Below are 57,671 nucleotides of genomic sequence, written 5' to 3' on the forward strand. Positions count from 1 at the left end.
TGTACGAATACCATGACGGCTAAGTATAACGATTTTATCTAATTGGTAATGGTTATTTTTCATTTTGTGATCCATCCTTGTTTATGTAAATAATCTAAAATAAAATCACGTTGTTCATTATTTATTGTATTTGCAATTTTATCACTCCAACCACCGGTTTTTTGATTAGTACTACGGTTTTGATAGTAATCACCTATTTGGGTATCATATTTTGCTAAAGTTGCATGATCAAGTGGTTGATATTGGTTTTCAAAAAAGAGAAGCTCTTTAGGTAACCTCGGTTTTATTTCTGGATTATGATCGGGGTAACCAAGGCAAAGCCCAAAAAGAGGAAGAACATATTTTGGTAACTCAAGTAATTGGGTTACTTTATCAAGATCATTTCGCAGTCCACCAATATACACAGCACCAAGTCCTAAGGATTCAGCCGCTATTACTGCATTTTGAGCCATAATTGCTGTATCAACACAGCCCAATAATAACTGCTCTGCTTTGCCAAGATTGAGTGTTGGATCAATTTGAAAATGACGATTAAAATCGGCGCAAAATACCCAAAATTCAGGAGCTTGGTTAACATATTTTTGATCACCAGCATAATGAGCTAGTTTTTCGCGTTTTTGAGGATCTGTAATACGAATAATTGTCGAACATTGAATAAAGTTAGAACTAGAAGCCGACTGTGCTGATCGAACTATAGACGCTATTTGTTCTTGAGTTAAACTAGTTGTTTTATAAGCACGAATAGAGCGGTGTCGACAAAGTAGATCGATGGTTTGATTTTGCATAGTGGCTCCTTAGCATAATTATTTGTTTACAAATTGAAGATCCCAAACGCCATGGCCTAAATTTTGACCTCGTTTTTCAAATTTAGTAATTGGTCTATCATCAGGTCTCGGAATATAGTCACCGCTTGGTGATAAATTTTCAAAACCTTCAGCTTGGGTTAAAACCTCTAACATATGTTTTGCATAATGTTGCCAATCGGTAGCTAGGTGCAAAATTCCACCTAATTTTAATTTTTGTCGAATTAACTGTACAAATTGGGGTTGAATAATGCGGCGCTTATTATGTCTTGCTTTATGCCAAGGATCAGGGAAAAAAATTTGTACTTTGTCTAATGTATGATCAGGGATCATATTTTCTAATACTTCAACAGCATCGTGACACATCACTTTTAAGTTTGATAATTGATTTTCTCCAATTGCCATCAAACAAGCACCAACGCCAGGTTTGTGGACTTCGATTCCTAAAAAATTCTTATCTGGTGCATTTTTAGCCATTTCAATTAACGAAGCACCCATACCAAATCCAATTTCAAGAACAACCTGTTTGTTAGAGTCAAAAACCATTGGTGAATTTACATCATATTCAATACCAAATACCGGCCATAAACTTATTAATGCCTGTTCTTGGCCTTTTGTTAAACGACCTTGCCGTAAAACAAAACTACGAATGGTTCTTTTAGATTTGATATTTTCGTTATCTGAGTTTAATTGTTCGTTCATCACGTTATCTACTTTTGTTGTGGAATTTATTAAAGCCAAAGAATGGTTTGTTAGTTAGTTTACTCGATTTTGAGTTCACAGCAAAAGCATCTTATGGCCAAATTGTTTTATTTAATGATTTATAAAAATATATCAAATATTTTCAATATATTTTTATATTGTAGTTGAGCATAATCGATAAATGATTATATAATTATAGCCCCAGTTTAACCGATTACGAATAAAGTAATCATGAATACATGCTTGAGGATTTCTCGTGCCTGATATGAAGCTTTTTGCTGGTAATGCCACACCAGAACTAGCAAAACGTATAGCTAATCGTCTTTATACTTCTCTTGGTGACATTGTGGTAAGCCGTTTTAGTGATGGTGAAGTTAATGTCCAAATCAATGAAAATGTCCGTGGTGAAGATGTTTTTATTATTCAATCAACTTGTGCCCCTACCAATGACAATTTAATGGAATTATTAGTTATGATCGATGCAATGCGCCGAGCATCTGCTGGTCGTATTACTGCTGTTATTCCTTATTTTGGTTATGCAAGGCAAGATCGTCGAGTTCGTTCGGCTCGTGTCCCTATTACTGCTAAAGTTGTTGCTGATTTTCTATCAACTGTTGGTGTCGATAGGGTTTTAACCGTTGATCTTCATGCCGAACAAATTCAAGGCTTCTTTGATGTGCCGGTTGATAATGTATTTGGTAGCCCTGTTATTTTAGAAGATATGCTACAACGTGAGTTTGATCGCCCAATTGTTGTTTCCCCTGATATTGGCGGAGTGGTGCGTGCTCGTGCGATAGCTAAACTACTTAATGATACTGATATGGCAATTATTGATAAACGTCGTCAACGTGCCAATGAAGCAGAAGTGATGAATATTATTGGCGATGTTGCTGATAGAGATTGTATCTTAGTTGATGATATGATTGATACTGCTGGAACACTTTGTAAAGCAGCTGATGCTTTAAAAGCTCGAGGTGCCAAAAGAGTATTTGCTTATGCTACCCACCCGATATTTTCAGGTAAAGCAGTAAGTAATATTAAAAACTGTGCCATTGATGAAATTGTTGTTTGTGACACAATTCCATTAACGGCTGAAGTAAAAGCATTGAAAAATGTTCGCCAATTAACATTATCAGGTATGCTTGCTGAAGCAATTCGTCGAATTAGTAACGAAGAATCAATTTCAGCAATGTTCCATCAATAACCTATTTTATCATTGGTATAATGCCCCTTTTTTGGGGCATTTTTATCGATAAAATCTAGTGACAATAAAAATATTATGACAACGATAAAACTGATTGTAGGACTCGCCAATCCCGGAAATGAATATGCAGCAACAAGGCACAATGCAGGTGCGTGGTTTGTTGAGCAATTGGCTGAACGTTATAATCAATCATTAAAAAATGAACAAAAATTTTTTGGTTACACATCACGAATCAACATTTCAGGTCATGATGTACGTTTATTAGTTCCAACTACTTTCATGAATTTAAGTGGTAAAGCTGTTCAAGCTATGACGACATTTTACCAAATAAAGCCAGAAGAGATCTTAGTTGCACATGACGAACTCGACTTAAATCCCGGAATAGCTAAACTTAAGTTTGGTGGTAGTCATGGTGGGCATAATGGGCTAAAAGATATTGCTAGTAAATTGGGAAATAATTTAAATTTTTATCGGTTAAGAATTGGTATTGGACATCCTGGTGATAAAAATAAAGTTGTTGGTTATGTTTTAAATAAGCCATCTAAACCTGAACAGGAATTAATTGATAAAGCTATTGACGAATCTTTGCGTTGTACAGATATCTTATTGTCTGATGGAATAGACGTTGCAATGAACAAGTTACATGCTTTTAAAGCTTAGTTAAATTGTTGAATGTTTCAATAACGTAAAAATCAATAAATATCCACTTTAATAAAAAAATCCACCTAAAATATTAGGTGGATTTAATTGTCTTAATATACTCTTTTAAGAAAAAAGATGGGTTACATTACCACCTTTTTCAGCAATTTTTTTCATTACTTCTTTAATTAACCATGTATTCATTGCTGCGGTATCATCAGTATTGCCTGGATAATTCAGTTCTTTCGCTAAATTTTTCCGTGCATCTAAACTACTATCTATACCTAATAATTTCAATAGATCAACGATAGATGTTTTCCAATTAAGCGTTTCAGGGTGCTTTTTAGCTAAATTCTCAAGAATAGAGGAAACATCAACATTAGTTGCAGATGCGCTTTGCTCTACTTTATCTTGGACTTTCTCTGAGCCACTCGATACTGTATTTTTAACAGATGCTGTGATATTTTCAACTTTATCCTTCACAGCATCAACTGCATTATCTACTGTTGCTTGAGCACTTGGAAATACTTTGGAAAAAATGTTATTTAAAATGTTCATATTACATCTCCTTGAAATTTAAACTGCTTTAAAAAAACTGCTTAACGATATAGATGTAGAAAAGATCACATTCAATATAGCGCTTAAAAGAATGTAATGTCAAAATTATTATACATTAATAGCATTTTCTGTATTACGATAAAGTGTTTACTAAGATATAAAACAATTATTTTAAATATTTTTCTAATATTAACTGAATTGAGGTAGTAAGTGCCTTCCAGTTGACTTATACAATTGGTCAACCAATTATAATCTTTTTATTGATACTATTGGATTAAGGCTAGGCCATGCTATTTGTGCTATTTTTTTATGGACTTTTATTAGAGAAAATAAGTGGAATAATCAAAGCTAACCTTTATAATTAGCTTTTATTTTGTTCTTCTAATTTTGAGTTATTTGTGAACTTTTTATAAAGTGTTAATTAAGTGAAAATATTCTTTTTTTAAGGGACTTTTTCATTCAAATAAGATAAATTACTTAAACATTGGTGGAAAATATTTTTGCATTTTAGTATTACTATTTTTTAATAAAAGGCATAATTATGCGTTATAACGAACCACAAATGTTGACGTCAATTTTGACACAAGCCTCTTCTCTGTCTAAGATTCAAGATAGAACTAATGCATTATGCTCTTTAGCTAAAATTGTTTATGATTTATTGCCTTCACCATTAAATCAACAATGCCGAGTTGCTAACTATCGCCAAGGTGTGTTGATTTTAGAGGTTAGCTCAGCTTGTTGGTTAACTAGATTGAAATATGAACAAAGCAATTTAATTTCTGAAATACGAAAAATTATTTTACCATCCTTATCTTCTATTCAATATCAGATTAATCCAGATATTTCAGTGAGGTGGTCACAGAGCAATTATCAAAGTGATAAGTCATCTTTAACTTCAAGTGTGATGACACAAAAAAGCGCAATGTTTCTATCTGCATTAGCAGAAAATGCACCAGACAAGTTAAAAAAACAATTGATAAAACTTGCTAACCATGCAAAATAAGCGCTGATAATTAGTCTTCAATTTTATAAAATTATATATCTTAAAGATATAAGGAGTGAATAATGGATAAAGGTATGCTTACTTATCTTATAATTGGATTTGTGATTGGTTTTATTATTTGTTTCATTTTTATTAGTGTTATTAGTCCTAAGGCACGTAAATATGCCAAAGTTAAACAAGAGTTAGATCAAACAAAAGATGAATTAATAGCCCAAAAACAAATGATTGCTAAACATTTTTCACATAGCGCAGAAATATTGGATAATATGGCTAAAGATTTTCGTCGCCTTTATCAACATATGGCTGAAAACTCCAGTCAATTTATGGATAGTGGTAATATTCAAGCTTTAGATTTTGATTCAAATACAGATTCTAACGAAACAAAAGAAATTACGCTTGATAAGCAGCCTAGAGATTATTCTGATGATTCTTCAGGTTTATTTAAAACGGATGAAAATAAATCTTAACCAATGATTTTATTCTCCGTTACTTAATATTCAAGCAATTTTATAGAGTGTAAATTTTTGTAAAAGCGAGAGTTCTGAGATGATTAATTCATTAAAACAACAAAAAAAATTATTAAGTATTTTAGCTTTAAGTTTAGGAATAAGTTTATCTGTACTTCCGAATACTTATGCAGCTTTTCCTCCTGCCTCAACCGATAATAATACGCAACTGCCAAGTTTGGCGCCTATGCTTGAAACTGTATTACCATCAGTTGTTAGTATTAAAGTTGAAGGAACAGCTCAAATGCAAAATAATATGCCAGAAGAATTTAGACGTTTTTTTGGTTATCCAGATAGCCAATCAAGGGCGTTTACAGGTTTAGGTTCTGGTGTGATTATTGATGCAGAAAAAGGCTATGTTGTTACGAATAATCATGTTATTGATGGTGCTGATAAAATTACGGTTGCTCTAAACGATGGGCATGAATTTAAAGCAAAACTAATCGGTAAGGATCCACAAAGTGATATAGCATTACTTAAAATCGATGATGCCAAAAAATTAACAGCTATTAAATTAGCAGATTCTGATAATTTACGTGTTGGTGATTATGCTGTTGCTATTGGTAATCCATTTGGCATTGGTCAAACTGTTACTTCAGGGATTATTTCAGCTTTAGCTCGTAGTGGACTTAATATGAATGGTTTTGAAAACTTCATTCAAACAGATGCTTCAATTAACCAAGGTAACTCTGGTGGGGCTCTTGTGAATTTAAATGGTGAGCTTGTTGGTATAAATACCGCAATTATTGCTCCAAGTGGTGGTAATGTAGGGATAGGATTTGCAATTCCTAGTAATATGGTAAAAAGTTTAACTTCTCAGCTTATAGAATTTGGTGAAGTAAAACGTGGCGTGCTTGGTATCAAAGGTAATGAATTGACATCGGATATAGCAAAAGCGTTTGATGTTGATGTTCAAAAAGGAGCCTTTGTTAGTGAAGTTATTGAGAATTCAGCCGCACAAGCAGCAGGAATTAAATCTGGCGATATTATTGTCTCGATGGATGGTAAACCAGTTGATAGTTTTGCTGAACTACGTGCAAAAATTGCGACAACTGGAGCAGGGCGAACTGTTAAGCTAGGTTTAATTCGAGATGGCAAAACAATATCTGTCGATGTAAAACTAAAAAATAGCGACGAGACAACAACGGATGCGAAATCGCTACATTCTGCTCTTGATGGTGCAACGCTTAGCAATGGTGAAATTAAAGGCCAAAAAGGTGTTTTAATAGAAAGTATTGCTAAAAATTCGCCTGCGTCTCGACTCAGTTTGCAAGAGGGAGATCTTATTACTGGAGTTAATAAAGAACGAGTAACTAATATTGCAGATCTTAGAAAAATTATTGATAGTCACCCATCAGTAATTGCATTAAATATAATTCGTGGCGATAGTCGTTTATATTTAATTTTACGATAATTAGTCATTTTTTATATCGTCGATGCTTTAGCATCGACGAAAACTTTAATTTTAACCTTTATATAGATGTGTTAAAATCTTCATTATTCTTCCCATTACAATTCTGAAACTAATGCTCAAAAAAATTCTATGGCCAATATTAATTGGAACGGTTTTAGCTATTGTGTTATTGATTATTTTTCCTTCTTTACAAAAAGGAAACCAATCAAATTTTCCAACTTCAATTTTTCATGATGATCCATTAAGTTTTTCTAGTGCTGTTAAAACAGCAGCCCCTGCAGTAGTTAATATTTATAGCCGCTCAATTAATTCTTTTTCTCAGGAATCACAAGATAGTCCAATAACTCCGCTCGGTTCTGGAGTAATTATGAATGGGAATGGGTATATTGTTACTAATTATCATGTAGTTGAAGATGCAGAACAAATTATCGTCGCATTGCAAGATGGACGAATATTTGAAGCTTTATCTGTAGGCTCAGATAAACTTGTTGATCTAGCGGTATTAAAAATAGAGGCTTCAAATATCCCCACTATATTGATAAATCCTCAACGCGAACCTAAAATTGGTGATGTCGTATTAGCCATAGGGAACCCTTACAATATAGGGCAAACTATTACACAAGGTATTATCAGTGCTACAGGTCGTGATGGATTGAGCCCATACAGAAGGCAAAATTTTATTCAAACTGATGCACCAATAAATCATGGCAATTCAGGCGGAGCGCTAGTAAATAGCAAAGGTGAATTAATGGGAATTAATACTCTTACCTTTGCAAAAAATCTAGGAAATGACATTCCTGAAGGAATCGGATTTGCTATCCCAACTGCATTAGCAGTTAAAATCATGAATAAATTAATTCGCGATGGAAAAGTTATTAGAGGATATATAGGAATTGATGGATTAGAATTTGCACCAACTCAAAATCCAAGTGATATGCCAGTGGTGTTAGGTATTTTAGTCACCAGAGCGGAAGGTCCTTCATTACAAGCGGGAATACAAGCTAATGATATTCTGATTATGGTAGATAATAAACCTGTTAAATCAATTGTTGAAACAATGGATCAAATAGCTGAGTTGAAACCTGGTACAATTGTCCCCATTATAGTTCAGCGAAATGGGGAAAAGATTGAACTGCAATTAACAATAGGTCAATTACCTGTTTAATTGTTCTTTTATTTCTTGATTAACTCGACTATTGGCCGTATAATCTGCTGTCTTATCATGTTTTTTTAACACTCGTATGGTGTATAGATTTTGCTTTTATGGCCATTTATATAGCGATACGAAAAACTTTAGAGGTTTATTATGAAAGAAGGTATTCATCCAGAATATACTGCAATTACAGCAACTTGTTCTTGTGGTAACGTTATTAAAACTCATTCTACTGTTGGTCATGATATTCATCTTGACGTATGTGGTGAATGTCACCCATTCTATACAGGTAAACAACGTGATGTTGCAACTGGTGGACGTGTAGATAAGTTCAAACAACGTTTTGCTATGGTTGGCGGTAAAAAATAATTTTTCGGAAAACCATGTCCCAAAATTAATAATAATAGAAAAGGCGCATAAGCGCCTTTTGTTTTTCAAAATTAGTTTTTTAGTTAATAATCAATCAAAATCGGGATTAATACCTAAATCTTGCATCATCTTTTTAGCTTGCTTAGGAATACCGTCTTCACGATCTTTTTGTAAATCATCGTCACAAGGTAAAGGTTGACCGGTATAAGCATGAAGAAAGGCTTCACACAATAATTCACTATTTGTTGCATGACGTAAATTATTGACTTGTCGGCGAGTGCGTTCATCAGTCAATATTTTTAAAACTTTCAACGGAATTGATACTGTAATTTTTTTTACTTGTTCGCTTTTTTTACCATGTTCAGCATAAGGGCTTATATATTCGCCATTCCATTCCATCATCTTGTCACCAAATTACATCACAAATAATGTGGGCAATTCTAACGTTTTTTTTATTTTTCTGCAATCTACACACCAAGATAGTTAGACGTCTAGACATGTTGACGTCCTTATTGAATGTGTTATTCTTATACAATCTGTTGTTGAAGTAAGTAAAGTATTATTTAGAGGAATATTATTATGGTTAGTCAAACCAACAATTTAAGCCAAGGAACAATAGCTGTTCGTGGTGGGATTAATACTGATGAGCAATATGGTAGTGTTGTACCTGTTATTACACCATCTACTTGTTATCGTTATGAAGAATTTGCAAAACCAAGAAAGTTTGATTATGCACGAAAAGCTAATCCTAGTCGGAGATTAGTGGAAGAAACCGTTGCGAAATTAGAAGGTGGTGCAGATGCTATTTTAACAAACTGTGGCATGTCAGCAATTCATCTTATCAGTGTTGCTTTATTAGCGCCAAATGACTTAGTTGTTGCTCCTCATGATTGTTATGGCGGCAGCTATCGACTTTTTAATAGTCTAAGCCAAAAAGGTTATTTTAAAGTGAAATTTGTTGATCAGTCCGATGCAATAGCTTTACAAGAAGCACTTAATTTACATCCTAAATTAGTATTGATTGAAACACCAAGTAACCCATTACTTCGTGTTGTTGATATCAAGAAAATAGCCCAACAAGCACATGATGTTGGAGCTTTGGTTTTAGTCGATAATACATTTATGACGCCAATTTTACAAAAACCGTTGGAGCTTGGTGCTGATATAGTCAGCCATTCTTGTACCAAATTTTTAAATGGGCATTCGGATTTATTAGCGGGAATTTTAGTCTTCAAAGACCAACAGCTTGCTACAGATGTTTTATGGTGGGCCAACAATATTGGTACGCTTACTTCATCATTTGATAGTTATCTTTTATTGCGTGGGTTACGAACTCTTGCTGCACGTGTTAATTTGCAACAAGAAAATGCCCAAAAAGTTGTTGAGTTTCTTGTTAATCACCCAAAAATAGCAAAAGTATTTCATCCCTCTTTACCATCTAATCTTGGGCATAATATTGCTAAAGAACAACAAAAAGGGTTTGGCTCGTTACTAAGTTTTGAACTGGTTGGAAATGCCGATGTAATGCCTAAGTTTTTAAAAGCGCTTAAAATTATTACATTAGCTCAATCACTTGGTGGCGTTGAGAGTCTTGTCTGCCACCCAGCAACAATGACACATTCAGGTATTAGTGCAGAAGCACGAAAAACAGCGGGTATTTCAGATCAGCTATTACGTATTTCAGTTGGTTTAGAAGATATTACTGATTTACTAGCTGATTTACAGCAGGCACTTGAAACAATCTAATTGAATTTTTAGATTAAAAAAGGATTGATGATATAATGCTGTAATGTTATTTCATCAACCTATTATTTGCACTTTTATTAAAGTGATGTTTTATTCTTTCTGAAATTTTCTATTTTCTTTTTTATCGCGGTAAAAATTTCATCAATTGAATGCCGTTTAGCTCTACCACAAATTTTTGCCTCTTCATTGCAGACCAAACATTGTCTTGGTTGATTTTCGAATTGAGAACGTGACAGGCTATTTTGTGTAACAATGTCAATAACATCAATATCCCACAAACGCCCTAAGGGATGATTATTTTCGACTTCAATACAATATTTTTTAAGGGTTTTAGCTGAACATTTAATTGCTATGATTGCTTCTGAACCAGTAATGTAATGGAAATGATCTTCATTGATTATTGTTATATCGTTTTGTAAAAAACAGAGATGTAAAGCTTTAATTGCTTCGTCAAAAAGATAACGGGCTCCGCTACTGTTTTTTATAGGACCAGGAATAACTATGCTTAATGATATGATTGGATATTTATAGCATGTCATTGCATGCTTTTGGTTTTCAACTCGCTTTTCCTTGGCTAGTAGCATTTGCTCAAGGGTAATAGGAGTGCCATCATCAAATTTAATTTGCATTTTTTTCATCAAATAGAAAAGTAATAGCATGACACTTTTACATGTCAGGCTATTACTATATTAATAAAGATTAAAATTAATCTTTAACTTGGCGTACGACATCAATAACAGAGCCATCACGGAAATGTACGATACCAACGATTTTATCATTAAATTCGATTGGTTTTGGTTCACCAGTTAAAGACACAGCACGTTGATAAAGCTCTTCAATGCTCATAATTGGTAAATTAGCTGCTTTTAAACGTTCAGCAATTTCTGGACGATTAGGGTTAACAGCAATACCATGGTCAGTGACTAGCACATCAACGCTCTCACCAGGAGTAACTAATGTTGTTACCTTTTTAATTACTGTTGGAATACGGCTACGAATGAGTGGCGCAACAACAATTGTTAAGTTTGCACCAGCAGCTGTATCACAGTGACCACCAGAAGCACCGCGCATTACACCGTCAGAACCAGTTAATACATTAACATTGTAATCAAGGTCGATTTCTAACGCACTTAAAATAACAATATCAAGCTCATCAACACTTGCACCTTTTGAGGCAGGATTTGCATAAACATTAGTTGAAACTTCGATATGATCTTTATTTTTACCTAAAGATTGCCCCGCAGTGCCGTCAAAACTTTGAGTATCTAATAAACGTTTAACTAATCCTTTTTCGTGAAGATCAACAATACTTGCTGTAATACCACCTAAAGCAAATGATGCAGTGATATTTTTCGCACGCATGCGATTTTCAAGGAAACGAGTTGCTGCAGTTGACGATGCACCAGAACCAGTTTGGATTGAAAAACCATCTTTAAAATAACCAGAGTGTTCAATAACATCAGCTGCATAACGAGCGATCATCAGTTCGCGTGGATTGCTAGTTATACGCGCTGCGCCCACACTAATTTTAGTTGGGTCACCCACTTCATCAACTTTAACAATATAATCAACTTGATCTTGGCGAATACTTGCTGGATGGTTAGGATATCCAACAATATCCTCAGTTAATAGTACAACTTTTTTAGCAAATTGCGCATCAACCATAGCATAACCTAGAGCACCACATTGTGATTTTCCTGATACACCATTAGCGTTACCTTGTTCATCAGCGGTTGATACAGCTAAAAATGCGATATCAATGTTAATTTCACCACTTTGGATCAGTTTTACACGCCCACCATGAGAATGGATATGGACTGGGTTATCCATTAAACCGTGAGAAATCGCATCGGCTAATTTACCACGTAAACCAGAGGTATAAATTTTAGTAATTACACCAGATTCGATATGAGGAATTAACGCTGAGTTACAGCTTAATAAAGAACTTGAAGCTAGCGTCAAATTTTTAATGCCTAAATTACTGATAGTCTCAACAACTTTGTTGATAACCTTATCGCCTTCACGAAATGCATGGTGAAAAGAGATAGTCATTCCATCACGCAATTCACATTTTTTAATTGCTTGCTCAATAGAATCACACAATTTACGCGTGTATTTAGACTCATCTTTTAAATATGGAGTTGTTGCGTTAGCATCAACAAAAGGCTTAATATTCTTGAGATCAGGGTGCTGTTTAAGCAAATCATCAATTTTTTTGTTTATAGAAGTAGTCATTTTTCAATCCTATCAAATTTCTTTACGTACACCAGAATACTTAGCCAACTCGATAACTTTTCTAGCTCGAGCAATAATCGGTGCATCAATCATTTTGCCATTTAGAGAAATAACGCCAAGGCCTTTTCTTTCTCCTTCTTCTGCTGCTTCAACTACTTTTTGAGCATGTTCAACTTCAGCTGCTGTTGGAGCATAAGCATTGTGGAGCAGGTCAATTTGTCTAGGATTAATGAGCGATTTACCGTTGTAACCTAATTTTTTGATTAAGCTGACTTCTTTCAAGAAACCTTCATCATCATTAACATTAGAGTAAACAACGTCAAAAGCATCAATTTTAGCCACACGTGCTGCATGCAATACTGCACAGCGAGCATAGAATAATTCTGTACCATCGCCACGTTCAGTTTGCATATCAACAAGATAGTCAAATGCAGCTAGCGCAATACCGATTAAACGTGGAGAAGATTTAGCGATAGAAACGGCATTAACAACACCTTGAGCAGATTCGATTGCAGCCATTAATTTAGTGCTACCAACTTCACGCCCACACTCTTTTTCGATTCTTTCAACATGGGCTTCTAACTCATGAATATCTTCAGCACAGTTAGTCATTGGTAAACGTACTACATCAACACCCGCTCTTACAACTGCTTCAAGGTCTTTTAGACCAAATGGAGTATCAAGCGCATTGATTCGTACTACTGTTTCAATTCCGTGCTCTTTATAAACAGGAAGAAGTAAAGTTTGTGCAACTAATAAACGCGCTGAATCTTTTTCCTTAATTGAAACGGCATCTTCAAGATCGAACATGATTGAATCAGGCTTATAAACAAACGAAGTTGATAACATAGCGGCGTTTGCACCTGGAAGAAACAGCATACTTCGACGTAATTTTTTCATAGTAATTTACTCCAATCTAAGTTTTCTTCTTCTGCGCCACGTAAAACTGCACATTGAACTCTAGCTTTAATAGCGCAATCAAGTGCACCTTTATCATCAATAATGATTAAACCGTCGGTTACATTAAGCTCATTTAAAGTTTGATTAACAACCGCACGGATTTGATCGCCAAATTGTTTATTAACATCACTATTAATAACAATTTCAATTCCCGTGTTTGGCATGACTTTGACTAACAAATCGCTAGATTCAAGAGTTCCCGCCATGGCTTCTTTTTGTATTTTCATTTTTTTACCTTTTAAAACGTATTAAATTTTAAATTTATCCAAATTAGCTGAAAGGTAATCCCATGTAGTAGATGGAACTAGTTTTTTTACCTCTTCATATTGCCCTGATGCCAATAATTTTCTTACTAATGAAGCTGATACAATAGTATCACCTTCGGTTATTCGTTGAACTTCAACAAAGGTAATTGCGGAGTGATTACTAACTGCTTTATCTTCAAGCCAATAAGACATCGCTTCATTATAAGCCTTCGTTACTTCGTCATAGGGTTCAGTTCCAACAAATCGATAGTTAATATTAAGCGCTGGAGCAATATAATTTCGGAATATAAGCAGATCGATACCCATATAGGCCTGATCGATTTTTGTCTTATCTTTTAGAAAATAAGTTGGAAATGTTGCTCTTGAAATAATATAAGGAGAACTTGCATGTACCGTCACATTTTGTATCTGTTTAGTACCATCTTTAACTAACTTCAAACGTGTATCAAATGAAAATAGCGATGCATTTTCATTGACAACAAAAACATGCAACCAATCACATTGACTTGCAGCATATTGAATAAGATATTGATGGCCTTTAGTGAAAGGATTAGCATTCATAACAATGCTACCAATTTTGCTCCCTTCTTTTTGTTGCGTGCTTAGTTGTTTACAATATTGCCTTATTCCAACTGGATTGTTTTCCATTAGGACAACAAGATCTGTTATTTCAACAATAGGATAAAACCCACATCCCTTAAAAAAATCTATATTTTCGGGTTTTGTATATAGAAAAAGATGAAAATAGCCGTTTTCATTGGCATATTTTATTGCATGATCCATCAAGGTTAGATTTAGTTGATTGCCACGATAATTAGGATCAATAGCAACACATTTAATAATATTGCGATCAATACCTGCACAAGCAATAATTTGTTCATTGATTTTAGCTACCATAAAAACAGTAACTTGTGAATCCAGATCAAGATCAGAGCGAGATAGCAACTGTTTAACTTCTTTATAATCTTGTTCTGCTTTAGAAATATCAACAACGGCATAATCAACTAAATCGTACATAAATTTACCTCTATTCAGCTACTACATAATTAGTTAGTCGACCAATTCCTGTAATTTCGACTTCAATTGTATCGCCATCTTTCATAAATACTGGAGGATTACGTTTTTTACCAACTCCACCTGGTGATCCAGTAAGAATAACATCACCTGGAGATAAACGTGTAAAAGTACTAATATAAGAAATTAATTCAGGCACAGTATGCACAAGATTTTTAACTGAATCATGTTGCATTTGCTCGCCATTTAAATAAGTAGTTAAAGATAATACTTTTGGATCAGGAATTTCATCGCTTGTTGTAATACATGGACCGAAAGCACCAGTGCTAGGCCAGTTTTTACCTGCGGTAAACCAAGTATATTGCCAGTCGCGAATAGAACCATCCATATAACAGCTATAGCCAGCTACATATGATAACGCATCTTCTTGCTTAATGCGAAAACCAGCTTTACCTATAATAATAGCTAATTCTCCTTCATAATCCAACTCATTAGTAATAGCTGGTTTAATAATGTTGGTTTTATGACCTGTTTGAGAATCAGGGAAACGAACAAAAAGCGTTGGTGCTGAGCTGGTTTCATTAAATTCTGCTCGTTTTTCGGCATAGTTCATACCAACACACAAGATTTTATTTGGATTTGGAATAACGGGTAAATAAGTAATGTCTTGTTCATCAATGTCACTTGGGGCATTAAGGTAGGTTTTGGCAATAGATAGTCCTTCTTTATCGGCAAGTAGTGATTTTAAATCGGCATATTTATCACCTAATTTTTGCTTTAAATCAACAATACCGTTGTGAGTAAGAAGACCAAAACTTGCTCTACCAGAGACAAGATAACTGACAAGCTTCATGAAAACTCCTTAAAAGCTATTTTGTTAATTGTAAATATTAAATAAAAATGAACAACCTTAGTATAAACCAAGGTTGTTATTTAATATGTAAAATCTATACTAAGAAATTGCCGAGAATAAGTAATGATACTGATACATTAATTGCACCACCAATACGAGTTGCAATTTGTGCAAACGGCATAAGTTCCATACGTTCTGCAGCAGTTAAGATTGCCACGTCACCAGTTCCGCCTTGACCACTTTGACAACAAGAAATAACAGCAGCATCAACAGGATACATACCAAGTTTTTTAGCAACAAAGAAACCAGTAGTAACCAAACTAACAACTGTACAAACAATAACAATTAGGTTTGTGATTGTGAATGCATCTACAATTTTTTCCCAAGGAGTGATAGCAACACCCACCGCAAATAAAATTGGGTAAGTAACAGACGTTTGGAAAAATTTATAAACAACTTGTGACCCACTTAATACTTTAGGTGAAACACCAGATACTAATTTAACAAAAACTGCTGCAAATAGCATTCCTACTGGTGCTGGAATACCAGTCACTTTGTGACCAATCATACCAACCATATAAAGAATAGCTGCTAATAATACACCTGAAGCGAATGTAGTTACATCAATAATCGATTCAGTTTTAGCTGCTTTTTTATCAGCAACTTCATCATCTGCTGGTAATAGTCGACCGTTACCAGTTAAGTGCGGATAAGCTTTACCAATACGATTTAAAATACCACCACAAATAATACCAGTTAAACCACCTAACATTACGATTGGTAAAACACGACCAAGCGCATCACCTTGTTCCATACCTAAGATTGAAGCGTACCCGATTGAAAGTGGAATTGCACCTTCACCAACACCACCAGCCATAATAGGTAATACTAAGAAGAAAAATGTTTCAAATGGTGTTAAACCAAGTAAATAACCAACGCCGACACCAACAAGCATACCAACGATTTCACCACATACCATTGGGCCGAAGATTTTTAAGAATCCTTGGATAAGTGTTTTCTTATCCATATTCATAATACTACCCACGATGATACAACAGATATATAAATAAAGAATATGTGTATCTTTATAGAATTTTTTTGTTGCAACAACGACTGGTTCAGGAAGAATACCATAATAAACTAATGCAGAAGGAATAAAGGTTGCACAAATTGCGGCAGCTCCCATTTTTCCAACGATCGGCAAACGTTTACCAATTTCGCCACATAGAAAACCAAAAAAAGCACAAGTAACTACCATTACAACGATTTCGCTAGGTAATTTACCTGTTACTAACACTTCAGCAAAAATAAGAATACCTGCGATAATAAATAATGGAAGTGGGATAACACCAATTTTGTAGTTATCCATCAGACGCCACCAATTATATGGCCAACCTGTTAGATTTTCTGTAACAGTCTTACCCGTTGATTCTTTTCCATTAATGTTTTTCTCAGATGAGTTAAAATTCACCATTAATTTTTTTCTCCAAAATAAGTTGATTTATTCAAAATTATTGGCGGGTATATTTACAAAAAATTAATGAAATTTTTGTGATATAAATCATAAATTAACTGTGGTTTTTATGGTTTTAAAGGATATATGTTTTTTTATGCTGTGATACACTTATTTGAACTTAATTTGAAAAGAAAATACAAAAATGCGAAGGAAAATCCACTTATCATTTACCACAAAACTTTTTTTATCGCTTTTGTTTTTTTCGTTGATTGTTCTTGCGCTATTACAAAGCTATATTTGGAACACAACTGAAACAAATTTGTATCGAAGTTTGGGCGAAAAAGCGCAAATTCAAGCAAAAGAGTTATCTGTTTTACCAAGTTTAATTGAATATGTCAAAGATAAAGACACAAATAAAATAGCTAATTTAATCACAGATATATTTAAACAAAGTGATGCAAGCTATATTGTTATTGGCGATGCTAATGCTAACCGTTTATTTCATACAGCTAATAGCCCTTTACATTCCCCCATGGTAGGAGGGGATAATCAAGAGGTTCTTAACGGTAATAGTAGCATCACTATTAGTGAGGGTTCTCTTGGTCTAGCATTAAGGGGGAAAGCTCCAATTATTGAAAACGGTAAGATTATTGGTATAGTCTCGGTCGGTTATATGATTGATGGTATTTATGCATTGCATATAAAACAGTTTATACCGTTTATCATTTTTTGTTCCTTGTTATTCTTAGCATTATTTATCTTTTCATACTGTTTTTCAAAAGCAATTAAAAAACAGATGTTCAATTTAGAGCCTAAAGCAATCGCACTACTGGTAAAAAGCCAAAAGTCGATCATGGAATCGATTTTTGAAGGTGTTATCGCCATTGATCTTAATTATAAAATTATCAATATTAATCAATCTGCTCGCACAATGTTAGATATTAAGATAAATGATGACGAGTTACATAAACATGATTTAAGCGAATTTATCACCTCAAGTGACTTTATCTACAAAAAAGAAAATCAAACTGAAGACATACACGATCATATATGCTATTTCAATAACATGATTGTTATTGCCAGCCGAGTTCGAGTGGTTATTGATGATAAAATTCAAGGCTGGGTAATTACTTTTCGTAATTTTGATGATATTAATGTATTAAGTATGCAATTAACGCAAGTAACACAATATGTCGATAATTTACGCGCATTAAGGCATGAACATCTTAACTGGTTAGCAACGCTATCAGGTTTAATATATATGAAACGGTATGATGAAGCACAATCATTTATTGCATTGCATTCTGCCGATAACCAAAGTAATTTAGACTTTATTACCAAACATTTTAATGTGCCGGCTATATGTGGTTTATTAATTGGCAAATATTCAAAAGCACACGAAATTGGCTTAAATCTAGTATTTGATCCAGCATGCCAATTAAATGCATTACCTTCACTTATCACCGAAATAGAATTTATGTCAATTTTAGGAAATTTGCTTGATAATGCTTTTAATGCTAGCTTAAAAAATGATCGTGGTGATAAAACCATTTATCTCTATCTAAGCGACGCAACAAATGAAGTTGTATTAGAGGTAACTGATCAAGGCTGTGGCATTGATGAAAATATTCGCGATTCAATTTTCGAACCTGGCGTCACATCGCAAGAAGGTAAAGAACACGGTATTGGTTTACACCTTGTTTCGACCTATATAAAAAAGGCCAATGGTTATATTACATTTGAAGATAATACCCCTTATGGAACAATTTTTTCTGTATTTATACCTAAATAATAAAAAGGCAATTATATGAATCAATTTCAAGAAGATAATATCAAAGTGCTTATTGTTGAAGATGAGCCAATTTTAGCAGAACTAAATGCAGAGTTTATTCAAAAAGACACAAAGGTTAAAGTAATTGGAATAGCTTCAACACTAGAAGAAGCTAAAATAATGGTAGAAAAACTAAAACCGACCTTAATATTACTCGATAATTATTTACCTGACGGCAAAGGAATAGAATTATTTGAATACATCATCAACAATCATCTAGATTGCTATGTTATTTTTATTACAGCCGCAAGTGATATGGATACTTGTAGTAAAGCGATTCGTTATGGCGCTTTTGACTACTTAATAAAGCCCGTATCTTACCAAAGGCTAAAGCACTCGCTTGAGCGTTTTGAACTATTTTTATACCGACAAAGCCTACAAAAACATGTCAATCAACGAAAAATAGACGAACTTTTCAATTTGCAAACTAAAGATTTTGTTGATATGAACCGCCACTCCAAAGGGATTGAAGAAATCACGCTACAAAAAGTCAAAGACTTATTTATGCAAACCGATAAAGCACTCACTGTTGACGAAATAGTCGAAAAAGCCAATATTAGCAAAACGACCGCTAGGCGATATTTAGAATATTGTGTACAAATCAAATTATTAACAGTCGAACTTAATCATGGAAAAATTGGACGACCAGAAAGGCTATATAAACGTTTAGGGAAATAGTATTTTATCTGTTTCAGATAAAATACTAGCTTTGAAAACATACCTATTTGAGTTTTTTTTAGTTATTGGTACTAGTAACAAAGGAAAAAACAGCTTCTATAACAACCAAATACCTATATCTACCTTATTTTGGCGTTAGAATACGCAGCAACTGAGTAAGGTAGTACGCCAAACAAGGATGTTTGGATCGGATGTTACCACCGATACTACTCATTTCCCCAAAAGGGAAAAATATTTAAAACCACTACTTCAAACAATACCACTGTCCTCTATAACTGTCTGATTTAATTAAAAAAAACGAAATAAAAAAACTTCAATAAAATCAATGCTCTACCTGAACGTTTTTAGAGCAAAAAATCTAACAATACCACAAGATTAATATACTCGCTTTACCATGGGGTTTAAATGTGCCAATAGCTAAGCGAGGTTATTCCACTAAATAGGGTGAGCTGGAATGTAGGTGTAGATATTAATAATTTCACCAAATCTCAAAATGACGGAAACATAACACCCTATTTTAATTATAAAATTCACCTATCTCTAAAGCCAATCGTTTTCATCTTTACATTTCTTTATAAAAAAGTCCGCTAAAAAACTAGTCAATCATCCCTTAAACGGCTATACTTTCATCGTTTTAGAAAAATGAGCTTATTAAATAAGCGAATAAACATAAAAATTTAAATAAAACAAAATATTACTTGACAGGTGAAACGAAATGCAGTACCATTTTAGGCACAAGGCACAAGGCACAAGCACTGGCAAACCTATGTCTTAAATTTATCAAATAATCCTATTCGACGAGTTTTTACACAAAACTTATTTATATCTTCGAAATTATCGCTCAAATCACCTAAAACAGCTTTGCTAGTATTAGCATTGTTATTATTGTCATCTTCATCGAATTTACAGGCATTGAATGGTAAAAAAGCTCGAGCAGGTAATCGTAGTGATGCAATAGTAATACCGTCGCCAGTTATCAATTATGTAAGGCCGACTCTATATTTGGGTAATGACGAATACGCAGGTCCAGCTGACATATGGAATCCTGATAAGGGCTTCTTAGTTCAATCAATCAATTCTGAATCATACAATTTAAATTTCCCGACCACGGGTGCGCATAATTTATATTTTGATTTACTCATAAGTGGAGATATAGAAGAATTGACATGGGAACCAGTCACGCATGAGGGAATTACTGCAACAGTGACAAATGTTGTACCTAATGATTACTGGATTCCTGATGAAGATAAGGGACAAGTTGTCGCCCGTGTTAAGCTAATAGGTCCAGAGGCAAAAAATCAATGGGGTAATCCGAATCCTAGCCGAATAGCTAAGCCACAGTTACCGCAGACGTTTGAGTTAGTGGGTAGAGATATATATGGCGTTGAGGTAGTAAAATATGGATTTGTGTTGAGACAGTGGTTCGTCAGTCGGGGTGGTCAATTCACTAACCATTCTAATCAAACCACATGGTGTAATAGTTTGGGTTATCGAATGCCACGGGTAAGGGATTTAACCAATGCGAAGTGTGGTGTACGTGGTAATTTCCCATGTATAAATGGCGTAGATGGCGCCAAGCCATCGTCAGGAAATTGGGTATACCAACGTCAAATAGGCGCTGGCTTTTTCACGGAGTGGGGCTGCATGCCCGACTACAACTACCCTAATGCGGACGCCTTCGCCGACTCCTGGACGAGCGACGCAGCAGCAGGTAGCAACCAGTTCGCTGTTGACTCGCGCTTCGGCTACGTCTACAACCTCAGTGCCAGCGACCCCCTCGGCCGCCCTGGCCTTTGCACCGCACCTTAGTTTTTAGCGTTTAGTTCTTAATCCTTAGGTCGCGGAAGGGGGTTACGGTGCTTGAGAGGATAATATAACAAAGAATAAAGCCCCCGCGTAAGTTGGGGCGCTGAGCAGGCAAAGCCTGCGAGCCTAGCGCTTTAATGGCAGAAAATCAAAATAGCACCCCGACCGATACGACTTAAAAGCTTGCGCTTTTGTTTTTAACTGGCTGTTATTAACAAGTTATTATAAAATAGCTATCATCAAATAACAAAAGCGCTTTTATTAAAAAGCCAAATTCAATGTAATAAAAAAATAACCACCCTATAAGTGTTTGATTTCATTTAGAAATGAAAATAAAAACTTCAATAAAATCAATAGTCTACCTGAACAATTTTAGAGCAAAAAACACACTTATAGCACCACAATGCTAATATGCTTGCCTTATCACAGCATCAAAATATACCGATAACGAAATAAAGCTAGCACGTCAAACTGGGCTGTTGGGCGTGTTTGTGTTTTAGATGTTATCAGCAATATTAATCATTCCGTAAAAGTCAAAAAGTCCTAAAGATAATACCCTATTTTAATTATAAAATTCACCTATCTCTAAAGCCAATCGTTTTCATCTTTACATTTCTTTACAAAAAAGTCCGCCAAAAAACTAGCCAACTATTTTTTAAACGGCTATACTCTTATTGCTATAGGAAAATAAGCGAATAATTACAAAAATTCAAATAAAACAAAATATTACTTGACACGAGGAACGTAATGCAGTATCATTTTTGGCACAAGGCACAAGGCACAAGCACTGGCTAACCTACGTCTTAAATTTATCTAATAACCCTATTCGACGAGTTTTTGCACGAAACTCATTTATATCTTCGAAATTATCCATAAAATTATTTTCAAAAGTTCCATTGGTATTAGCGCTATTGTTGTTATTGCCATACTCCATAGAATCGCAGGCTTTGTCGGCAACGACTTCTGAGCGCATTCACGGTACTGCGCCTTATTTAACTTTTGATGGCGGTGTTACTAAAGTGACTAAAACAGATGACTTATTAACTATTAAATTATCAAATGGACGAACATTCACACCGCAAAATAATCCTTCATCATCGACAGTTCCAATCGAGTTACCTAACATAGGGGATACTTTGGCTAATATCGATATGATAGTCCAGCCAGCTGATTCAGTGAGCTTAAATGATTTGGTGACACAAGGTAAATGGGGCGATGATGATGGTGATAATCAGGTAACGGCAATGGGGAATATATCGGTATCATTTATGGATAAAAATGGTAATACCGTTAGTCGTCGTGATGCTTTAGATATTTGTAAGGCACCTTATAAGATAACATTAAGTAGTACGGGAGGTAGTTTAGCAACGCAGTATGGCGTGCCCAAAAGTAGTACTTTCAGTGAAGGTACTGCGGTGTATTATATCACTCCGCCGCCACAACCAGTTATTTGTTCGGTCAGGCCGAATTTGCTATATGGTGGTACGACTGGTATCGATTCTAACGACAATCCTAAATTCGCTGGCCCATCTAGCATATGGAGTACTACTAAAGGTTTTCTAACTCAATCTACAAGTTCATCATCTTACGATTTAAATTTCCCAACTACAGGTGCGCATAATTTATATTTTGATTTACTCATAACTGGAGTAGATATAAATGAATTGACATGGGCACCTGTCACGCATGAGGGAATCACTGCAACAGTGACCAATGTTGTGCCTAATGATAGGTGGATTCCTAATTGGGATAAGGGAAAAGCCGTAGCTCGTGTTAAGCTAACAGGTCCAGAGGCAATAAATCAATGGAACAATCCTAAACCTAATCAAATAGCTAAGCCAAGGTTACCGAAGACCTTTGAGTTAGTGGGGAGGGATCGTAGTAATAATGTAGTGGTGAGGTATGGATTTAAGTTAAAGCAGTGGTTTGTTAACCGAGGAAGTAAATACGATACAGTTTCTGTTCAAACAACATGGTGTAGTCGTTTGGGGTATCGTCTTTCGCAGGTAAGAGATTTAACCAATGCAGTCAGAACAGCTAGTGTTCCTATTTCTGGCGCCACACCGCCTTCAGTTTGGAATGGTTACCAGCGTCGAATTGGAGCTGGATTTTTCACGGAGTGGGGCTACATGTCTCATTATGCTGATGCGGACTTCGCCTACAGCACCCACTCCCACTATGGTTACTGGATGAGTGATGCCATATCTAACAGTCAGTTTTATGTCTACTCCGACACTGGCTATATCAATAGCAATAACATGGGTGCCACCTTCGGCTATTATGCTGTTTGCACCACACCTTAGTTTTTAGCTTTTATTACTTAATCCTTAGGGCGAAGGGGCGATTTTGGTACAAATAGAGGTAATCTAACAAAGAATCCAGCCCCCGCTCAGTTGGACGCTGAGCAGGTATGACTGCATTAATGACTGAAAGTCAAAAAATGCTCCCGACCGATTAAGTATAGGCATGGTTGGCATTAAAAGGGTAAGTTTTAAATGTAATTTGTTCGGTAATGTTTCGGATGTTGACTCTAGCGTTATTTATTTTCCCAAAGGTTAAAACGTCCGAAACTTAACCTAATCCACATAGACTTTACTTAAATACAAAATCCCCAAAAACGGACTATAAGTAATTAATTTTATTAAAAAATAACCAATAAAAACTAATAAAATCAATTGAATATCTAAGCTGTTTTATAGAAAAACATTCCAATTTTTCACCACACTTAAAGGTGAATATAGTCATTAATCTAGCATTAGAATGAGCCCTGAACTGGTAAAGGGGTGTTGCAAAAATAGTTGATTAGAGTATTGATTTTGTTTGTGTTTTTATAAAAACAATTAATTTATAATTAGTTATTACCCTAACCAATTATTTATTATAATAAAACTTGACAAAGCATGAGCAACTGTTGATAATAGCGCCGTTTTTTTAACCTGAATTTTTTATTATAGCGAGGTGGCAAAATGCCTGTAGTTAACACTTTATCTTAATGCCGACTTGGTATCTTCTATCATATTGTCTTTTGCTTAGTATTATCTAAGCCCTTTCGTTGCAATTCAATCTATAGATTTTTGCCTTGTCGGTTTTCCCTTATTTTTTGGAGAAAACATTATGACAATGGAATCTTATATTCAAAATTTAGAATTAATTAAATATCCACGAACACCGCACCTAGAAAGCTCACGCCTACAGTTTGGTGATAGTGAACATGGACAACGTCCTTATAAGCAATTAGCTGGTCAATATATTGTTATTGAAGAAAAACTTGACGGTGCAAACTGTGCTATCAGTTTTTCAGCTAGTGGTGAGCTGTTGCTTCAATCTCGAGGACATTACTTAATAGGTGGTTCACGAGAACGCCAATTCAACCTTTTAAAGCATTGGGCTTGCGTGCATGAATATTGGTTACTTGAGCGTTTAGAAGATCGCTATATCCTTTATGGTGAATGGTTACACAAAAAACATGCTATTTTTTATGATGCTTTACCGCACTATTTTTGTGAGTTTGATATTTGGGATAGACAACAAAACTGTTTTTTATCTACCCTAAAGCGACATCAATTATTAGCTGGTGGTCCTGTTTTATCGGTACCTGTGTTATTTGCAGGGATTGCACCTTCTAAATTGAGCGATTTATTGGCGTTAGTCAAACCATCTTTGGCTAAAACCGCTAATTGGCGTACTTGCTTTGAACAAATCGTGATGCGTGAAAAGCTAGACTTAAGCAAAGCTTGGCAACAATGCGATAACTCTGACTTGATGGAAGGGTTATATCTTAAAATCGAATCGGAAGAACAAACCATTGATCGATTAAAATGGGTTAGGCAGGATTTTGTTCAGGCGATTTTAGATGCAGGGCAACATCATAGTGAACAGCCTTTTATTCCAAACCAATTGGCTCAAGGTGTTGAGTTATATACACCTCAATTAACAGTGAATTGGAATAATGGATGCCTAAACGGGGGTAAATTATGAATTACCAAGTACTAAAACAACAAATAGCAAGTACGTTGGCAACAGATGATTTTAGCCCATGGTTAACCTGTATTCCTGAATTGAATAGTTTGATAATAACGCCACAAGATCCCTCGCATCATGGAGAGGGGAACGTTTGGGTTCATACGCAAATGGTTGTGCGTGCATTATTAACGCAAGAAGAGTTTACCAACGCAACAGAAGATGAGCAGTTTGTATTATTTATGACTGCTTTATTACATGATATCGCTAAGCCAGAAACCACCGTTATAGATGAGTTGACAGGTAAAATTACACAACCACGGCATTCCAAAAAAGGCGAGATCCGTAGTCGTATATTACTATGGCGAATGGGGGTGCCATTTGATTTGCGGGAACAAATCTGCCGAATTATTAGTGTACATCAAGTGCCTTTTTTTGCTTTAAGTGATGGTGTAAGAAATAAATCACCCGAATATTTAATTCACCGCTTATCGTGGCAATTGCCTATTTGGATGTTGTGTTTGCAAGCTAAAGCAGATATGGAAGGTCGTATTTGTGCTGATAAACGCCGAGCGCTTGATGAAGTTGAACTCTTTAGGCAATTGGCACTTGAAGAAGGGTGTTTATATCAACCTCGCCAATTTGTTGATGATTATACTCGTATCCAATATTTTCGAGGTAGTAATGTATTACCCGATTATGCATTATATCCTCAAGAAGGATCTAAGGTGATTATGCTAGCTGGTTTACCTGCATCGGGTAAAAATAGTTGGGTGAGTAAACATTATCCAACATGGGATGTTGCTTCTTATGATGATGCTAGATCTGAGCTAAAACTAAAGCACGGTGAAAACGAAGGGCTGGTTATTCAGTTTGTGTTAGCAAAGGTTAAACAGTGGTTAAGAACAAAACAACCTTTTATTTGGAATGCGACCCACTTATCGCAAGAGATGCGTCAAAAAGCACTCGATTTACTTTATGCTTATCATGCGAATGTGGAAATTGTCTATCTTGAACAACCAGAAAAAGAGTTGTATCGCCGTAATTCAGCACGAGATACTACGTTGCCAAATAAAGCAATTCAGCGGTTATTAAATAAATGGGAAGTTCCATTACCGACTGAAGCACATAAGGTGAGTTATTTTATTAATCAATAATTATTACTCATCTTTGGTTATATTAATTGGGGCCGATATTAAAGCCCCAAAATTAATTGGAGAATAGTGTTAAATATTAAATTCTGTTATTTTTAATTACTTTTTATATCAATAAATCTTATCTTTTTATTGTCTTGTTTTATCCATTATATTGAGACAAAAACCAAGTAATCGCAATTAAATCCGCTGATCCGCCAGGGCTTAAATTACGTTTTATTAATTCACTATCAAGATGATATAAATTTTCTCGTACTTTTGGATTGATTACGCCACCTTGTTTGATGAGTTTTTTCGCTTGTTCTTGCACAAAAGCCAAGCCATCAAGTCCACCTCGTGAAACTACATTAGTGTCTTGATTAAAAGCAAGTAAATGTAACATCGCTTGTAATAAGCAAGTTTCTTCATCATAGCCGTTCTTTTGCATTTGTTGAAAGATAGGCAGTGAGATATTTCTAACTGTTACATAACCTGATTCTGCTTCTCCTCTTGCTCCTGTAAGGTTATGGAGTTTAAATAGCTTTTCACCAACAGAATTTGTTAGATTATTTTGTTTTAGCTCGCTTTGAACAATGCCTTGGCAAATGGATGAAACTTCGTTACAAATGCTTTGTATATTGATTGGTAAGTTTAATTGCTCTAACTTGCCAATAGCGCCGAGCAGCAAACCAAAGGCAAATATCCCGCCTTTATGAGTATTAACTTGATTGGTGGCTTTAAACATCGCTTGTTCGCAATTAATACCAATTGGTCTAATGCCAGCTAAAAAAAGTTGATTTTTATGCAAAGCTGATGTTTTACCATATTGGTAGAAACGTTCAAACCAGACACAAATAGCACTAATACTTTGAATAAAGGTTTGGAAATCCATATCACGATGTGCTCCACTATTATTCATATCAACTAATCCGGGTTTTGGTGATAAGCAAATTTCTTTGATTAATGCTTTAGTTGCTAATTGCGCAGGTAAACATCGGTTAGGGTCATTATTGAGTTGTAATTCTAATAATGCTACTTGCTGAGAATAATCACTCATTACTATTGGTTACCTATAGGGATTCGATTTAATTAATTTGCATGATGCTATGATGTAAACACCAAGCCACTCTTTTAAATGGATTGGTGTGTGATAAAACTAATAATCGTTATGTGTTGATACAGCTAGTACTTCCCGATTTCCATTATGGCTTGGTGCGCTAATAATGCCTTCTACTTCCATTTGTTCGACAATTCGGGCTGCTCGGTTGTAGCCAATTCTAAATTTTCGTTGTACGCTAGAGATAGAAGCTCTTCGTGTTTCTATGACAAAAGCAACAACTTGGTCAAATAATGGATCGAGTTCTTCATCTGAAGAGTTGGAATTGCCATTTTCGCTATCATCGGTCGCAACTGTGACATTTTCAACGTATTTTGGTGTGCCACGTGCTTTCCAATCTTGCACAACGGCGTGCACTTCTTCATCACGCACAAATGCACCGTGAACACGAATTGGAATGGAGCTATTAGGGGCTAAATAAAGCATATCCCCCATACCAAGTAATGATTCTGCTCCCATTTGATCTAAAATAGTGCGAGAATCAATTTTGCTTGATACTGTAAAAGCGATACGAGTTGGTATATTCGCTTTGATTAAGCCTGTAATTACATCCACCGATGGACGTTGTGTGGCTAAAACTAGATGAATACCTGCTGCTCGCGCTTTTTGAGCAAGCCGTGCAATTAGTTCTTCGACTTTTTTACCGACAGCCATAATCAAATCAGCAAACTCATCGACCATAACCACAATATAGGGTAATTTTTCGAGTGTCGGCATATTAAGATCCATACTATCAGTTGGTTTCCAAAGTGGATCGGGAATTGGTCTGCCCATTTGTTCTGCTAGTTTTATTTTTTCGTTATAACCAGCAATATTACGCACACCTAATGCTGACATTAGACGATAGCGTCGTTCCATTTCGTTAACACACCAATTTAATGCATTAGCGGCATCTTTCATATCAGTAACCACTTGTGTTAATAAATGTGGTATTCCTTCATAAATAGATAACTCTAGCATTTTGGGATCAATCATAATAAACCTGACATCTTCAGGTTGCGATTTATATAAAATGCTTAAAATCATCGCATTAACACCAACTGATTTACCCGAGCCAGTAGTACCAGCAACAAGTAAATGAGGCATTTTAGCAAGATCAGCAACCACTGATTGCCCAGCGATATCTTTCCCTAATACGACAGTTAACGGCGATTGAGCATCTTTAAATTGAGGGCTGTCTAAGACTTCTCTAAAATAGACTGTTTGACGATTTTTATTGGGCAATTCAATACCTACATAAGGTTTTCCCGGAATAACTTCAACTACACGAACCGATGGCATTGATAATGATCGTGCTAAGTCACGATCTAGCGTTGAAATTCGTGCCGCTTTGATACCTGGTGCAAGTTCAATTTCAAATCGAGTAATCACAGGTCCCGGTAAATAATCAACCACTTTTGCCTTCACTCGATAATCCGATAAACTTTTTTCAATCAGTTCCGACATTGCGTTTAAGGCACCATGATCGACTTCGATTCGAGCTGTTGGTGGCGCAGTTAATAAGTTCAGTGACGGTAGTGGCGTAGTCGGTTTAGGTAACGGTTTATCATTACGTCTTAATAACGGATGAATTAAGCTATCTTCGTCATTTTCATTGAAATGATTATGTTGAATATCTTCAACACGATCTTCTTCAGGATAGATATCGTCAATAATTGGATTTGCTTTTTTTAGAGCTTCAGTGTCAACATATTCTAGTTGCTCTACGTCTGCTTTCACTTCTTTTATTTCAGTTTCAGTCTTTGTATCTGTTATGTTTTGTGTATCTTCTATAGATGCAGTGTCTTTTGTACTTGTAATAACCTGTGGTTCTTGAATAAATGGTTGTTTGGTTTCAGTTGTTTCTATAGCTGAAAGGTTGATGGATGATTCAAACGGTGTTTGTTCATTAGTAAAATTAATTTTGGGTTCGTTGTGTACTGATGTAAACAGTGGTTTACTTGGTGCATCTGAAATTGTGTATTTTTCTGGTTCATCGAATGGTAGTTTTTCTTCTGATTTTTGTGTTTGTATTACCTGTTTTATTTGTTCTATTGATGAAGACAAGGTTTGCTCTTGCTCTGGAGTAGCTTTGTTTCCATTCATGTTTTGAATAATTGATTCAAGGCGAGATAAAATCTCGTTAGGATCGAGCTCTTTATTTGGTGGATTATCACTTGTTAGGGGCGCTGTTGTTGACTGCGGTACTTGAGTATCTTTGTGGGATGATTTGATTAATTCATCGGTTGTTTTTATTGAGATTGTTTTATCGTCAGCCGATATGATGGTATTTGCAGTCTGATTTTGAGTTGTTTCAACACTAGAGATAGTATTTGATGTTGGAATGATATTGGTATCATCATCTGATTTTTTATCTAGTTTTGTATCAAAAGGTATTGTAAATTGAGGATCTCTTATTTCCTCATCAGTCTGCGCTATTGTTTTTTCATTTTGTGGATCTGGTTGTTTAAGTTTATTGGCTGTGCGAGGCTTAATTAACCATCTGATCGGTAGTAGTAAAATCATGACAAAAGCACCTAATTTTTCAATTAGATTTAACCATGATAATCCAGTTAATAATGTGACACAGGCCAAGCAAGTTCCAAGAAGAATTAAGGATAAAGTAATGCTATCTATAATTGGTAAAAGGCTTTCGATGACTATCGCACCTAAATAACCGCCTGCTTCAAATTGTTCAGAATCAGCAATATTTAAAGTAAAAAATCCTGTAGCACTAAATATAAATGCTAACACACCAATAATCCGAAATGAAAGACTAAAGTAGTTTATAGGATCATTAGCATGTTTATAAAAATAAACGATTGACTGTAAACAAATAAAAATAGCGATAAAAGGTAGGCTATAAGCAATAAAGCCTAAAAATTGAAACAGAACGTCACAGATGTATGCACCAACATAACCACCAAAATTACTAATAGGATAGTGCCAAGCTGTACGAGACCAACCTGGATCGGATGGATCGTAACTGAACTGCGATAGAAATAAACAAACAGATAAACCTATTATTGTTAGTAGAATCAATTGAGTGATGATCTGTTTTTTTGTAATTTTGGGCTTTTTCAAACAAGTACCTAAAAACTATTGCTATTAAAATAGCTGGCATTTTATCATAAATTGTGCTTGCTCACAGAGCCAATACTGTTTAAAACGCAATTTATTGTTGGGTTATTATGCAACAGGAAGTAGGCTAGTTTTAAATCTTATACCATTTTGTACATATCGTTGTGCATTAGTGATATTTGCTGTAATTTCAGCTTTAGTTAATTTGCGGATAATTTTTGCGGGTGATCCCATAATTAAACAACCTTCTTCATAAGGTATGGTGTGTGTTACTAGCGAGTTGGCGCCAACAAGACAATTTTTTGCAATTTTGGCATTGTTTAATATAGTACTACCCATACCAATTAATACATTATCTTCAATGGTGCAACTATGTAAGATAACATTATGCCCAATAGTGACATTCTCTCCAATAATGCAAGGGATATCTGTTTCAATATGGATGGTAGTGTTATCTTGCACATTGCTATTTTTACCAATATGTATGGGAGCAATATCACCGCGTAAAACAGCGTTGAACCAAATAGAAACACCCTCTTGTAAAACGACATCACCAATGATATCAGCAGATTTTGCGATAAAACAATTTTGATGAATTTGTGGATGTAAATCACCTAGTTGATAGATCATAATTATTACCTTTTATTATTTTTGACACTCAAAAATAAGCTCACAGAAATAAAATTACATAACACCATAGAGCCAACCATTAGCCACTCTGTTGTATTATTGACCGTTATGGATTGTGCAGTTGGAGTTGATACCAATAATGATAATAATATGCCTATTGCCCCAGCGATTGCAAAACGAATTGTACCGGCAAGAGATGAGGCTGTACCTGCAATATAGGGATAAAAGTCTAAAACAATTGCCATACTATTTCCACCAATGGTTGACATACAACCAATATATCCTGCAATGCAAATAACAAGATAGGCAAATCCGAGATTAAATAATGTTACGATGGTAAGGCCTATTGCCATAACAAATTGGACCAAAAGACCGAACTGCATCATTTTAATCGAGCCAACATGTTTAACAAAACGGCTATTTAATGTATTCATAAACACCATAACTATTATATTGAATGCAAAGTAGTAGCCAAAATTAGTTGATGCAACACCGTGTAGATTCATATATACAAAAGGTCCTAAGCTTAAAAATGAAAATAATCCAGCTCCAGAAAATGCACCTAACATCATATAAGTTAATACTTGGCGATGCCTGAACAGTGTAATAAAATTACTTAAAATACGAATTAAACTAAATTTATTGCGTTTTGTTTTTGTAAGTGTTTCAGGAATAAATGCGATCACTAGACCAAAGCAAGTCAAAGCAATTAGGCTAATAGTGTAGAAATTGGCTTGCCAATTAAACCAATATAAAATAAATCCACCAATAATTGGTGCGAGTAATGGTGCTACGTTGGATATCAGCATGACAAATGACATCATTTTAGAAAATTCGTCACGATCACGATAAATATCTTTCATTAACGCATTAATGACTATTGCTGTAGCCGCTGCCGCAATGCCATGGAAAAAGCGAGCTGTAATTAATTGATTAATATTGTTGGCAATACCACAGCTTAACGCCGCAACTATAAAAATAATTAGACCCAAAATGAGAACATTACGACGCCCATAACTATCTGTGAGTGGTCCAAATAAAAGTTGTCCAACAGAAAATCCTAATAAATAGCAACTAATTGTTAGCTGTACCGTGCCATCGGTTACATTAAAGTCGCGTGCAATCGTTGGCATACTAGGTAAATACATATCTATGGATAAAGGCATCAACATAGAAAGTAATCCAAGGATAAAAATAAGCGCTTGTTTGGAAATTTTAATATCACTTAAACAATCTTGAGTTGGCACGTCATACTTCCTTCAAATTTTTTAAAATGCACCTAAAAAATGTCATATAAATGAGATAAAATTATTTAAAAAATATTCATTTATCTAAATGGAAAGTTGCTATTAAGATTAATGTAAATTATATGTGTCAATTAAACGAGTCGATTTCATCTTGTGAAAGTGGTCGATATTCACCTTCAGGTATATCAAGAATTACCTTACCTATTTGTTTGCGATGCAATTCAACAACATGGTTATTGACTGCTGCAAACATGCGTTTAACTTGATGATATCGTCCTTCACTAATAGTTAATTCAGCGTGAAAGTCATCAATAATATTTAATTTCGCTGGTTTGGTAAGTGATTTCTCATTTTTTAATTGGATACCATTTTTAAATATATCAATCAGTTCAATACATAATGGCTGTTCAACTGTGACGATATAGACTTTTTCGCAATGATGTTTGGGTGATGTAATACGGTGTGACCACTTACCATCATCAGTAAGTAGAACAAGTCCTGTAGTATCAAGATCAAGTCTACCTGCTGCATGCAATTTTTCAGGCATCGGTTCATCAATAAAATAAAGTATAGTAGGGTGGTCAGGATCATCAGTCGAACAGACATAACCTTGAGGTTTATTAAGCATAAAGTAACGATTATTGGTTACGGGTATGATTTCATAACCATCATACTCAACCACTTGCTCGGGTAATAACTGGTAAGCGCCTGATTTTACTATTTCGCCATCGACGGTGACTTTTTTAGCTTTGAGTTCTTTGGTTACAATAGTGCGGCTAGCGCCTAAGTGATGAGCGAGAAATTTATCTAATCGCATAATTTAAACAATATCCTTGTATTACTCTAGAGGTGTGTATATATCAAAACGGTGATTTTTAGTTTTAATTTCTGCCGTCGGTTTTTGGTTGGCTAAAAACGGTGCATAATCGGGCCTTTTTACAACTACACGTTTTTTGGCAAGTTGCCTTGCGGGTTCTAATAAGCTGTCAGCATCGTTGTCACTACCAACTAATAGTTGAAAAATACGCATCTCTTTTTTGACAAGCGCACTTTTTTGACGATGCGGAAACATTGGATCGAGATAAATAACATCAGGTTTTTCAGGGTAAGTGCTCAATCCCTCAATGCTTGAATGATAAATTAAACGTAAATGTTGCTCAAGCCAACTACCGATTTGGGGATCTTGGTAGGCACGCTGCAAGCCATCTTCTAGCAATGCAGCAACAACAGGATGCCTTTCAAACATAGTGACATGGCAACCGATTGATGCTAAAACAAATGCATCTCGACCAAGCCCTGCTGTGGTATCAAGAACTGTAGGTAAATACTCACCTTTGATACCTACTGCTTTAGCAATTGCTTCGCCACGTCCACCACCAAATTGGCGACGATGAGCCATTGTTCCAGAAACAAAGTTTACGCATATTGCCCCTAGTTTTGGTTCGTCAGTTTTTTGTAACTCAAGTTGATTGTTTTGGGTAACAAGAGCGAATGGAAGATCAGCATGTGTGGATAACCACTGCTCAGCTAATAATTTTAGCTGAGCAAAGTTAGAATTAGTGGATACCATAATGACGAAGTAATGCTTCAAGTTGAGGTTCACGCCCTCGGAAGTTTTTAAATAATGTCATAGGCTCATCGCTACCACCCTGTGACAAGATATTATCAAGAAATGCATTGCCTGTTTTAGCGTTGAAAATACCTTCTTCTTCAAAACGTGAAAATGCATCAGCGGATAATACTTCTGCCCATAAATAGCTATAATAACCTGCAGCATAACCACCAGCAAAGATATGGCTAAATGCGTGTGGAAATCTTCCCCATTCAACGGTAGGAACAACGGCAACTTGCTTTCTTATTTCAGCCAATGTATTTAAAATATCAGGATCTTTTTGTGTATGTAATTTAAAGTCAAAAAGACCAAATTCCAATTGGCGTAAAATAAATAGTGCTGCTTGATAGTTTTTAGCATCTAGCATCTTTTCTAACATATCAGTTGGTAACGGTTCACCAGTTTGATAATGCCCAGATATGAATGCAAGCGCTTCAGGCTGCCAGCACCAGTTTTCTAAAAATTGACTTGGTAATTCAACAGCATCCCATGGCACCCCATTAATACCAGAAACTGATGAAGTATCAATTTCGGTTAACATGTGGTGTAAACCATGACCAAATTCATGGAAAAGGGTTGTGACTTCGTCGTGTGTAAATAGTGCTGGTTTATCACCAACAGGGCGATTGAAGTTACAAGTTAAATAGGCAACGGGTTTTTGTACATGACCATCAGCAAAACGCATACGACCAATACAATCATCCATCCAAGCACCGCCACGCTTATGTTCACGTGCATATAAATCAAGATAGAAACTACCTTTTAACTCACCATTTGCGGCAAAGAGATCATAAAATTTAACTTCAGGATCCCAAACTTCAACGCCTTGTCGCTCTTTGGCTGTAATACCAAAAATGCGATGCACTACTTCAAATAGACCATTAATCACTCGTTGTTGAGGGAAATAAGGACGCAATTCTTCATCGTTGATAGCGTACAAATGCTGTTTTTGCTTTTCACTATAATAAGCTATATCCCATGGTTTGATGTCACTTGCGCCAAAAAACTCATAAGCATAACGTTTAAGATCTGCTAACTCTTTTTCACCTTGAGGTTTAGCTTTAGTTGCTAAATTGTTCAAAAACTCAATGACTTGAGCGGTTGAGCTTGCCATTTTTGTTGCTAATGATTTATTAGCATAATTATCGAAGCCTAGTAATAGTGCAAGCTCATTACGAAGCGTTAAGATTTGTTTGATAATTTCAGTGTTATCCCACTTACCTGCGTTTGGTCCTTGATCTGACGCACGAGTATTATAGGCTTGGTAAAGTTCAAATCGTAAATCACGATTATCACAGTAGGTCATGACGGGAAGATAACTTGGTATATCTAAGGTTAGTAACCAGCCCTCTTTATCTTTTAATTTAGCCTGTTCTTTTGCGGCAGAAAGCGCACTTTCAGGCATGCCAGATAGTTCTTTGATATCGGTAATTAATTTTGACCATCCCATGGTGGCATCGAGCACATTGTTACTATATTTTGAGGATAATTCTGATAATTTTGCGACAATTTCACCGTAACGTTTCTGTTTGTCATCGGGTAAGCCAATTCCAGATAATTCAAAATCACGTAGTGCATTATCAACCACTTTTTTCTGTGCTTTGGTTAAAGTAGCATATTGTTCGCTTTCTTTGAGTTGCTTATAAGCTTGATATAAAGGTCTATGTTGCCCAACCCATGTGCTGTACTCAGATAGTAATGGCAGACAAGCTTCATAAGCTTCACGTAATTCAGGGCTATTTTTAACTGAGTTAAGATGACTAACTGGAGACCAAGCTCGTCCAAATTTTTCGTCTGCTTCATCAATTGGTTGAATTAAGTTATCCCAAGTATATTGGCTATTTTGCTTTAATACTGCTTCAATGGTATTTCTGCAGTTTTTTAAAGTTTCTTGTATAGCAGGCAAAACATGTTCGGGTTTAATTTGTGAAAAAAGGGGTAATGGTGCATCTGTTAATAATGGATTAGTCATGTAGCGATACCTTTATACAAATGGTGTTGTCTATTGATACAACATAATATGGTGGCGAAAACAATTAATTCAAGGGATTATCATGCTAAGAAATGGTTATAATCCCATAAGTTTGCGTTCACGTTGCCATTCAGTGGGGGTATAAGTCTTTATAGAAAGCGCATGAATACGGTTATCATTAATAAATTCAGCCAAAGGGGCATAGATTGCTTGTTGTTTTTTCACTCGATTTAAATCGGCAAATAATTCTCCTACAGCAATAACTTGGAAATGGCTTCCATCATCGGTTAGGACATGTACATCATCAAGTTCAAGCGAATTTTTTAATTTGTTTATAATTTCTTGTTTATCCATTATTCATACTCATCATTAATGTAAATTATGGGGGAATTTTTTGTTAAAAAGTTTCAGGTAACTATGTGTTTCAGTATAAAACTTAACATTTTTTAAATATTAATTACAGGTTGTAGATCATACAATGTAATTAATGTTTGTAGCTGAGGATTAATACCTTTGAGCTTTACATGATATTTATTGCAAAAATAAATTAAAGTTGCGAGCCCTGAAGAATCAACCCGAGTAAGTTGCGCAACATCAATGCAATTTACACCATTTAAAATAGTATTTTGTGTTGACCACAAATCGTTTAAAGAGTGAACATCAAGTTCACCCTGTAAAGATAATATTTCTTGTTGTTTTTCTGTTTTTATTCGCGACATTATGGCTAGCCTTTTGGTTTAGCGTTTGGGTCAATATTGCGATTTGAAAGATCAGTTAATTGTTTAGTTAATGCGTCAATACCATCTTGGCGTAAAATTGTTGACCACTCATTTTGCTTGGTGGTGATCATGCTGACGCCTTCTGCAACTAAATCATAAGCTTTCCATTCGCCAGTGACAGAGTTTTTACGCCATTGGAAATCAATTCGCAATGGTTGTTGGTTTTTATTAGGTTGGTTTAATAAAACACGAATAGAGATAAGCGTTTTGCCTGTTAAATCTTTTGGCGATTCAACCTGATAAGTTTGGCCATTATACATAGATAATGCTTGAGCAAAAGTTTGTACCAAATAGTTTTCAAAAGCAGCGAAATAGGCTTTACGTTGCGCATCTGTAGCACTTTTATAATAATTACCTAAAATTAATGCGCCAGCATACTTTACTTGTACATAAGGTAATAAATCTGTTCTTACGATCTCTTTTAGTTTGTTAGGATTTGATTTTAATGTCGCAGATTGTGCATTCATGGTGCTAAAAATCTTATTAGCAGCCATTTCCATCTCTTTATAAGGATCATTTTCAGCAAACGCATTAGCACTAAATATTAAAGCTAATGCAAAAAAAATAGTGTGTTTAAATTTGGTTAACATAGTAACAAAACTCCTTAATTTTCATTTATATCTTGTGTATCTTGTTTCTTATCTTTATCATCGGTCGAACCTCCAGTACTATAAAGGAATTGACCAATTAAGTCTTCAATAACCATTGCTGGTTTAGTGTTGTATATTACAAAACCATCATGAAAATAAGCTGGTTCATGATTATTTGTTGGCAAATTGTTGCTTGTGCCTTCGCTATCCAATGAATCAAGTTCTAATTCAGTACTTTTATCAAGTCCAAAGTTAATATCAATAAATTGTTCACCTAATAAACCTGATGTTTTAATTGAAAGCGAACTTGAAACTGGAATTTGATTGTATTGTGCATCAATATCTATTGTTACATAGGGTTTATATACATCAAGATCTGATGATTTTAGTGTTATATTACTGACTCGACCAATCACAACGCCACCGATTTTGATTGGAGAGCGTGCTTTTAATCCGCCAATATTATCAAATACAGCATAAACTCGATATGAATTATGACTAGCAAATGATGTTGGATCCGTTACACGGAAACATAAAAAAAGTACCGAGCAAATGACCAGTACCATAAATAATCCTACAGTGATTTCAACTTTACGACTCATGTTTAATGACCTCAATGACTAAACATTAATGCGGTTAAAATAAAATCTAACCCCAAAATTACTAATGATGAATAAACAACAGTGCTTGTTGTTGCTCGACTAATTCCTTCTGATGTTGGTACACAATCATAACCATTGAAAAGTGCAATCCAAGTGCTGGCAATGGCAAATGCAAAGCTTTTTACAAAACAGTTACCTAGATCATGCCACCAATCAACATTACTTTGAATAGATGACCAAAAAAAGCCTGCATCAATACCTTTCCAATCAACACCTACAATAACACCACCTAAAATACCAACGGTAACAAAAATTGCAGTTAAAAATGGCATACTGAAAAAACCAGCCCAAAAACGAGGTGCAATAATACGTCGTAATGGATCAATTGCCATCATTTCCATACTTGATAGCTGCTCAGTTGCTTTCATTAAGCCGATTTCAGCCGTTAATGCAGAGCCAGCACGACCTGCAAACAGCAAACCAGCAACAACAGGACCTAACTCACGAAGTAGAGCAAGGGCTACCATCATTCCAAGGCTGGCTTCAGCACCAAAAGTGGTCAGAATAAAATAACCTTGTAAGGCCAAAACCATGCCAATAAAAAGACCAGAAACAATAATAATAGTGAGTGATTGTACACCAACAAAATAAAATTGCTTAATGAGTAATGGGAATTGTTTATTAAATTGTGGCTTACCAATTAATGCCCTAAAGAGCATCACACCAGAACGACCAATCATCGCAATGATATCAATAAACCATTGTCCTAATTTTGCCAGTAAATTTAACATTATTTTGTACCTCTGCTTAGGTCTAATTTGTAATCTTCAGCAGGATAATGAAAAGGTACTGGACCATCAGCCAACCCGTCAAGGAATTGTTTTACTCGTAAATCATCATTATCACGTAATTGTTGTGGTGTACCACCTGCAATAATATGTTGTTCGGCTACAATGTAAGCATAATCTGCAATACTGAGCACTTCGGTCACGTCATGGCTAACAACGATACAGGTTAATCCTAATGATTGGTTTATTTCAGATATCAGTTTAACAATAACACCCATGGATATAGGATCTTGCCCAGCAAAAGGTTCATCAAACATAATTAAATCGGGATCAAGCGCAATGGCTCTAGCTAATGCTGCTCGCCTTGCCATACCACCAGATAGTTCCGATGGCATCATTTGAGCTGCACCACGTAAACCAACAGCTTGTAATTTCATTAAGACTAAATTATGCAATATAGGTTCAGGTAATTTGAAGTGCTCACGTAGTGGGTAAGCAACATTATCAAACACAGTTAGATCGGTAAATAAAGCACCCGATTGGAATAACATGCTAATACGTTTGCGTACTTCATAAAGTCGGGAGCGAGACATGCTTGGAATGTCTTCTCCATCGAATAAAATTTTTCCTGACTGCGGTTTTAATTGACCACCAATGAGCCTTAGTAGTGTGGTTTTACCAATTCCTGAAGGTCCCATGATTGCTGTCACTTTTCCTTTAGGGACATTCAAACTCATATTTTTATAAATAGGCCTTGTTCCACGATAAAAAGACATATCGTGAATTTCAACCAAATTTTGTTGTAATGCGTTTGTCACATTGATTTCCTAGATTTCTAGAATGGTAAAATTTTGCTTATTTTACTTGATATTTGTAAATAAAGAAATCAATTAAACGTGTTGCCTATTTGTGTATAACTGCTCAATAAATAGTTTTTATACTCGATGGCTGATTTTTATAGACAAACAGAGGTTTTACGTAAAATATCTTATTAGAGAGATAAAAGATAATTAAGGCTATTTTTCTAAATAATAAATGGGGAAAGTTATATTTTAGCTCCCCCCATTTTTTACTGATCATGCATAACTAAAAGTGATTATGTGTTTTATTCATGCCGTGCTTTACGAGCTAAATAATTACCAGTGCTTTGAATAAATTGTATAGCGATAACTAATATCACCACGCAGATATAAGTAACAGTATTATCAAAACGTTGATAACCGTATGACACAGCTAAATCACCAATACCGCCAGCGCCAATAGCACCAGCCATCGCTGTAGCACCAATTAAACCTATAGTAGCAGTTGTAAGCGTTAAAATTAAAGAGCTAAATGCCTCTGGTAACATAAAATACCAAATAATTTGTATTGGCGTCGCTCCCATTGATTGAGCTGCTTCAATAATACCACTATTCACGTCAAGTAATGAATTTTCAACTAACCTAGCAATGTAAGGAGCAACATAAAATGTTAACGGAACAATCGCTGCTATAGTGCCAATAGAGCTATTTACAATGACCTTTGTTAAAGGTTGGATAGCAACTAATAAAATAATAAAAGGCAATGAGCGAACTATATTAATAATCGGGTTGATAATACGAAACACTCGACGATTTTCCAATAGTCCATAAGGTCTTGTTGTAACTAAGCAAATACCAAGTGGAATTCCGATTAATGAACCTAAAATTAAGGAGAAAACTACCATAATTAGGGTGTCATAGGATGCTTGAACAAATTGTTCAGTGGTTACTGATGTTGCAAAGCAAGAGGCCAAATAGTCAATTATAGTATTAAATATTTCCATTTTTACTCATCTCCCAATGTTTAATTTCAGTGACTTGCACACCGCGCTCACGTAAGTAATGTACTGATTCTTTGATATTACTATCGTTACCTTTTAGTTGAACAAACATACTACCTAAAACCGTTTTTTCGATTTCTGACATATGGGCAAACAAAATATTGACGATAACTTTTTGTTGCAGTATAAGTGAATTTATCACGGGTTCTGACGCAGATCTTCCTAAGAATTCGAGCTTAAATAATTTAATATTGTCTTTTTTACCTTCTATTTCTAACAAATTTTCCACAACACCATTTGGAATTTGATCGTTGATCACTGAGCTAACAAAATTTTGAGTAGTTTGGTGTTTTGGTTGTCCAAATACGTCAAGTACGTTACCTTGTTCTATAATCTTGCCTTTTTCCATTACTGCAACTTTATGGCAAATTTGTTCAATTACATGCATTTCGTGAGTGATTAACACGACTGTTATTTTATATTCTTCATTGATTTTTTTGATTAAATCTAAAATAGCTTGAGTGGTTTGTGGATCAAGTGCTGAAGTTGCTTCATCACATAGTAAAATATCAGGATCGTTGGCTAATGCTCGGGCGATACCAATGCGCTGTTTTTGCCCACCAGAAAGCTCTTTGGGATAGCTGTTAGCTTTATCACTTAATCCAACAAATTCCAAAAGTTCATAGACTTTTTGTTTAATCGAATGTTTACCTTTTTTGATTAAAATTAAAGGAATAGCAATATTTTCAAATACGGTTTTTGATTCAAGTAAATTAAAATGCTGAAAAATCATACCAATTTTTTGACGGGTTTGACGTAATTCATTACTAGATAATTGATTTAATAGTTTATTTCGAATAATGACATTGCCTTGTGTTGGTTTTTCAAGAAAGTTAATTAAGCGCACTAAGGTACTTTTACCTGCGCCGCTGTAACCAATAATGCCGTAAATATCACCTTTACTGATGGTTAAATTAATATCGTTTAAAGCTTGTGTTGTGACGCCATTTCTTTCATATTGTTTTGAGACATGTTCAAATTTAATCATTGTTCATCACCTATTTATTTTGTTCTAGTTGAATAAGTGCTTGCCTAGGCAATTTGGCTGAATCATTTATTGCAGGTGTTTATATGGCATATTCAACGATTGACAATAATTGATATATCTAACGGTATCACAGGTTAAATTGTTGCTCTAATAATCGTTTTTTATATCTTATTCCATATAGTTATAAGATAGAATTACTTGGAATAAATGAATGCTTTTTTCTGTGTTAGAGTGTATTTAATGCTTATAGCTTATAGAGGATAGCTGAAATGAAAAATGCGTTTATCAAACAAAAAATATTTAAATACATATCAGTCGTTTTAGTTGCTAGTTTAGCGTTTTTGACTATTGGTTGTGATAATTCGTCTAAACCAGTCGATAATCAGACAAAAAAAGAAATTAGCATGGGCGTATCACCAGGTCCATATAACGATCTTTTTAATGATGCTGTTAAACCCATACTTGAATCAGAGGGTTATAAGGTTAAATTAGTGAATTTTCCGCATTTACTTGAATCAGATGTAGCTTTAAGTGAAGGTAGTATTGATTTAACCGTTGCACAGCACACAGCTTATATGAATGTGTTTAATGCCCAGCGTAAAGCAAATTTAAAATCGGTTGTGCATGTACCATCGGTACCTGCGGCAATATTTTCAAATAAGTTCACCTCATTAACGCAAGTTTTTTCAGGAGCAAAAGTTGCTATTCCACAAGATGCTTCTAATGCAGCTCGTTCATATAATCTACTAGAAAAAGCTGGTTGGATAAAATTAAAAAATAATACAAATCCTATTATTGTTAGTAAAAATGATATTGCTCAAAATATTGCAGGTATTGAAATTATTGAAATGGATTCGGCCAATATTCCTAGAGTGCTTAATGAATTAGATTTTGCGGTAATTCCAGGTAGCATTGTTTATTCTGCTAATATTGACTCGAACAAAGCATTACTTTCTGAAACCATCATTCCTGATTTGGAAATTATGGTTGTAGTGAATGAAGGAGACGAAAATAGTCGATGGGCTCAAGATGTGAAGCGTATTTATCAATCTCAACAATTTAAAGATTATATGAAAACGCATAACCAAAATGGTTATTGGGTGATGCCTCAAGAATAAGCATAGCAAGGTAAAGTAATGAAGAAAAGCCCGTTTGATAACGGGCATTTTAGTATCGTGCCATCTGTTTATCAATTGTTAGCGCCCAAGCATCAATCCCTCCTGTAAGATTATAGAGAAAGTTAGGATCAAAACCGTTTTCTGCTAAATAATGAGCAACAGTTAGGCTACGTCTGCCGTGATGACAATAAATAACAATATCGATTTCATCTGGGATTTTATCTAGATATAAAGGGATCATATTCATTGGAATATGAGTTGCGTTGCCAATACTGCAAATGGCTATTTCATTGGGTTCTCGTACATCGAGTAGAAATAGATTATCTTGCTGATTTAATTTTTGTGCAAGTTCTATGGGAGTGATTTCTTTTATTGTCATTATTTAAAACTTATTAGAGTGCTTGTAAAAAAGTTTCAGGAAACTATACGTTTTAGTATAAAATTTCAACTTCAATTTTAAATTTATTAATAGCATCCTACAACGATATTGCAGAATGCTATTTCCTATTTAGGCTTCTAGTGCCTTGTTAATTTTTTCAAATAAATCTTTAGATAAATTTTCAATTTTTAGCAATGCCTCAAGTGCTTTTTGCATCTGCTGTTGACGATTTTTGTCATAACGTTTTAATCGAATTAGAGGATCGATAAGCCTTGCTGCAACTTGCGGATTTTTTTGGTTTAACTCAGTGAGAATTTCAACTAAAAATTGATAACCACTGCCATCTTCAGCGTGAAATGCCACAGGGTTATTATTTACAAATGCTCCAATTAATGCACGAATCCGATTTGGGTTACTGAGTGTAAATGAGCGGTGAGTTAATAATTTTTTCACGGTAACAAGAACATTCTTTTCTGGGCTTGTTGCGTTTAGTGCTAACCATTTGTCCATAACAAGTCCATCTTGATGCCATTTGTCATCAAAGTTAGCCAATAACTCAGTTCGACAATCAAGTTCAGCTTTTACAGCAACACTCAAGGCGGCTAAACAATCAGTCATATTATTTGCTTGATAATATTGTTGGTTAACCAATGTATTGGCGTGCGAATTATCATCGGCATGAGCTAATAAAGTTAAACAACAGTTTTTAAGTGACCGCTTAGCAATGTCATTATGTTTAATTTGATATTGTGATGTTTTATTGTGGTGATAAATGGCTAATAATTCATCATAAAGTTCGTTTGCAAAATGCGTTAACAAAAATAGACGCACTTGATGAATTGCGATTGGATCAACCACAGTAAATAAATTCGCCAACTCGTTTTCAGATGGCAAGGTTAAGATTTGTGCAATAAGGAAAGGGTCAGTTTTTTCTGATAACAATACGGCTCTAAATGCATCTAATACTGAATCAGGCAACATTAAATTTTGATTTTCTTGATAATTTTTCACATTCAAGCGAACATATTTTGCTAATAACATTTGAGCTGCATCGTAACGGCTAAATGCGTTAGTAGCGTGTTGCATTAAGAAAATAAGATCATTATCTTGATAATCATAAGTTAACTTAACAGGTGCTGAAAAATCACGTAATACTGAAATAATCGGTTTTTGAGTTACGTTATCAAAGATAAATTGTTGTTTGTTTTGTATTAAATTTAAAACATGGTGAACAGATTTGCCTTGGTATTGCAGTGGAATTATTTCACCATTATGTTGATATAACTCGATATCAAGTGGGATATGCAAAGCTTGTTTTTGTGCTTGATCTTGAGTAGCTGGCGTATATTGTTCTACTGTTAAAGTATATTGTTGATTTTTCTCGTTATAATTATCGGTAACGGTTAATTCAGGTGTTCCTGATTGGCTATACCATAATTTAAATTGAGTTAAATCAATACCTGAGGCATCTTGCATGGCTGCAACAAAATCATCACAAGTTGCGGCACTACCATCATGGCGTTTAAAATAAAGTTTCATCCCTGCTTGGAATTTATCTTCTCCTAATAAAGTATGCATCATTCGAATAACTTCAGCGCCTTTTTCGTACACGGTGACTGTGTAAAAGTTATTCATTTCTATTACTTGTTCAGGCCGAATAGGGTGAGACATTGGGCTAGCATCTTCGGCAAATTGAACGGTGCGCAAAAGTTTGACATCCTCAATGCGTTTTACTGAACGAGATCCCATATCAGCGCTAAATTCCTGATCTCGAAATACAGTTAATCCTTCTTTTAAACTAAGTTGGAACCAGTCGCGACAGGTTACCCGATTACCAGTCCAGTTGTGAAAATATTCATGACCAATTACACCTTCAATACCTAAATAGTCATCATCTGTTGCTGTTTGTGGCTTGGCAAGCACATATTTTGAATTAAAGATATTTAATCCTTTGTTTTCCATTGCTCCCATATTGAAAAAATCAACCGCTACAATCATAAAGATATCTAAGTCGTATTCAAGCCCAAAGCGTGTTTCGTCCCAACGCATGGCATTTTTTAAGCTTGTCATAGCCCACTGCGAACGATCTAAATTACCTTTATCAACGTAAATTTCTAAATCAACTTTCCGTTTTGATTGCGTGATAAACTGATCTTTTAAAATATCAAAATCACCAGCAACTAATGCAAATAAGTAAGCCGGTTTTGGAAAAGGATCTTGCCATTGTACCCAATGACGTCCATCAGCAAGCTCGCCTTGCGCTATGCGATTACCGTTCGAAAGTAGATAAGGATAATGTTGTTTATTCGCGGTAATACGTGTTGAAAAGCGAGCAAGAACGTCAGGTCTGTCAAGATAATAGGTAATATGGCGGAATCCTTCTGCTTCACATTGAGTACAGAGCGCTTCGCCTGATACATATAATCCTTCAAGTGCTGTATTGTCAATTGGTTTAATTTCGTTAACAATCGTTAATGTAAATTCTGCTGGAACACGCTGAATGATTAAGCCAGCTTTTGTGAGCTGATAATCATGCCATGGTTGTTCGTCAATATTAACAGAAATCAATTTAAGATCTTCACCATCTAAAATTAAATTGTCCACTTCATTATTTTTCTTAATAACACGGCTACGAGCTGTGACGGTTGTTATTTCGGGAGCTAAATCAAAATCAAGATCAATGTCGGTAATGGTAAAATCGGGTGATTTATAATCAAGACGATTTTTGGCAATAGGCTGCGATTCAGGTGTTTTTATATTCATGTTGTTATGACCTTTTGGTTTGAAATCAATTTATATTTTATACTGATCGATATTATAGTCGATTAAAAACAATCTTATTACATAATTAATCTATATCTTCATTATTATTCTGCTATAATCTTTGAAATTTTTATTTAAAGCAATAGCATTAAATTTACATGTTACCAGCAATAATTACATCAATATTAGATACTGATGCTTATAAGTTGCATATGCAGCAAGCTGTATTTCATTACTACCCTGAGGTAACTGTTGTTGCGCAGTTTCGTTGTCGTAGTGATGATTTATTGGGACAATATGTTGATGAAATAATACATCAAGTGAAATTAATGGAATCATTAGCGCTGTCTGATGATGAATTTAACTATTTATCAAATATTTCCTTTTTTAAATCTGACTATTTAAATTGGCTTAAAAAATGGCGTTTCAATAGTGATTTGCTCACTATAAAAAATGAAGATGGAGTGCTTTCTATTACAATTGAAGGTAAATGGCTAGATGTTATTCTATGGGAAGTGCCATTACTTGCCGTTATCAGTGAAATTGTTCATAAAGATCGTTCACCTAATATTGGAGTTTCTGAGGCACTAGCTCGGCTAAAAGATAAATTGGCGGTGTTTAATGAAAAAACAGCTAATATGGATATGTCGGGCTTTAATTTAATGGATTTTGGTACGCGTAGGCGTTATTCGTTTGCGGTGCAAGAGGCAGTTGTCAGTTATTTGAAAACACACTTTCATAACTTTCATAGTACTAGCAATTATTTACTGGCTTATCGTTTAGGGCTTACTCCTGTTGGAACCCAAGCACACGAGTGGTTTCAAGCTCATCAACGTTTAAGTGCTAATCTTCAAGATTGCCAAAGAAATGCTCTTCAAGTTTGGTTAGATGAATATCCTCATGACTTAGGAATAGCATTAACAGATTGTATTACAATGGATGCATTTTTACGTGATTTTGATTTGCATTTTGCTTCCCATTATCAAGGGCTTCGTCATGATTCAGGTGATTCAATTCAATGGGGTGAAAAAGCAATTGCTCATTATCAGCAATTGGGCATAGATCCACAAACTAAACTTTTGGTTTTTTCTGATAGCTTAAATTTTGATAAGGCGATTAAAATCTATCAACATTTTAATCATCGCGTAAAATTATCTTTTGGCGTCGGTGGTTTTTTAGCTTGTGATATTCCATCTAAAGAGGTCAATACCAAAGCATTGAACATTGTGCTTAAATTAACGGAATGTAATAATCAATCTGTGGCTAAACTATCAGATAGTCCAGGTAAAACGATATCTCAGGATTTAGATTTTATTGATGAATTAAAACGAACTTTTAGTGTTAAACAATGATAATAATTCATGTTTAACTTATTATTAATATTAGAAACTAAAAATTAGTAATAAGAAACAAGTTATTCAAGAATTCCATTTCGTTATGGGATAGTCTTTAGAATATATCTGTATTACTTTAAATATTACTTAAACAAATTAATGTAGAGATGGATAATTAAATGACTTCAGTTGCACCTATTGTTGATGTGTTACAAGGCAAAATTGCTGTTGGTAGCACTATTTCAGTTCAAGGTTGGGTAAGAACTCGCCGTGATTCTAAAGCAGGTATTTCATTTTTAGCTGTTTACGATGGTTCCTGCTTTGATCCTATTCAAGCTGTTATTGAAAATAATTTACCTAATTATGAACAAGAAATCTTGCGTCTAACAGCTGGTTGTTCCGTTAAAGTCACTGGTAAAGTAGTGGAGTCACCAGGTCAAGGTCAAAAATATGAATTACAAGCAACGCAAGTTGAAGTGTATGGCTTTGTTGACGATCCCGAAACTTACCCAATGGCAGCAAAGCGCCATTCAATTGAATATCTTCGTGAAGTGGCTCACTTGCGTGCAAGAACCAATATTGTTGGTGCGATAACGCGTGTACGCCATACGCTTGCGCAAGCAATTCATCAGTTTTTTAATGATCGTGGCTTTTATTGGCTATCAACTCCTATTATTACCGCATCAGATACTGAAGGGGCGGGCGAAATGTTCCGCGTTTCAACACTTGATATGCTAAATCTGCCTAAATCTGATAATGGTAAAGTTGATTTTGATAAAGATTTCTTTGGTAAAGAAGCTTTTTTAACCGTTTCTGGACAATTAAACGCTGAAACTTATGCTTGTGCACTTTCTAAAGTTTATACTTTTGGTCCAACATTTAGAGCAGAGAACTCAAATACTACTCGCCATTTAGCTGAGTTTTGGATGATGGAGCCTGAAGTAGCATTTGCTGATCTAGATGATAACGCTAAGCTTGCTGAGGATATGTTGAAATATGTGTTTAAAGAAGTGCTAGAAAAACGTGCTGATGATATGCAATTTTTTGCTCAGCATGTCGATAAAGAAGCAATCAATCGTCTTGAAAACTTTATTAATGCTGATTTTGCTCAAGTGGATTACACTGATGCTATCACTATATTACAAAATTGTGATGCTAAATTTGAAAACCCAGTCAGCTGGGGAATTGATTTAGCTTCAGAACATGAACGTTATTTAGCTGAACAACATTTTAAAGCACCAGTGGTAGTAAAAAACTATCCGAAAGATATTAAAGCGTTTTATATGCGTATGAATGATGACGGTAAAACGGTAGCGGCAATGGATGTTTTAGCGCCAGGAATTGGTGAAATCATTGGTGGATCTCAGCGTGAGGAGCGTTTAGATATGTTGGATAAGCGCATGGAAGAATTGGGACTCAAAAAAGAAGATTATTGGTGGTATCGTGATTTACGTCGATACGGTACTGTGCCGCATTCTGGTTTTGGTCTTGGTTTTGAACGTTTAATTGTTTATGTAACAGGTGTTCAAAATGTGCGCGATGTTATCCCATTCCCAAGAACGCCGCGTAATGCAAACTTTTAAGTTGATTAAAATCCCTAACAAGAATTTATTGAGAGTTACAGTAGGTAGATATTAATCTGTTTTAGTTTAAAAAACAATCAAACAGGCTTAAATTTAGACTTAGACACTACATTTAATGAAAAGTTCGCTTGATTTTAAAAAAAATTTATACATAATTTACACTACTGTAAAAAGTAGAAAAATAATAGATAAAAATATTATTTTTTGGATGAATAATTATTGTACGAAAATTGACACTAAACTTATGGAAGTGTCTTTTTAAAAAATAACCATGAGGGTAAAAAATGAAACGTAATCTATTAGCAATAGCTATCCCTGCGCTTTTAGCAGCAGCTGGTGCAAATGCATCTATCGAAGTTTGGAACAAAGATGGTAATAAAGTTGACTTTTACGGCCGAGTAAAAGCAGCTAACAACATCACTGACCGTGCTCAAAAAGGCGAAGGTGACGATACTTCAGCTCGTTTAGGTATGTCAGGCCAAACTCAAATCACTGATAGCGTAACTGGCTATGGTCGTTGGGAATACGAAGCTAAAGCGGGTAAAAATTCTGATAATGAAGTACGTTATGCATTTGCTGGCTTAAATTTTGGTGATTTAGGTTCATTTGACTATGGTCGTAACGACGGTGTGTTAAAAGCAATTACTGCTTATACTGACGTATTACCACAATTTGGTGGTGATGCATCAAACAACGATTGGAACGTTCTTTCATCTCGTACTAAAGCTGTTGCGACTTATCGTAACAATAACTTCTTTGGTTTAACTGACGATTTAAGCTTTGCATTACAATATGCAGATAATGGTGATAATTCTAATCAAAGTAGAATATTTGGTAAACAAGACTCTATCAGAGGCGGATCTCGTGAAGCTTATGGTGCAAACATTCAATGGAACATCTTTGACACTGGTTTAACTGCTGGTGCGGGTTATGCACAAACTTCAAATAGTGATAGACGTCAAAGTACTTGGGCAACTGGTCTTAAATATGATAACTATAATTTATATTTAGGCGCTAACTATTTCCAAACTAAATTTAAAGATGTAGTAGAATATAGTTGGAATGACGGTTATGAAAGAAATGCTGATGGAAAAATTAGAGGTTTTGAATTAGTGGCTCAATATGGTATTGATTTAGAAGTGGGTCGTATTACTCCATCTTTAGCTTATGTACAACATAAAGTTAAGGCTGATTCGCTCAATTTCGTCAGAAATAATACTCGTTATATTGGTCGTGGATTTACCTCACCTGTGGCTAAGTATGTATCTTTAGGTGCAACTTATGATCTAAACAAAAACTTCAGTGCAATTGTTGAATATAAATTCAATCTTCTTGATCGTAAAGATCTTGGTGCTGCGTTGAATACTGAAAATGGTGAGCGTTATAAAAAAGCTACTAAACCAGGTACCAAAGATGTGTTAGGTGTTGGTTTAATTTACCAATTCTAATCGCTTAATATCTTATAAAAAGGCACTTAGGTGCCTTTTTTTTCATCTTTTAAATTCATTCCCACCTAAAAAAACATTTTATGCCTAAAAAAATTTATAATAAATATTAAAATATTCGAAAATTCGCAGAATAAATCTAAATTCCATTGTTAAATAGGCAATGTGGCATTAGAGCCATGTTTATTAGGCAAAATGGCTATCACAGTAATAATATAATTGCTAATTGTTAGCAGTTATTTGTTAAACCAGAGCAAAGCAATTTGCATCTTTAATAATATAAAATACCTTTGAGGGTAAAAAATGAAACGTAATCTATTAGCAATCGCTATTCCTGCACTTTTAATTGCAGGTACAGCAAACGCTTCTATTGAAGTGTGGAATAAAGACGGTAATAAAGTTGACTTTTATGGTCGTGTTTACGCATTAAACTATATTACTGATCGCAATAACCAAACAGGTGAAGGTGACAAGACCACTGCACGTTTAGGTATGTCAGGTCAAACACAAGTGACCGACAGCGTAACTGGCTATGGTCGTTGGGAATATGAAGCAAAAACAGGTAAAAATGCTGATAATGAAACTCGTTATGCATTTGCTGGTTTAAACTTTGGTGATTTTGGTTCATTCGACTATGGTCGCAATGATGGTGTATTAAAAACATTAACATCTTACACTGACGTTTTACCAGAATTTGGTGGTGATGCTTCTGATAATGATCTTTATGCATTAACAGCTCGTACTAAAGCCGTTGCAACCTACCGTAATTCAGATTTCTTTGGCTTAGTGAATGGTTTACGTTTTGCCGTTCAATATGCGGATAACGGAGATAACAGCTCAACACGTCATTTCGGTAATTATACTCTTAATGATAAACGCAATAGTGCTGAAGCATGGGGTTCAGTTGTTGATTGGGATGTGCTTGATACTGGTTTATCTGTTGGTGCTGGTTATGCACAAACTGGTGGTCATAAAGATGCTAAAGCATGGTCAGCTGGTATTAAATATGACAACGACAACTTTTATTTAGCTGCGTTATATATTCAAGGTAAACAAAAATATGGCTGGGATAATGCCTCAACTACTCGTAGCGCTAATGATTTAAAAACCAAAGGCTATGAATTAGTTGCTCAATATGGTATTGACTTTGAAGTAGGACGTTTAACGCCATCTGTTGCTTATATCCAACATAAAGTTAAAGACGCATCTAGTTATTCAAGTGATGCAGGGCTTAAAGGTAATGATTTAGCTAAATATGTTGATGTTGGTTTAACTTATGACTTTAACAAAAACCTACAAGCTATTATCGATTATAAAATTAACTTGTTAGATAAAGATGATATCGGTGCACGCCGTGCTTTATATGAAGATGGTTCATTTACTAAATCACAAATCAAGGGCACAACAAAAGACACAGTAGCACTTGGTTTAATTTACCAATTCTAATTGATTGTATCTTTGTTTTTAAAAGGCACTTCGGTGCCTTTTTTATTATCTATTATCAATTAAATAAACCTTGCGCTTTGATTAATACTCTGTTAAAAATTAAAAAAATATAATAATGAATTAGGATACAATGATGCTATATACCACACGTAAATTACTAGCTAAAAAAAATATTGCTTTAGTTGCTCACGATCATCTGAAAGATTCTTTATTAAATTGGTGTAAAAAAAATCGTGAAGAGCTTTCTCGTCATAATTTATGTGGCACGGGCACTACTGGAACATTAATAAAGCAAGAAACAGGATTAAATATCATGCCAATGTTAAGTGGTCCGATGGGGGGAGATCAGCAGATAGGTGCATTAATTGCAGAAGGTAAAATTGATATCTTAATCTTTTTTTGGGATCCACTTAATGCTGTACCTCACGATCCAGATGTGAAAGCGTTGTTACGATTATCTACTGTTTGGAATATTCCAGTTGCCACTAATCAATCCACAGCTAATGCATTAATTCAGTCCTCTATTTTTACGCAAGAAGTTGATATTGAAATTCCTGATTATCAAAACTATTTAACTCAAAGAGTTAAATAAATGCCAATACCATCTCAAATTCGTAAAACAGGTCGGCAAATACTTTTACTTGATAATCTGTTTATTGTCTTGGGTTTTTATGTTGTGTTTCTGCTTGTTTCAACCCACTTTGTTAGCCAAGTTTGTTGGAGTGCACTTTTTGTTGGTTTTGCGTTAGGATTTCGGCAATTTGTTCACAAGGTTTTGATATATTATTGGCAATGGTATTGCTGATTGCTCTAGCTAAAAACCTATAATATTATGGATAACTTTAAGTTATCTGCATTATCAATTTAAAAATGAGTCACCAAGCACCCTATTAAAATGCGGAAGATTGGCTAATTTTGCCATCTTTAAATAAAATCGCTTCGCCAGTATTAAGTTTTTGCCATATCTCATTTGAAGTTAATGGTAAGGTTGAAATGATAGTAACAATATCATTGGGTGTTGTATGTTTTTGAAAATCAATTTCTACATCTTCGTCCAATAATTTTGCTTTGCCAAATGGTGCTTTGCGGGTTATCCAATGCAAATTTGTTGTGCAATAGGCAAACACATATTGCCCATCAGAAAGTAGCATATTGAATATGCCTAGTTGGCTTAATTGGTTGGCACATTGCTTAATAAAATTAAATAGCTCAAGATCATCGACAGGTTTTTGTGAATATTTTTGCTGTAATTGATTAATTAAATAGCAAAAAGCGTATTCACTATCGGTTTCTCCAATAGGTTGAAAAAGCCCTGTATCTAAATTTTGGAAATTGGTTAATTGTCCATTGTGGGCAAAAGTCCAATTTTTACCCCAGAGTTCGCGGGTGAATGGGTGGGTATTTTCTAGTGCGACACCGCCTCGATTTGCTTGTCGAATATGAGCAATCACAGCTTTAGATTTGATGGGATATTCTTTCACCATTTTAGCAATAGGCGAATAGCTACAAGGCTCAGGATCTTTAAATGTTCGGCAACCTTTTCCTTCGTAGAAAGTAATTCCCCAACCATCTTTGTGAGGACCTTTGTCCCCACCTCGTTTAATTAAACTAGTAAAACTAAAGCAGATATCGGTTGGCACATTAGCACTCATACCCAATAATTCACACATATTATTTTGCCATCTCTTTTTCAATTAACAGAATAAGAATATGAATAACTTTGATGTGGATTTCTTGCACACGATCGGCATAACCAAAATGTGGAACACGAATATCAACATCGGCAAGTCCATTCATCTTACCACCATCTTTACCAGTTAACGTAATAATTTTCATCCCTTTTTGTTTTGCTGCTTCAATAACCTTAAGCACGTTAGCTGAATTTCCTGAAGTTGAGATACCTAAAAGCACATCACCTTTTTGACCTACACCTTCAACATAACGTGAAAAAATAGAATCAAATCCAAAATCATTACCTACACACGAAATGTGGCTTACATCTGATATGGCAATCGCAGGATAAGCAGGGCGATTATCACGATAGCGACCAGTTAATTCTTCAGCAAAATGCATAGCATCACAATGAGAGCCACCATTACCACATGATAAAACTTTACCACCATGTTTAAACGAATCAGCAATTAAAATAGCAGCTTTTTGGATTTGTTGGAGATTTTTATCGTCTGAAACAAAATTAGTTAATACGTCAATAGCTTGGTTTAATTCATCACGAATATTGTCAATATACACTGGGATTTCTCCATCAATAATAAATAAATATATAGACTATTGTAATTTGTTCAAAATAGCTTGCAAGTGATAAAATAAAATTCCTTATTTGGACAAAAGATTTTAGAAAGTATACTGTTAAGTGTAAAAATAAGGATTGAAATAAAAATAAATTAAAATTATTTCTAATCATAATGGTTGAAATAACAACAATATTTAAATTAATTTTAAATTTAACAAATAATATATTTGCAAATAGTTAAATTCTTTGCATTTATTTTAAATAATATATTGGGTAGAACTTGGTCGTAACGCTATTTGCCGATAGGATAAGTCTATAATTCGTGATACAATTTACTAAGTAATTTTCACGCAAAACAGAGTGAAATGGCATAAAATAGAATTAATAAGGAATTTATATGCAAACGATTGAAGGTAAAGTTGCTGCACCAAAAGCTAAAGTTGCAATTGTAGTGGCGCGTTTTAATCATTTTATTAATGATAGCCTAGTAAATGGTGCAATTGATGCATTGACACGTATTGGACAAGTTGATGATAAAAATATCACTGTTATTTGGGTTCCTGGTGCTTATGAAATTCCTCTTGCCGTTAAAGTTGCCGCACAGTCAAAAAAATATGATGCCGTTGTGGCGTTAGGTACCGTAATTCGTGGTAGTACAGCGCATTTTGATTTTGTTGCTGGTGAATCAAGCTCTGGATTATTAAGTACAAGTTTAGATAACACTATTCCAGTAGGATTTGGTATTTTAACCACCGAAAGTATAGAACAAGCAATTGAACGTGCAGGCACTAAGGCAGGCAATAAAGGGGCTGAAGCTGCATTAACTGCGCTGGAAATGCTAAATATTATTAAAGCAATTAAGGAGTAATTTTGTGGCATTAGTTAATCCTCGTCGTCGAGCAAGAGAATGTGCGGTACAAGCCATTTACTCTTGGCAAGTTTCCAGAAACGATCTTGCTGATGTTGAGACAAGTTTTATTGCAGAACAAGATATGAAAGGCGTCGATTCTAAGTATTTTCGTGAATTATTAAATGGTGTAGCAAAAAATACTGCCGAATTAGATGATAAAATGACGCCTTATCTCACTGAACGATCTGTTGGTGAATTAGGACAAATTGAATTAGCGATACTTAGAATCGCACTGTATGAATTAATGAAACGTCAAGATGTGCCCTATAAAGTGGTAATTAATGAAGCCATTGATTTAACAAAAACCTTCGGTGCTGCTGACAGCCATAAATTTGTTAATGGCGTATTAGATAAAATAGCCCCAACCATCCGTACGCGATAACCGATTAATTGTGAGATTGATATGAACGACAATACCGAAAAAAATAAACCATCTATTTTTTACGCCAAAAATAGTGAATCTAAAAAACATTCTCGCTCTGCTATTGAAAAGCCCTCTCGATGGAAAGAGAAGCGTAAAGATGATTCATTTCAGTTGAAATCTAAACGAGATCGTCATGATCGTATTGAAACATTCAAACCTCGAAATGATAAATCTGAGTTTGCAAAAAAGCGGTTTAATGTTGAACTTAATCAATCTCAATCATCTATCGATAATGATTCACCATGGCAAAAAAAGGTTCGTGCTAATGATCAAGTACCGACCTTTGGTTATGATGGCTATCGCCAACGTAAAGAAGAAACTTTAGTTTATAGTGAAAATAGCTGTAAAGCAGTTTTCAAACATCGACGCACAGCTATTGTTAAACTATTTATTACCCAAGAGGTGACTTACCAGTTTAAAGATCTAATAGACTGGTTAGTCAAACAACGGTTAGGTTATGATGTTATCTCTAGTGAGCAAATTAGTAAAATAACTCAAACTCAGCACCATGGCGGTGTCTGCCTAATTGTAAAAAAACGTGTTCCACTTACCTTATTGGATTATTTAGAAAACAATAGTAATAAAGATCATGATTGTATTTTAGCTATTGACGATGTTCATAATCCCCATAATTTAGGTGGCTTAATTCGTAGTGCTGCTTTTTATGGTGTTAATGGCGTTATATTACGTCAAACAAATTTACTCGATAGTGGCGCTGCCATGCGTGTGGCAGAAGGTGGTATTGAGGCTGTTGAATCAATTAAAAGTGATGATTTTGTTGCTTCACTTGATATGCTTAAACAGCGTGGTTACCAAGTTGTTGCGTTATTACCGTGTCAGGCAAAATCCATTGCATCAACTCAATTGCATAAAATCAAGTTTGATAAAAAAGTTGCGTTAGTTATATTTCAACAAATTAATATAAAACTTATTAATTGTGCTAATGTTGTTGTCCATTTAAAGGGAAATGATAACATGCCTGCGTTAAATATTTCGGTTGCAACGGGTATTTTATTATCTAATTTACAAAAATAATAAAGTATTATTTTATCTTTATTATCAACTATTTGTATGGTAAAAGTTATTTTACTAATTGGTAAAATATATCAAATAGCATGATTTGATTAGAAATTGCTTTTTTTTTCTGTAAATTGTTATTAGTTATTGTGTGTTATTGGTAATGGTTATGGCTTTAAAGCATAAAGTTGGTTTAATTTTTGGGAAGTTTTATCCTTTACATTGTGGTCATATTTATTTGATTGAAAAAGCAATGAGCCAAGTTGATGTGTTACATATCATATTGGGCTGTGAGGAATCACGTGATAAGCAGCTATTTGATAAAAGCCGCTTACCCAAACAACCACAAGTTAGCGACCGCTTTTCATGGTTAAAAGAGACGTTTAAAGATCGCCACAATATTCATATCCATGTACTTGATGAAGCTGGTATTGAATTTTATCCCAATGGATGGCAAGATTGGAGTTGTCGCATTAAGCAAATTCTTTACGAACATAAAATTAAGCCTAACGTAGTATTTACTAGTGAACCGCAAGATGTCAAAAATCATGAACTCTATTTTGGCTGTCCGGTAATCATTGTTGATGCCAATCGAGATTTTATAAGCATCAGCGCAACCCAAATCCGTGAAAATCCTTATAAAAACTGGTCTTATATCGCACAAGCAGCAAAACCTTTTTTTGTTAAAAAAGTAGCTATTGTTGGTCAAAATAGATTTCGTGATTTACCTATTCAATTTGCTAATATTTATAATACTCAATATGTACCTAACGGTTATATTAATTATATTGAGCGAGAAATCTTAACTCAGCATAACAAACGCTATTTGAGTGAATCTGATTTTATGAAAATTGCGATGTTACATGTAGAACGGATTTCAAAAGCTGTTGAAAGCGCCAATAAGGTTGTTTTTACCTCAATTGATTTTGAAACACTAGCACAGTACTACAATCAATTATTTCAAAAAGATAATGAAATTTTAAAAGCTTTTAAAGACAGTTATCATTTTGATTTAGTCATTCATGAAAAAGATTTAAATCCAAAATCCTCACGGCTGGAACATTTTGAAACAATCACAAAAGAGGTTGAAGCATTATTGATTTAGTTCATCACATTTATTGTGGCTTATGTTAAAATAAGTCAATTATTTGTGATAGGTAAATTTTTATGTCTCAATCTTCTGACAAACAAGACGATACAAATCAAGAAAAAATTGATTTTGGTTACAAACAAGTTCCCAAACAAGAAAAAGTAAAACGTGTTGCTGAAGTATTTCATTCTGTTGCTGATAAATATGATGTTATGAATGATCTAATGTCATTTGGCATACATCGTATTTGGAAAAAAATTACCATTGAATATAGTAGCGTGCGTAAAGGTCAAAAAGTTTTAGATTTGGCAGGAGGCACTGGTGATTTAACGGCAAAATTCTCGCAACTTGTTGGTGATGATGGATTGGTTGTGTT

At 34.8% G+C, this 57,671-nt stretch carries 56 protein-coding genes and 1 pseudogene (2 of these 57 cut by a window edge); 26 read left to right on the forward strand and 31 right to left on the reverse strand.

Annotation, left to right across the window (positions count from 1 at the left end):
• The 3 genes in view from ACGH6S_RS04815 to trmB are tightly spaced (at most 18 nt apart) and all read right to left on the reverse strand, a layout consistent with a single transcriptional unit that may run on beyond the window.
• On the reverse strand, window positions 1-63 hold the beginning of the coding sequence (locus tag ACGH6S_RS04815) for a histidine-type phosphatase (RefSeq protein ID WP_174798676.1). Its footprint begins 1,101 nt before the window's first position; only the first 63 of its 1,164 coding nucleotides appear in the window; the start codon lies at window positions 61-63; the stop codon falls past the left edge of the window.
• Complete coding sequence (gene nfsA / locus ACGH6S_RS04820; RefSeq protein WP_065609093.1) at window positions 60-785, reverse strand: oxygen-insensitive NADPH nitroreductase; 726 nt, start codon at window positions 783-785, stop codon at window positions 60-62. Before nfsA ends, ACGH6S_RS04815 begins: the two co-directional genes overlap by 4 nt.
• An 18-nt stretch (window positions 786-803) precedes the next feature.
• Window positions 804-1,508, reverse strand: a complete 705-nt coding sequence (gene trmB, locus ACGH6S_RS04825) for a tRNA (guanosine(46)-N7)-methyltransferase TrmB (protein WP_411578381.1) — start codon at window positions 1,506-1,508, stop codon at window positions 804-806.
• A 253-nt stretch (window positions 1,509-1,761) separates the two neighbouring features.
• Between trmB and ACGH6S_RS04830 the strand changes: the two genes are divergently transcribed.
• Both ACGH6S_RS04830 and pth read left to right on the forward strand, forming a co-directional pair.
• Entirely contained in the window at window positions 1,762-2,709 is a 948-nt protein-coding gene (locus ACGH6S_RS04830) for a ribose-phosphate pyrophosphokinase (RefSeq protein WP_034915766.1), read from the forward strand.
• Between the two features lie 75 nt (window positions 2,710-2,784).
• The gene (pth, locus tag ACGH6S_RS04835) at window positions 2,785-3,369 is read left to right on the forward strand and encodes an aminoacyl-tRNA hydrolase (protein WP_174798675.1); all 585 of its coding nucleotides are present in this window, start codon (window positions 2,785-2,787) and stop codon (window positions 3,367-3,369) included.
• Between the two features lie 105 nt (window positions 3,370-3,474).
• Here the strand turns inward: pth and ACGH6S_RS04840 are convergent, their stop codons facing one another.
• Entirely contained in the window at window positions 3,475-3,906 is a 432-nt protein-coding gene (locus ACGH6S_RS04840) for a DUF3597 domain-containing protein (protein WP_065589418.1), read from the reverse strand.
• Between the two features lie 541 nt (window positions 3,907-4,447).
• Here ACGH6S_RS04840 and ACGH6S_RS04845 point away from each other — a divergent pair.
• The 5 genes from ACGH6S_RS04845 (at window position 4,448) to rpmE (ending at window position 8,351) form a co-directional block, all read left to right on the forward strand.
• On the forward strand, window positions 4,448-4,909 hold the full coding sequence (locus ACGH6S_RS04845; RefSeq protein WP_174798673.1) for a DUF721 domain-containing protein: 462 nt from the start codon (window positions 4,448-4,450) through the stop codon (window positions 4,907-4,909).
• Window positions 4,910-4,971: 62 nt separating this feature from the next.
• On the forward strand, window positions 4,972-5,376 hold the full coding sequence (locus ACGH6S_RS04850) for a YhcB family protein (protein ID WP_411578382.1): 405 nt from the start codon (window positions 4,972-4,974) through the stop codon (window positions 5,374-5,376).
• A gap of 79 nt (window positions 5,377-5,455) precedes the next feature.
• Entirely contained in the window at window positions 5,456-6,829 is a 1,374-nt protein-coding gene (locus ACGH6S_RS04855) for a Do family serine endopeptidase (protein WP_065609090.1), read from the forward strand.
• Between the two features lie 112 nt (window positions 6,830-6,941).
• The gene (gene degS, locus ACGH6S_RS04860; RefSeq protein ID WP_085164267.1) at window positions 6,942-7,994 is read left to right on the forward strand and encodes an outer membrane-stress sensor serine endopeptidase DegS; all 1,053 of its coding nucleotides are present in this window, start codon (window positions 6,942-6,944) and stop codon (window positions 7,992-7,994) included.
• A gap of 141 nt (window positions 7,995-8,135) precedes the next feature.
• Complete coding sequence (gene rpmE, locus ACGH6S_RS04865; protein WP_034914396.1) at window positions 8,136-8,351, forward strand: 50S ribosomal protein L31; 216 nt, start codon at window positions 8,136-8,138, stop codon at window positions 8,349-8,351.
• Between the two features lie 90 nt (window positions 8,352-8,441).
• Here rpmE and metJ read toward each other — a convergent pair whose 3' ends face one another.
• Window positions 8,442-8,753 (reverse strand): met regulon transcriptional regulator MetJ, encoded by a 312-nt coding sequence (metJ, locus tag ACGH6S_RS04870; protein WP_034914400.1) that lies wholly within the window; start codon window positions 8,751-8,753, stop codon window positions 8,442-8,444.
• Window positions 8,754-8,930: 177 nt separating this feature from the next.
• On the opposite strand from metJ, the gene metB reads away from it, so the two are divergent.
• Window positions 8,931-10,097 carry a cystathionine gamma-synthase gene (gene metB, locus ACGH6S_RS04875; protein ID WP_085164265.1) on the forward strand — a complete coding sequence of 389 codons (1,167 nt, stop codon included), beginning with the start codon at window positions 8,931-8,933 and terminating at the stop codon, window positions 10,095-10,097.
• Window positions 10,098-10,174: 77 nt separating this feature from the next.
• Here metB and citX read toward each other — a convergent pair whose 3' ends face one another.
• The 7 genes and pseudogenes from citX to ACGH6S_RS04910 form a co-directional block, all read right to left on the reverse strand.
• On the reverse strand, window positions 10,175-10,726 hold the full coding sequence (gene citX / locus ACGH6S_RS04880; RefSeq protein WP_065589422.1) for a citrate lyase holo-[acyl-carrier protein] synthase: 552 nt from the start codon (window positions 10,724-10,726) through the stop codon (window positions 10,175-10,177).
• A gap of 76 nt (window positions 10,727-10,802) precedes the next feature.
• Window positions 10,803-12,332 carry a citrate lyase subunit alpha gene (gene citF, locus ACGH6S_RS04885; protein WP_065605690.1) on the reverse strand — a complete coding sequence of 510 codons (1,530 nt, stop codon included), beginning with the start codon at window positions 12,330-12,332 and terminating at the stop codon, window positions 10,803-10,805.
• 12 nt (window positions 12,333-12,344) lie between these two features.
• Entirely contained in the window at window positions 12,345-13,232 is an 888-nt protein-coding gene (gene citE, locus ACGH6S_RS04890) for a citrate (pro-3S)-lyase subunit beta (RefSeq protein ID WP_034914409.1), read from the reverse strand.
• The gene (citD, locus tag ACGH6S_RS04895) at window positions 13,229-13,519 is read right to left on the reverse strand and encodes a citrate lyase acyl carrier protein (RefSeq protein WP_065589424.1); all 291 of its coding nucleotides are present in this window, start codon (window positions 13,517-13,519) and stop codon (window positions 13,229-13,231) included. Before citD ends, citE begins: the two co-directional genes overlap by 4 nt.
• A gap of 21 nt (window positions 13,520-13,540) precedes the next feature.
• A complete protein-coding gene (gene citC, locus ACGH6S_RS04900; RefSeq protein WP_065589425.1) occupies window positions 13,541-14,575 on the reverse strand; it encodes a [citrate (pro-3S)-lyase] ligase in 1,035 nt (344 codons plus the stop codon).
• Between the two features lie 10 nt (window positions 14,576-14,585).
• Window positions 14,586-15,425 carry a fumarylacetoacetate hydrolase family protein gene (locus ACGH6S_RS04905; RefSeq protein ID WP_065589426.1) on the reverse strand — a complete coding sequence of 280 codons (840 nt, stop codon included), beginning with the start codon at window positions 15,423-15,425 and terminating at the stop codon, window positions 14,586-14,588.
• 94 nt (window positions 15,426-15,519) lie between these two features.
• Window positions 15,520-16,806 (reverse strand): annotated as a pseudogene (locus ACGH6S_RS04910) (2-hydroxycarboxylate transporter family protein); the annotation flags it as partial.
• 277 nt (window positions 16,807-17,083) lie between these two features.
• On the opposite strand from ACGH6S_RS04910, the gene ACGH6S_RS04915 reads away from it, so the two are divergent.
• The 6 genes from ACGH6S_RS04915 to ACGH6S_RS04940 all read left to right on the forward strand — a co-directional run bounded on the left by ACGH6S_RS04915 (window position 17,084) and on the right by ACGH6S_RS04940 (window position 26,313).
• A complete protein-coding gene (locus ACGH6S_RS04915) occupies window positions 17,084-18,673 on the forward strand; it encodes a sensor histidine kinase (RefSeq protein WP_174798669.1) in 1,590 nt (529 codons plus the stop codon).
• Between the two features lie 15 nt (window positions 18,674-18,688).
• Window positions 18,689-19,390 carry a response regulator gene (locus tag ACGH6S_RS04920; RefSeq protein WP_034914423.1) on the forward strand — a complete coding sequence of 234 codons (702 nt, stop codon included), beginning with the start codon at window positions 18,689-18,691 and terminating at the stop codon, window positions 19,388-19,390.
• 885 nt (window positions 19,391-20,275) lie between these two features.
• Entirely contained in the window at window positions 20,276-21,199 is a 924-nt protein-coding gene (locus tag ACGH6S_RS04925) for a hypothetical protein (protein WP_411578383.1), read from the forward strand.
• Window positions 21,200-21,957: 758 nt separating this feature from the next.
• Window positions 21,958-23,499, forward strand: coding sequence for a hypothetical protein (locus ACGH6S_RS04930; RefSeq protein ID WP_411579486.1), 1,542 nt, complete (start codon window positions 21,958-21,960; stop codon window positions 23,497-23,499).
• Between the two features lie 811 nt (window positions 23,500-24,310).
• Entirely contained in the window at window positions 24,311-25,174 is an 864-nt protein-coding gene (locus ACGH6S_RS04935) for an RNA ligase family protein (RefSeq protein WP_296302534.1), read from the forward strand.
• Entirely contained in the window at window positions 25,171-26,313 is a 1,143-nt protein-coding gene (locus ACGH6S_RS04940) for an AAA family ATPase (protein WP_411578385.1), read from the forward strand. Before ACGH6S_RS04935 ends, ACGH6S_RS04940 begins: the two co-directional genes overlap by 4 nt.
• A 139-nt stretch (window positions 26,314-26,452) precedes the next feature.
• On the opposite strand, the gene citG is transcribed toward ACGH6S_RS04940, so the two are convergent.
• From citG to ACGH6S_RS05015, 15 genes are all read right to left on the reverse strand, one after another.
• Complete coding sequence (gene citG, locus ACGH6S_RS04945) at window positions 26,453-27,346, reverse strand: triphosphoribosyl-dephospho-CoA synthase CitG (RefSeq protein ID WP_411578386.1); 894 nt, start codon at window positions 27,344-27,346, stop codon at window positions 26,453-26,455.
• Between the two features lie 99 nt (window positions 27,347-27,445).
• Window positions 27,446-30,469: a DNA translocase FtsK 4TM domain-containing protein gene (locus ACGH6S_RS04950; RefSeq protein WP_411578387.1), complete on the reverse strand. Its 3,024-nt coding sequence runs from the start codon at window positions 30,467-30,469 to the stop codon at window positions 27,446-27,448.
• Window positions 30,470-30,574: 105 nt separating this feature from the next.
• On the reverse strand, window positions 30,575-31,096 hold the full coding sequence (locus tag ACGH6S_RS04955; RefSeq protein WP_034911455.1) for a gamma carbonic anhydrase family protein: 522 nt from the start codon (window positions 31,094-31,096) through the stop codon (window positions 30,575-30,577).
• A gap of 5 nt (window positions 31,097-31,101) precedes the next feature.
• Window positions 31,102-32,343: a Bcr/CflA family multidrug efflux MFS transporter gene (locus tag ACGH6S_RS04960; RefSeq protein WP_065589432.1), complete on the reverse strand. Its 1,242-nt coding sequence runs from the start codon at window positions 32,341-32,343 to the stop codon at window positions 31,102-31,104.
• 127 nt (window positions 32,344-32,470) lie between these two features.
• On the reverse strand, window positions 32,471-33,160 hold the full coding sequence (rsuA, locus tag ACGH6S_RS04965) for a 16S rRNA pseudouridine(516) synthase RsuA (protein WP_411578388.1): 690 nt from the start codon (window positions 33,158-33,160) through the stop codon (window positions 32,471-32,473).
• 21 nt (window positions 33,161-33,181) lie between these two features.
• Window positions 33,182-33,913, reverse strand: a complete 732-nt coding sequence (locus ACGH6S_RS04970) for a class I SAM-dependent methyltransferase (RefSeq protein WP_174798660.1) — start codon at window positions 33,911-33,913, stop codon at window positions 33,182-33,184.
• A complete protein-coding gene (prlC, locus tag ACGH6S_RS04975) occupies window positions 33,900-35,927 on the reverse strand; it encodes an oligopeptidase A (protein ID WP_296317228.1) in 2,028 nt (675 codons plus the stop codon). The genes ACGH6S_RS04970 and prlC overlap by 14 nt, the downstream gene beginning before the upstream one ends.
• A gap of 96 nt (window positions 35,928-36,023) precedes the next feature.
• Complete coding sequence (locus ACGH6S_RS04980) at window positions 36,024-36,281, reverse strand: BolA family protein (RefSeq protein WP_065560910.1); 258 nt, start codon at window positions 36,279-36,281, stop codon at window positions 36,024-36,026.
• A 92-nt stretch (window positions 36,282-36,373) separates the two neighbouring features.
• Window positions 36,374-36,646 (reverse strand): STAS domain-containing protein, encoded by a 273-nt coding sequence (locus ACGH6S_RS04985; protein ID WP_296208569.1) that lies wholly within the window; start codon window positions 36,644-36,646, stop codon window positions 36,374-36,376.
• 5 nt (window positions 36,647-36,651) lie between these two features.
• Window positions 36,652-37,296 carry a phospholipid-binding protein MlaC gene (gene mlaC, locus ACGH6S_RS04990; protein WP_065589436.1) on the reverse strand — a complete coding sequence of 215 codons (645 nt, stop codon included), beginning with the start codon at window positions 37,294-37,296 and terminating at the stop codon, window positions 36,652-36,654.
• Window positions 37,297-37,310: 14 nt separating this feature from the next.
• Window positions 37,311-37,898, reverse strand: coding sequence for an outer membrane lipid asymmetry maintenance protein MlaD (gene mlaD / locus ACGH6S_RS04995; protein WP_085164251.1), 588 nt, complete (start codon window positions 37,896-37,898; stop codon window positions 37,311-37,313).
• A gap of 11 nt (window positions 37,899-37,909) precedes the next feature.
• Window positions 37,910-38,689 (reverse strand): lipid asymmetry maintenance ABC transporter permease subunit MlaE, encoded by a 780-nt coding sequence (mlaE, locus tag ACGH6S_RS05000; protein WP_141671397.1) that lies wholly within the window; start codon window positions 38,687-38,689, stop codon window positions 37,910-37,912.
• Complete coding sequence (mlaF, locus tag ACGH6S_RS05005; RefSeq protein ID WP_218055882.1) at window positions 38,689-39,504, reverse strand: phospholipid ABC transporter ATP-binding protein MlaF; 816 nt, start codon at window positions 39,502-39,504, stop codon at window positions 38,689-38,691. The genes mlaE and mlaF overlap by 1 nt, the downstream gene beginning before the upstream one ends.
• Before the next feature lie 287 nt (window positions 39,505-39,791).
• Window positions 39,792-40,391, reverse strand: coding sequence for a methionine ABC transporter permease (locus tag ACGH6S_RS05010; RefSeq protein WP_370738298.1), 600 nt, complete (start codon window positions 40,389-40,391; stop codon window positions 39,792-39,794).
• A gap of 85 nt (window positions 40,392-40,476) precedes the next feature.
• Window positions 40,477-41,535 (reverse strand): methionine ABC transporter ATP-binding protein, encoded by a 1,059-nt coding sequence (locus ACGH6S_RS05015; RefSeq protein ID WP_411578389.1) that lies wholly within the window; start codon window positions 41,533-41,535, stop codon window positions 40,477-40,479.
• A 269-nt stretch (window positions 41,536-41,804) separates the two neighbouring features.
• On the opposite strand from ACGH6S_RS05015, the gene ACGH6S_RS05020 reads away from it, so the two are divergent.
• Window positions 41,805-42,653, forward strand: a complete 849-nt coding sequence (locus tag ACGH6S_RS05020) for a MetQ/NlpA family ABC transporter substrate-binding protein (protein WP_296302523.1) — start codon at window positions 41,805-41,807, stop codon at window positions 42,651-42,653.
• 49 nt (window positions 42,654-42,702) lie between these two features.
• Here ACGH6S_RS05020 and ACGH6S_RS05025 read toward each other — a convergent pair whose 3' ends face one another.
• Window positions 42,703-43,032, reverse strand: a complete 330-nt coding sequence (locus ACGH6S_RS05025) for a rhodanese-like domain-containing protein (protein ID WP_034911495.1) — start codon at window positions 43,030-43,032, stop codon at window positions 42,703-42,705.
• 129 nt (window positions 43,033-43,161) lie between these two features.
• The gene (pepN, locus tag ACGH6S_RS05030) at window positions 43,162-45,795 is read right to left on the reverse strand and encodes an aminopeptidase N (RefSeq protein ID WP_411578390.1); all 2,634 of its coding nucleotides are present in this window, start codon (window positions 45,793-45,795) and stop codon (window positions 43,162-43,164) included.
• Between the two features lie 158 nt (window positions 45,796-45,953).
• On the opposite strand from pepN, the gene pncB reads away from it, so the two are divergent.
• From pncB to ACGH6S_RS05060, 6 genes are all read left to right on the forward strand, one after another.
• Window positions 45,954-47,147 (forward strand): nicotinate phosphoribosyltransferase, encoded by a 1,194-nt coding sequence (gene pncB / locus ACGH6S_RS05035; protein ID WP_174798653.1) that lies wholly within the window; start codon window positions 45,954-45,956, stop codon window positions 47,145-47,147.
• 161 nt (window positions 47,148-47,308) lie between these two features.
• The gene (gene asnS, locus ACGH6S_RS05040; protein ID WP_065589445.1) at window positions 47,309-48,712 is read left to right on the forward strand and encodes an asparagine--tRNA ligase; all 1,404 of its coding nucleotides are present in this window, start codon (window positions 47,309-47,311) and stop codon (window positions 48,710-48,712) included.
• A gap of 284 nt (window positions 48,713-48,996) precedes the next feature.
• Window positions 48,997-50,160 carry a porin gene (locus ACGH6S_RS05045; protein WP_411578391.1) on the forward strand — a complete coding sequence of 388 codons (1,164 nt, stop codon included), beginning with the start codon at window positions 48,997-48,999 and terminating at the stop codon, window positions 50,158-50,160.
• 300 nt (window positions 50,161-50,460) lie between these two features.
• Window positions 50,461-51,603: a porin gene (locus tag ACGH6S_RS05050; protein WP_411578392.1), complete on the forward strand. Its 1,143-nt coding sequence runs from the start codon at window positions 50,461-50,463 to the stop codon at window positions 51,601-51,603.
• 133 nt (window positions 51,604-51,736) lie between these two features.
• The gene (locus ACGH6S_RS05055) at window positions 51,737-52,195 is read left to right on the forward strand and encodes a methylglyoxal synthase (protein WP_174798706.1); all 459 of its coding nucleotides are present in this window, start codon (window positions 51,737-51,739) and stop codon (window positions 52,193-52,195) included.
• Window positions 52,196-52,408 (forward strand): hypothetical protein, encoded by a 213-nt coding sequence (locus tag ACGH6S_RS05060; RefSeq protein ID WP_174798650.1) that lies wholly within the window; start codon window positions 52,196-52,198, stop codon window positions 52,406-52,408. It begins immediately after the preceding gene.
• Window positions 52,409-52,493: 85 nt separating this feature from the next.
• On the opposite strand, the gene ACGH6S_RS05065 is transcribed toward ACGH6S_RS05060, so the two are convergent.
• Complete coding sequence (locus ACGH6S_RS05065; RefSeq protein WP_174798649.1) at window positions 52,494-53,273, reverse strand: class II glutamine amidotransferase; 780 nt, start codon at window positions 53,271-53,273, stop codon at window positions 52,494-52,496.
• 1 nt (window position 53,274) lies between these two features.
• Complete coding sequence (lpcA, locus tag ACGH6S_RS05070) at window positions 53,275-53,853, reverse strand: D-sedoheptulose 7-phosphate isomerase (protein ID WP_411578393.1); 579 nt, start codon at window positions 53,851-53,853, stop codon at window positions 53,275-53,277.
• Between the two features lie 398 nt (window positions 53,854-54,251).
• On the opposite strand from lpcA, the gene ribE reads away from it, so the two are divergent.
• From ribE to ubiE, 5 genes are all read left to right on the forward strand, one after another.
• Entirely contained in the window at window positions 54,252-54,722 is a 471-nt protein-coding gene (ribE, locus tag ACGH6S_RS05075) for a 6,7-dimethyl-8-ribityllumazine synthase (protein WP_034911536.1), read from the forward strand.
• A gap of 4 nt (window positions 54,723-54,726) precedes the next feature.
• Window positions 54,727-55,146: a transcription antitermination factor NusB gene (gene nusB, locus ACGH6S_RS05080; RefSeq protein WP_411578394.1), complete on the forward strand. Its 420-nt coding sequence runs from the start codon at window positions 54,727-54,729 to the stop codon at window positions 55,144-55,146.
• A gap of 21 nt (window positions 55,147-55,167) precedes the next feature.
• Window positions 55,168-56,223 (forward strand): TrmH family RNA methyltransferase, encoded by a 1,056-nt coding sequence (locus ACGH6S_RS05085; protein WP_411578395.1) that lies wholly within the window; start codon window positions 55,168-55,170, stop codon window positions 56,221-56,223.
• A 151-nt stretch (window positions 56,224-56,374) separates the two neighbouring features.
• Window positions 56,375-57,310 (forward strand): multifunctional transcriptional regulator/nicotinamide-nucleotide adenylyltransferase/ribosylnicotinamide kinase NadR, encoded by a 936-nt coding sequence (nadR, locus tag ACGH6S_RS05090; protein WP_411578396.1) that lies wholly within the window; start codon window positions 56,375-56,377, stop codon window positions 57,308-57,310.
• A 62-nt stretch (window positions 57,311-57,372) separates the two neighbouring features.
• Window positions 57,373-57,671: the start of a bifunctional demethylmenaquinone methyltransferase/2-methoxy-6-polyprenyl-1,4-benzoquinol methylase UbiE gene (gene ubiE, locus ACGH6S_RS05095; protein ID WP_034911549.1), read on the forward strand. The gene runs 478 nt beyond the window's last position; only the first 299 of its 777 coding nucleotides appear in the window; the start codon lies at window positions 57,373-57,375; its stop codon lies off the right edge, out of view.

Source organism: Gilliamella sp. BG3 (genome assembly GCF_046635605.1).
In the GTDB taxonomy this organism is placed as follows: Bacteria; Pseudomonadota; Gammaproteobacteria; order Enterobacterales; family Orbaceae; genus Gilliamella; species Gilliamella bombi.

Coding starts and splice junctions, on each gene's coding strand:
- nfsA (WP_065609093.1), bottom strand. CDS start 785: ATGCAAAATCAAACCATCGATCTACTTTGTCGACACCGCTCTATTCGT.
- pth (WP_174798675.1), top strand. CDS start 2,785: ATGACAACGATAAAACTGATTGTAGGACTCGCCAATCCCGGAAATGAA.
- ACGH6S_RS04840 (WP_065589418.1), bottom strand. CDS start 3,906: ATGAACATTTTAAATAACATTTTTTCCAAAGTATTTCCAAGTGCTCAA.
- ACGH6S_RS04845 (WP_174798673.1), top strand. CDS start 4,448: ATGCGTTATAACGAACCACAAATGTTGACGTCAATTTTGACACAAGCC.
- ACGH6S_RS04850 (WP_411578382.1), top strand. CDS start 4,972: ATGGATAAAGGTATGCTTACTTATCTTATAATTGGATTTGTGATTGGT.
- ACGH6S_RS04855 (WP_065609090.1), top strand. CDS start 5,456: ATGATTAATTCATTAAAACAACAAAAAAAATTATTAAGTATTTTAGCT.
- degS (WP_085164267.1), top strand. CDS start 6,942: ATGCTCAAAAAAATTCTATGGCCAATATTAATTGGAACGGTTTTAGCT.
- rpmE (WP_034914396.1), top strand. CDS start 8,136: ATGAAAGAAGGTATTCATCCAGAATATACTGCAATTACAGCAACTTGT.
- metJ (WP_034914400.1), bottom strand. CDS start 8,753: ATGATGGAATGGAATGGCGAATATATAAGCCCTTATGCTGAACATGGT.
- metB (WP_085164265.1), top strand. CDS start 8,931: ATGGTTAGTCAAACCAACAATTTAAGCCAAGGAACAATAGCTGTTCGT.
- citX (WP_065589422.1), bottom strand. CDS start 10,726: ATGCAAATTAAATTTGATGATGGCACTCCTATTACCCTTGAGCAAATG.
- citF (WP_065605690.1), bottom strand. CDS start 12,332: ATGACTACTTCTATAAACAAAAAAATTGATGATTTGCTTAAACAGCAC.
- citE (WP_034914409.1), bottom strand. CDS start 13,232: ATGAAAAAATTACGTCGAAGTATGCTGTTTCTTCCAGGTGCAAACGCC.
- citD (WP_065589424.1), bottom strand. CDS start 13,519: ATGAAAATACAAAAAGAAGCCATGGCGGGAACTCTTGAATCTAGCGAT.
- citC (WP_065589425.1), bottom strand. CDS start 14,575: ATGTACGATTTAGTTGATTATGCCGTTGTTGATATTTCTAAAGCAGAA.
- ACGH6S_RS04905 (WP_065589426.1), bottom strand. CDS start 15,425: ATGAAGCTTGTCAGTTATCTTGTCTCTGGTAGAGCAAGTTTTGGTCTT.
- ACGH6S_RS04915 (WP_174798669.1), top strand. CDS start 17,084: ATGCGAAGGAAAATCCACTTATCATTTACCACAAAACTTTTTTTATCG.
- ACGH6S_RS04920 (WP_034914423.1), top strand. CDS start 18,689: ATGAATCAATTTCAAGAAGATAATATCAAAGTGCTTATTGTTGAAGAT.
- ACGH6S_RS04935 (WP_296302534.1), top strand. CDS start 24,311: ATGACAATGGAATCTTATATTCAAAATTTAGAATTAATTAAATATCCA.
- ACGH6S_RS04940 (WP_411578385.1), top strand. CDS start 25,171: ATGAATTACCAAGTACTAAAACAACAAATAGCAAGTACGTTGGCAACA.
- citG (WP_411578386.1), bottom strand. CDS start 27,346: ATGAGTGATTATTCTCAGCAAGTAGCATTATTAGAATTACAACTCAAT.
- ACGH6S_RS04955 (WP_034911455.1), bottom strand. CDS start 31,096: ATGATCTATCAACTAGGTGATTTACATCCACAAATTCATCAAAATTGT.
- rsuA (WP_411578388.1), bottom strand. CDS start 33,160: ATGCGATTAGATAAATTTCTCGCTCATCACTTAGGCGCTAGCCGCACT.
- ACGH6S_RS04970 (WP_174798660.1), bottom strand. CDS start 33,913: ATGGTATCCACTAATTCTAACTTTGCTCAGCTAAAATTATTAGCTGAG.
- prlC (WP_296317228.1), bottom strand. CDS start 35,927: ATGACTAATCCATTATTAACAGATGCACCATTACCCCTTTTTTCACAA.
- ACGH6S_RS04980 (WP_065560910.1), bottom strand. CDS start 36,281: ATGGATAAACAAGAAATTATAAACAAATTAAAAAATTCGCTTGAACTT.
- ACGH6S_RS04985 (WP_296208569.1), bottom strand. CDS start 36,646: ATGTCGCGAATAAAAACAGAAAAACAACAAGAAATATTATCTTTACAG.
- mlaC (WP_065589436.1), bottom strand. CDS start 37,296: ATGTTAACCAAATTTAAACACACTATTTTTTTTGCATTAGCTTTAATA.
- mlaD (WP_085164251.1), bottom strand. CDS start 37,898: ATGAGTCGTAAAGTTGAAATCACTGTAGGATTATTTATGGTACTGGTC.
- mlaE (WP_141671397.1), bottom strand. CDS start 38,689: ATGTTAAATTTACTGGCAAAATTAGGACAATGGTTTATTGATATCATT.
- ACGH6S_RS05010 (WP_370738298.1), bottom strand. CDS start 40,391: ATGGTAGTTTTCTCCTTAATTTTAGGTTCATTAATCGGAATTCCACTT.
- ACGH6S_RS05015 (WP_411578389.1), bottom strand. CDS start 41,535: ATGATTAAATTTGAACATGTCTCAAAACAATATGAAAGAAATGGCGTC.
- ACGH6S_RS05020 (WP_296302523.1), top strand. CDS start 41,805: ATGAAAAATGCGTTTATCAAACAAAAAATATTTAAATACATATCAGTC.
- ACGH6S_RS05025 (WP_034911495.1), bottom strand. CDS start 43,032: ATGACAATAAAAGAAATCACTCCCATAGAACTTGCACAAAAATTAAAT.
- pepN (WP_411578390.1), bottom strand. CDS start 45,795: ATGAATATAAAAACACCTGAATCGCAGCCTATTGCCAAAAATCGTCTT.
- pncB (WP_174798653.1), top strand. CDS start 45,954: ATGTTACCAGCAATAATTACATCAATATTAGATACTGATGCTTATAAG.
- asnS (WP_065589445.1), top strand. CDS start 47,309: ATGACTTCAGTTGCACCTATTGTTGATGTGTTACAAGGCAAAATTGCT.
- ACGH6S_RS05045 (WP_411578391.1), top strand. CDS start 48,997: ATGAAACGTAATCTATTAGCAATAGCTATCCCTGCGCTTTTAGCAGCA.
- ACGH6S_RS05050 (WP_411578392.1), top strand. CDS start 50,461: ATGAAACGTAATCTATTAGCAATCGCTATTCCTGCACTTTTAATTGCA.
- ACGH6S_RS05055 (WP_174798706.1), top strand. CDS start 51,737: ATGCTATATACCACACGTAAATTACTAGCTAAAAAAAATATTGCTTTA.
- ACGH6S_RS05060 (WP_174798650.1), top strand. CDS start 52,196: ATGCCAATACCATCTCAAATTCGTAAAACAGGTCGGCAAATACTTTTA.
- ACGH6S_RS05065 (WP_174798649.1), bottom strand. CDS start 53,273: ATGTGTGAATTATTGGGTATGAGTGCTAATGTGCCAACCGATATCTGC.
- ribE (WP_034911536.1), top strand. CDS start 54,252: ATGCAAACGATTGAAGGTAAAGTTGCTGCACCAAAAGCTAAAGTTGCA.
- ACGH6S_RS05085 (WP_411578395.1), top strand. CDS start 55,168: ATGAACGACAATACCGAAAAAAATAAACCATCTATTTTTTACGCCAAA.
- nadR (WP_411578396.1), top strand. CDS start 56,375: ATGGCTTTAAAGCATAAAGTTGGTTTAATTTTTGGGAAGTTTTATCCT.